The sequence below is a fragment of the Bacillus infantis genome (genome assembly GCF_050107595.1).
In the GTDB taxonomy this organism is placed as follows: domain Bacteria; phylum Bacillota; class Bacilli; order Bacillales; family Cytobacillaceae; genus Bacillus_AB; species Bacillus_AB infantis_C.
This window is the reverse complement of sequence record NZ_JBNILH010000007.1, coordinates 168,457-226,127: the sequence shown is the minus strand read 5'-3', so window position 1 is coordinate 226,127 and position 57,671 is coordinate 168,457. Positions and strand designations below refer to the sequence as shown.

The 57,671-nt window shown below is 44.9% G+C and carries 60 protein-coding genes, 1 other RNA gene and 1 pseudogene (2 of these 62 only partly in view); 51 read left to right on the top strand and 11 right to left on the bottom strand.

Features of this window, described 5'->3' with window-relative positions; translation table 11 throughout:
• The 19 genes from ACQCVH_RS16295 to ACQCVH_RS16205 form a co-directional block, all read left to right on the top strand.
• Positions 1-1,368 carry the 3' portion of a peptide ABC transporter substrate-binding protein gene (locus ACQCVH_RS16295; RefSeq protein WP_426836690.1) on the top strand. Its footprint begins 252 nt before the window's first position, so the window shows 1,368 of its 1,620 coding nt (coding positions 253-1,620); the start codon falls outside the window, past its left edge; the stop codon is at positions 1,366-1,368.
• A 72-nt stretch (positions 1,369-1,440) separates the two neighbouring features.
• Entirely contained in the window at positions 1,441-1,809 is a 369-nt protein-coding gene (locus ACQCVH_RS16290; RefSeq protein WP_426836689.1) for a DUF3899 domain-containing protein, read from the top strand.
• A 97-nt stretch (positions 1,810-1,906) separates the two neighbouring features.
• Positions 1,907-2,662: a sulfite exporter TauE/SafE family protein gene (locus tag ACQCVH_RS16285; RefSeq protein ID WP_426836688.1), complete on the top strand. Its 756-nt coding sequence runs from the start codon at positions 1,907-1,909 to the stop codon at positions 2,660-2,662.
• Between the two features lie 74 nt (positions 2,663-2,736).
• Positions 2,737-3,078 carry a nuclease-related domain-containing protein gene (locus tag ACQCVH_RS16280; RefSeq protein WP_426836687.1) on the top strand — a complete coding sequence of 114 codons (342 nt, stop codon included), beginning with the start codon at positions 2,737-2,739 and terminating at the stop codon, positions 3,076-3,078.
• 29 nt (positions 3,079-3,107) lie between these two features.
• Positions 3,108-3,632, top strand: a complete 525-nt coding sequence (locus tag ACQCVH_RS16275; RefSeq protein ID WP_426836686.1) for a hypothetical protein — start codon at positions 3,108-3,110, stop codon at positions 3,630-3,632.
• 1,117 nt (positions 3,633-4,749) lie between these two features.
• The gene (murQ, locus tag ACQCVH_RS16270) at positions 4,750-5,658 is read left to right on the top strand and encodes an N-acetylmuramic acid 6-phosphate etherase (protein ID WP_426836685.1); all 909 of its coding nucleotides are present in this window, start codon (positions 4,750-4,752) and stop codon (positions 5,656-5,658) included.
• Positions 5,659-5,879: 221 nt separating this feature from the next.
• Entirely contained in the window at positions 5,880-7,241 is a 1,362-nt protein-coding gene (locus ACQCVH_RS16265) for a PTS transporter subunit EIIC (protein ID WP_426836684.1), read from the top strand.
• The gene (locus ACQCVH_RS16260) at positions 7,238-8,251 is read left to right on the top strand and encodes a MupG family TIM beta-alpha barrel fold protein (protein ID WP_426836683.1); all 1,014 of its coding nucleotides are present in this window, start codon (positions 7,238-7,240) and stop codon (positions 8,249-8,251) included. The genes ACQCVH_RS16265 and ACQCVH_RS16260 overlap by 4 nt, the downstream gene beginning before the upstream one ends.
• Before the next feature lie 298 nt (positions 8,252-8,549).
• On the top strand, positions 8,550-8,840 hold the full coding sequence (locus tag ACQCVH_RS16255) for a putative quinol monooxygenase (RefSeq protein ID WP_426836682.1): 291 nt from the start codon (positions 8,550-8,552) through the stop codon (positions 8,838-8,840).
• 27 nt (positions 8,841-8,867) lie between these two features.
• Positions 8,868-9,989, top strand: coding sequence for an NADH-dependent flavin oxidoreductase (locus ACQCVH_RS16250; RefSeq protein ID WP_426836681.1), 1,122 nt, complete (start codon positions 8,868-8,870; stop codon positions 9,987-9,989).
• 22 nt (positions 9,990-10,011) lie between these two features.
• The gene (locus ACQCVH_RS16245; RefSeq protein ID WP_094768924.1) at positions 10,012-10,308 is read left to right on the top strand and encodes a heme biosynthesis protein HemY; all 297 of its coding nucleotides are present in this window, start codon (positions 10,012-10,014) and stop codon (positions 10,306-10,308) included.
• 179 nt (positions 10,309-10,487) lie between these two features.
• The gene (locus ACQCVH_RS16240; protein WP_426836680.1) at positions 10,488-11,399 is read left to right on the top strand and encodes an AEC family transporter; all 912 of its coding nucleotides are present in this window, start codon (positions 10,488-10,490) and stop codon (positions 11,397-11,399) included.
• Between the two features lie 136 nt (positions 11,400-11,535).
• The gene (locus tag ACQCVH_RS16235) at positions 11,536-12,561 is read left to right on the top strand and encodes an ATP-grasp domain-containing protein (RefSeq protein ID WP_426836679.1); all 1,026 of its coding nucleotides are present in this window, start codon (positions 11,536-11,538) and stop codon (positions 12,559-12,561) included.
• 106 nt (positions 12,562-12,667) lie between these two features.
• Entirely contained in the window at positions 12,668-13,012 is a 345-nt protein-coding gene (locus ACQCVH_RS16230; RefSeq protein WP_426836678.1) for a metal-sensitive transcriptional regulator, read from the top strand.
• Positions 13,013-13,026: 14 nt separating this feature from the next.
• Positions 13,027-13,233, top strand: coding sequence for a copper chaperone CopZ (copZ, locus tag ACQCVH_RS16225; protein ID WP_009793167.1), 207 nt, complete (start codon positions 13,027-13,029; stop codon positions 13,231-13,233).
• Positions 13,234-13,318: 85 nt separating this feature from the next.
• A complete protein-coding gene (locus ACQCVH_RS16220) occupies positions 13,319-15,733 on the top strand; it encodes a heavy metal translocating P-type ATPase (protein ID WP_426836677.1) in 2,415 nt (804 codons plus the stop codon).
• 12 nt (positions 15,734-15,745) lie between these two features.
• Entirely contained in the window at positions 15,746-15,868 is a 123-nt protein-coding gene (locus tag ACQCVH_RS16215) for a hypothetical protein (RefSeq protein WP_426836676.1), read from the top strand.
• Between the two features lie 180 nt (positions 15,869-16,048).
• The gene (locus ACQCVH_RS16210; protein WP_426836675.1) at positions 16,049-17,305 is read left to right on the top strand and encodes a M20/M25/M40 family metallo-hydrolase; all 1,257 of its coding nucleotides are present in this window, start codon (positions 16,049-16,051) and stop codon (positions 17,303-17,305) included.
• Positions 17,305-19,101: a S9 family peptidase gene (locus ACQCVH_RS16205; protein ID WP_426836674.1), complete on the top strand. Its 1,797-nt coding sequence runs from the start codon at positions 17,305-17,307 to the stop codon at positions 19,099-19,101. The genes ACQCVH_RS16210 and ACQCVH_RS16205 overlap by 1 nt, the downstream gene beginning before the upstream one ends.
• On the opposite strand, the pseudogene ACQCVH_RS16200 reads toward ACQCVH_RS16205, so the two are convergent.
• Positions 19,098-19,371, bottom strand: a pseudogene (locus ACQCVH_RS16200) (hypothetical protein). The gene ACQCVH_RS16205 and the pseudogene ACQCVH_RS16200 overlap by 4 nt on opposite strands.
• An 82-nt stretch (positions 19,372-19,453) precedes the next feature.
• Between ACQCVH_RS16200 and ACQCVH_RS16195 the strand changes: the two are divergent.
• The 3 genes from ACQCVH_RS16195 (at position 19,454) to arfA (ending at position 22,059) form a co-directional block, all read left to right on the top strand.
• Complete coding sequence (locus ACQCVH_RS16195; protein ID WP_426836673.1) at positions 19,454-20,011, top strand: glycerol-3-phosphate acyltransferase; 558 nt, start codon at positions 19,454-19,456, stop codon at positions 20,009-20,011.
• A gap of 85 nt (positions 20,012-20,096) precedes the next feature.
• A non-coding RNA gene (ssrS, locus tag ACQCVH_RS16190) (6S RNA) lies at positions 20,097-20,293 on the top strand.
• Between the two features lie 245 nt (positions 20,294-20,538).
• Positions 20,539-22,059 carry an arabinosylfuranosidase ArfA gene (gene arfA, locus ACQCVH_RS16185; protein ID WP_426836672.1) on the top strand — a complete coding sequence of 507 codons (1,521 nt, stop codon included), beginning with the start codon at positions 20,539-20,541 and terminating at the stop codon, positions 22,057-22,059.
• Between the two features lie 188 nt (positions 22,060-22,247).
• Here arfA and ACQCVH_RS16180 read toward each other — a convergent pair whose 3' ends face one another.
• Both ACQCVH_RS16180 and ACQCVH_RS16175 read right to left on the bottom strand, forming a co-directional pair.
• Positions 22,248-22,529 (bottom strand): hypothetical protein, encoded by a 282-nt coding sequence (locus tag ACQCVH_RS16180; RefSeq protein ID WP_148973190.1) that lies wholly within the window; start codon positions 22,527-22,529, stop codon positions 22,248-22,250.
• Positions 22,530-22,628: 99 nt separating this feature from the next.
• Positions 22,629-23,585, bottom strand: a complete 957-nt coding sequence (locus ACQCVH_RS16175) for a D-2-hydroxyacid dehydrogenase (protein WP_426836671.1) — start codon at positions 23,583-23,585, stop codon at positions 22,629-22,631.
• Positions 23,586-23,900: 315 nt separating this feature from the next.
• Here ACQCVH_RS16175 and ACQCVH_RS16170 point away from each other — a divergent pair, with 315 nt between their 5' ends.
• From ACQCVH_RS16170 to ACQCVH_RS16145, 6 genes are all read left to right on the top strand, one after another.
• Positions 23,901-25,430, top strand: coding sequence for a carboxypeptidase M32 (locus ACQCVH_RS16170; protein WP_426836670.1), 1,530 nt, complete (start codon positions 23,901-23,903; stop codon positions 25,428-25,430).
• Positions 25,431-25,493: 63 nt separating this feature from the next.
• Positions 25,494-25,865 (top strand): DMT family transporter, encoded by a 372-nt coding sequence (locus tag ACQCVH_RS16165; RefSeq protein ID WP_426836669.1) that lies wholly within the window; start codon positions 25,494-25,496, stop codon positions 25,863-25,865.
• Between the two features lie 284 nt (positions 25,866-26,149).
• A complete protein-coding gene (locus ACQCVH_RS16160; RefSeq protein ID WP_426836668.1) occupies positions 26,150-26,677 on the top strand; it encodes a competence protein ComK in 528 nt (175 codons plus the stop codon).
• A gap of 93 nt (positions 26,678-26,770) precedes the next feature.
• Positions 26,771-27,661 (top strand): SAM hydrolase/SAM-dependent halogenase family protein, encoded by an 891-nt coding sequence (locus ACQCVH_RS16155; protein WP_426836667.1) that lies wholly within the window; start codon positions 26,771-26,773, stop codon positions 27,659-27,661.
• A 1,307-nt stretch (positions 27,662-28,968) separates the two neighbouring features.
• Entirely contained in the window at positions 28,969-30,270 is a 1,302-nt protein-coding gene (locus ACQCVH_RS16150) for a coiled-coil domain-containing protein (RefSeq protein ID WP_426836666.1), read from the top strand.
• 321 nt (positions 30,271-30,591) lie between these two features.
• A complete protein-coding gene (locus ACQCVH_RS16145; RefSeq protein ID WP_426836665.1) occupies positions 30,592-32,289 on the top strand; it encodes a methyl-accepting chemotaxis protein in 1,698 nt (565 codons plus the stop codon).
• A gap of 117 nt (positions 32,290-32,406) precedes the next feature.
• On the opposite strand, the gene ACQCVH_RS16140 is transcribed toward ACQCVH_RS16145, so the two are convergent.
• Positions 32,407-32,724: a hypothetical protein gene (locus tag ACQCVH_RS16140; protein ID WP_426836664.1), complete on the bottom strand. Its 318-nt coding sequence runs from the start codon at positions 32,722-32,724 to the stop codon at positions 32,407-32,409.
• Positions 32,725-32,886: 162 nt separating this feature from the next.
• On the opposite strand from ACQCVH_RS16140, the gene ACQCVH_RS16135 reads away from it, so the two are divergent.
• From ACQCVH_RS16135 to ACQCVH_RS16095, 9 genes are all read left to right on the top strand, one after another.
• The gene (locus ACQCVH_RS16135) at positions 32,887-34,122 is read left to right on the top strand and encodes a hemolysin family protein (protein ID WP_426836663.1); all 1,236 of its coding nucleotides are present in this window, start codon (positions 32,887-32,889) and stop codon (positions 34,120-34,122) included.
• 168 nt (positions 34,123-34,290) lie between these two features.
• Positions 34,291-35,073 (top strand): helix-turn-helix domain-containing protein, encoded by a 783-nt coding sequence (locus ACQCVH_RS16130; RefSeq protein WP_426836662.1) that lies wholly within the window; start codon positions 34,291-34,293, stop codon positions 35,071-35,073.
• A 54-nt stretch (positions 35,074-35,127) separates the two neighbouring features.
• Positions 35,128-35,589 carry an SRPBCC family protein gene (locus tag ACQCVH_RS16125; protein WP_426836661.1) on the top strand — a complete coding sequence of 154 codons (462 nt, stop codon included), beginning with the start codon at positions 35,128-35,130 and terminating at the stop codon, positions 35,587-35,589.
• 16 nt (positions 35,590-35,605) lie between these two features.
• Positions 35,606-35,965 (top strand): VOC family protein, encoded by a 360-nt coding sequence (locus ACQCVH_RS16120; RefSeq protein WP_426836660.1) that lies wholly within the window; start codon positions 35,606-35,608, stop codon positions 35,963-35,965.
• An 83-nt stretch (positions 35,966-36,048) separates the two neighbouring features.
• Positions 36,049-37,509, top strand: coding sequence for an esterase/lipase family protein (locus tag ACQCVH_RS16115; RefSeq protein WP_426836659.1), 1,461 nt, complete (start codon positions 36,049-36,051; stop codon positions 37,507-37,509).
• Between the two features lie 182 nt (positions 37,510-37,691).
• Positions 37,692-38,741: an ArsR/SmtB family transcription factor gene (locus ACQCVH_RS16110; RefSeq protein ID WP_426836658.1), complete on the top strand. Its 1,050-nt coding sequence runs from the start codon at positions 37,692-37,694 to the stop codon at positions 38,739-38,741.
• Complete coding sequence (locus ACQCVH_RS16105; protein ID WP_426836657.1) at positions 38,738-39,973, top strand: MFS transporter; 1,236 nt, start codon at positions 38,738-38,740, stop codon at positions 39,971-39,973. Before ACQCVH_RS16110 ends, ACQCVH_RS16105 begins: the two co-directional genes overlap by 4 nt.
• Positions 39,974-40,093: 120 nt before the next feature.
• A complete protein-coding gene (locus ACQCVH_RS16100) occupies positions 40,094-40,678 on the top strand; it encodes a ribonuclease FAU-1 family protein (protein WP_426836656.1) in 585 nt (194 codons plus the stop codon).
• Positions 40,635-41,135, top strand: coding sequence for a GNAT family N-acetyltransferase (locus ACQCVH_RS16095; RefSeq protein WP_426836655.1), 501 nt, complete (start codon positions 40,635-40,637; stop codon positions 41,133-41,135). Before ACQCVH_RS16100 ends, ACQCVH_RS16095 begins: the two co-directional genes overlap by 44 nt.
• 53 nt (positions 41,136-41,188) lie before the next feature.
• On the opposite strand, the gene ACQCVH_RS16090 is transcribed toward ACQCVH_RS16095, so the two are convergent.
• Together ACQCVH_RS16090 and ACQCVH_RS16085 are read right to left on the bottom strand one after the other, a co-directional pair.
• The gene (locus ACQCVH_RS16090; RefSeq protein WP_426836654.1) at positions 41,189-41,860 is read right to left on the bottom strand and encodes a hypothetical protein; all 672 of its coding nucleotides are present in this window, start codon (positions 41,858-41,860) and stop codon (positions 41,189-41,191) included.
• 29 nt (positions 41,861-41,889) lie between these two features.
• Positions 41,890-42,372, bottom strand: coding sequence for an Hsp20/alpha crystallin family protein (locus tag ACQCVH_RS16085; RefSeq protein ID WP_426836653.1), 483 nt, complete (start codon positions 42,370-42,372; stop codon positions 41,890-41,892).
• Positions 42,373-42,551: 179 nt separating this feature from the next.
• On the opposite strand from ACQCVH_RS16085, the gene ACQCVH_RS16080 reads away from it, so the two are divergent.
• Positions 42,552-43,052, top strand: a complete 501-nt coding sequence (locus tag ACQCVH_RS16080) for a GNAT family N-acetyltransferase (RefSeq protein WP_426836652.1) — start codon at positions 42,552-42,554, stop codon at positions 43,050-43,052.
• A 111-nt stretch (positions 43,053-43,163) separates the two neighbouring features.
• The gene (locus ACQCVH_RS16075; RefSeq protein WP_426836651.1) at positions 43,164-44,231 is read left to right on the top strand and encodes a hypothetical protein; all 1,068 of its coding nucleotides are present in this window, start codon (positions 43,164-43,166) and stop codon (positions 44,229-44,231) included.
• Between the two features lie 27 nt (positions 44,232-44,258).
• On the opposite strand, the gene ACQCVH_RS16070 is transcribed toward ACQCVH_RS16075, so the two are convergent.
• Entirely contained in the window at positions 44,259-44,492 is a 234-nt protein-coding gene (locus ACQCVH_RS16070; RefSeq protein WP_224897974.1) for a hypothetical protein, read from the bottom strand.
• 12 nt (positions 44,493-44,504) lie between these two features.
• Entirely contained in the window at positions 44,505-44,756 is a 252-nt protein-coding gene (locus ACQCVH_RS16065; protein WP_148973165.1) for a hypothetical protein, read from the bottom strand.
• A gap of 88 nt (positions 44,757-44,844) precedes the next feature.
• Here ACQCVH_RS16065 and ACQCVH_RS16060 point away from each other — a divergent pair, with 88 nt between their 5' ends.
• From ACQCVH_RS16060 to sigH, 6 genes are all read left to right on the top strand, one after another.
• Positions 44,845-45,072, top strand: coding sequence for a hypothetical protein (locus tag ACQCVH_RS16060; RefSeq protein ID WP_426836650.1), 228 nt, complete (start codon positions 44,845-44,847; stop codon positions 45,070-45,072).
• A gap of 161 nt (positions 45,073-45,233) precedes the next feature.
• Positions 45,234-45,752, top strand: coding sequence for a nitroreductase family protein (locus tag ACQCVH_RS16055; protein ID WP_426836649.1), 519 nt, complete (start codon positions 45,234-45,236; stop codon positions 45,750-45,752).
• A gap of 193 nt (positions 45,753-45,945) precedes the next feature.
• Complete coding sequence (gene modB, locus ACQCVH_RS16050; protein ID WP_426836648.1) at positions 45,946-46,602, top strand: molybdate ABC transporter permease subunit; 657 nt, start codon at positions 45,946-45,948, stop codon at positions 46,600-46,602.
• Between the two features lie 96 nt (positions 46,603-46,698).
• The gene (locus ACQCVH_RS16045) at positions 46,699-48,288 is read left to right on the top strand and encodes a M2 family metallopeptidase (protein WP_426836647.1); all 1,590 of its coding nucleotides are present in this window, start codon (positions 46,699-46,701) and stop codon (positions 48,286-48,288) included.
• Between the two features lie 64 nt (positions 48,289-48,352).
• The gene (locus tag ACQCVH_RS16040) at positions 48,353-49,216 is read left to right on the top strand and encodes a PhzF family phenazine biosynthesis protein (RefSeq protein ID WP_426836646.1); all 864 of its coding nucleotides are present in this window, start codon (positions 48,353-48,355) and stop codon (positions 49,214-49,216) included.
• A gap of 250 nt (positions 49,217-49,466) precedes the next feature.
• Complete coding sequence (gene sigH / locus ACQCVH_RS16035) at positions 49,467-50,117, top strand: RNA polymerase sporulation sigma factor SigH (RefSeq protein WP_224897961.1); 651 nt, start codon at positions 49,467-49,469, stop codon at positions 50,115-50,117.
• Between the two features lie 136 nt (positions 50,118-50,253).
• Here the strand turns inward: sigH and ACQCVH_RS16030 are convergent, their stop codons facing one another.
• The gene (locus ACQCVH_RS16030) at positions 50,254-50,709 is read right to left on the bottom strand and encodes a general stress protein (RefSeq protein WP_426836645.1); all 456 of its coding nucleotides are present in this window, start codon (positions 50,707-50,709) and stop codon (positions 50,254-50,256) included.
• A 234-nt stretch (positions 50,710-50,943) separates the two neighbouring features.
• Between ACQCVH_RS16030 and ACQCVH_RS16025 the strand changes: the two genes are divergently transcribed.
• Complete coding sequence (locus ACQCVH_RS16025; protein WP_426836644.1) at positions 50,944-51,765, top strand: STAS domain-containing protein; 822 nt, start codon at positions 50,944-50,946, stop codon at positions 51,763-51,765.
• A gap of 278 nt (positions 51,766-52,043) precedes the next feature.
• On the opposite strand, the gene ACQCVH_RS16020 is transcribed toward ACQCVH_RS16025, so the two are convergent.
• Entirely contained in the window at positions 52,044-52,598 is a 555-nt protein-coding gene (locus ACQCVH_RS16020; RefSeq protein WP_426836643.1) for a helix-turn-helix domain-containing protein, read from the bottom strand.
• 230 nt (positions 52,599-52,828) lie between these two features.
• Here ACQCVH_RS16020 and ACQCVH_RS16015 point away from each other — a divergent pair, with 230 nt between their 5' ends.
• From ACQCVH_RS16015 to ACQCVH_RS16005, 3 genes are all read left to right on the top strand, one after another.
• Positions 52,829-53,938, top strand: a complete 1,110-nt coding sequence (locus tag ACQCVH_RS16015; RefSeq protein ID WP_426836642.1) for an AI-2E family transporter — start codon at positions 52,829-52,831, stop codon at positions 53,936-53,938.
• Positions 53,939-54,002: 64 nt separating this feature from the next.
• Positions 54,003-54,164, top strand: a complete 162-nt coding sequence (locus ACQCVH_RS16010; protein WP_257991409.1) for a hypothetical protein — start codon at positions 54,003-54,005, stop codon at positions 54,162-54,164.
• Positions 54,165-54,309: 145 nt separating this feature from the next.
• The gene (locus ACQCVH_RS16005) at positions 54,310-54,546 is read left to right on the top strand and encodes a hypothetical protein (RefSeq protein WP_426836641.1); all 237 of its coding nucleotides are present in this window, start codon (positions 54,310-54,312) and stop codon (positions 54,544-54,546) included.
• Positions 54,547-54,586: 40 nt separating this feature from the next.
• Here the strand turns inward: ACQCVH_RS16005 and ACQCVH_RS16000 are convergent, their stop codons facing one another.
• Positions 54,587-55,720, bottom strand: a complete 1,134-nt coding sequence (locus ACQCVH_RS16000) for an ATP-binding protein (RefSeq protein ID WP_426836640.1) — start codon at positions 55,718-55,720, stop codon at positions 54,587-54,589.
• A gap of 445 nt (positions 55,721-56,165) precedes the next feature.
• On the opposite strand from ACQCVH_RS16000, the gene ACQCVH_RS15995 reads away from it, so the two are divergent.
• Both ACQCVH_RS15995 and ACQCVH_RS15990 read left to right on the top strand, forming a co-directional pair.
• Positions 56,166-57,074 (top strand): ABC transporter ATP-binding protein, encoded by a 909-nt coding sequence (locus tag ACQCVH_RS15995; RefSeq protein ID WP_426836639.1) that lies wholly within the window; start codon positions 56,166-56,168, stop codon positions 57,072-57,074.
• On the top strand, positions 57,067-57,671 hold the 5' portion of the coding sequence (locus ACQCVH_RS15990) for an ABC transporter permease (protein WP_426836638.1). Its footprint extends 349 nt past the window's final position; 605 of the gene's 954 nt are visible here — the first part of the coding sequence; it begins with the start codon at positions 57,067-57,069; the stop codon falls past the right edge of the window. The genes ACQCVH_RS15995 and ACQCVH_RS15990 overlap by 8 nt, the downstream gene beginning before the upstream one ends.

The window sequence follows — 57,671 nt, the reverse complement described above, 5'->3', positions numbered from 1 at the left end:
ACAGCGAAGGATGTACAGGTATCTGACGATGGGAAAACCTATACTTTCACACTCCGTGATGATGCAAAATGGTCAGACGGGACACCAGTGACGGCCGGTGATTTTGAATACGCCTGGAAGCGCGTCCTGAATCCGGACACAGGAAGTTCATTTGCATTCTACCTTTACTATCTTAAAGGTGCCGAGGAATATAACAAAGGAAACGGGAGTGCAGAAGAAGTCGGCGTCACAGCCAAGGACGACCAAACACTTGTCGTTGAGCTGAATGCACCGCTTGGATATTTTAACGAATTGCTGACAATGTGGACATTCTATCCTGTTAAACAGGAGCTTGCTGAAGAGAATAAAAATTGGGCTGCCGATGCAGAAGGCTATGTGAGCAACGGACCGTTCAAGTTCACTTCTTGGAAGCATGACAGTGAAGCAGTTGCAGAAAAGAATGAAAACTATTGGGATAGCGAGGCAGTAAGCCTTGAGAAAATCACTTGGAAAATGGTCAATGATGCAACCACCTACTATCAGATGTATAAAACAGGTGAACTTGATCTGATCCAGACACTTCCGACAGATGCCCTTGCCCAGGAAAAAGAAAACAAGGAATATCAGGAAGTCCCTTATTTCGGAACATATATGTATATGTTCAATGTTGAAAAAGAGCCATTTACCAATGCTAAAGTCCGCCGTGCCTTTGCTATGGCCATCAACCGTGAAGCTATCTCAGAGAACATTACAAAAGCAGGCGAGACTCCGGCCTTTGCTTTCGTGCCGCCAGGGGTTGAAACACCTGACGGAGACTTCCGTGAAACCGGCGGAGCTTATTTTGAGGAAAATGCAGATGAGGCGAAAAAGCTTCTGGAAGAAGGGATGAAAGAAGAAGGCTGGACAACCCTTCCAGAAGTAACCCTTCTATATAACACAGCCGAAAACCACAAGAAAATCGGTGAAGCTGTACAGGAAATGGTCAAAAAGAATCTGGGCGTTAACATCAAGCTGGCCAACCAGGAATGGAAGACTTACCTTGATACAACAAAGCAGCATAATTTCCAAATGGCACGCATGGGCTGGATCGGTGTCCTTCTCGATCCTGTTGTAATCCTCGATTATTATCTGGGAGACAGCCCTAACAACCGTACACAATGGGTCAACGAAGAATACGATTCACTGATTGCCCAGGCAAAAGTGGAACAGGATGAAGCCAAGCGCTATCAGCTTCTGCATGATGCTGAAAAAATCCTGATGGAAGAAATGCCGTTCATGCCGGTATATCATTACACAAATACGTACCTGACATCACCTAAATTCGAAGGAGTCGTATATCCGTTCAACCGTTATCCGGCTCTCAAGTGGACAAAGAAAGTTTCAGAATAATAGGAAGGCGGAGGCTGCCAGCTTCCGCCGTTCCTGCTATAATGTTAGAAAAACAGTCTGGGGGGACATCTTATGAAATGGAAAATAACAGGTTTTCTGCTGATCACCTGCATTTGGCTAAGTATACGGGTAATGGGAATCCTGCCCCTGCTGGACTGGATCAATCTATCATTCATCGCAGGTATAGCGGGGCTTTCTGCAGCCGTCATCATCACCATCTTTAAAACTGGATTTCTATCACTGTTCTTCAGCGGATTCCGCACTATCGGGACTAGCCTGTTTCCCCGTTCCAATGCCATGGAACGGACTGACAGCATGGTAAGCAGCGACTATAAATGGCAGGAATTCAAAGCCGGGGCCACATCAGTACTGCTGTCTTCCTTCCTGATCGCCGGAATCAGCTCGATGGCTGTATCGCTTATTGGACTGTGCTTTTATTAGGAAATAGTAGAAGGAGGCTCCTGCAGGGGCCTTCTTTTCTTATTTTTTCAGATGGATATATGTATAATAAAGGATGGAAAAAGGAAGGAAGAGTATTATGGCCATAACTTTAACGATGCTGCTGATGGGCATGCTCCTGGGATTTATCGGGGCAGGCGGGGCCGGCTTTATCATTGCAATCCTGACGCTGGTGTTCGATGTGCCGATCCATATTGCTTTAGGGACATCACTTACTGCAATGATTTTCACAAGCTTGTCAGGAGCATACAGCCATTACAGAGAAGGGAATATGGCGGTGAAGGCAGGGCTTGTGACAGGTATTGCCGGTGCTTTCGGTGCATACGGAGGCTCGAAGCTCGCTGCAGGGATACCTGTGGAATCACTTCATTGGCTGACGGCAGGCATGCTGTTCCTGTCCTCCATATTGCTCATGGTTAGATTGTACATATCCAGGAATCTCACTGACCAGGAAGTCCGGAGAGACAAGCTGTCCTTCCAGCTGGCGGGAAAAGCTATCATCCTTGGTCTGATAACCGGCTTATTATCGGGAACATTTGGGATTGGATCCACACCGTTCATTCAGCTTGGTTTACTGATCATGCTCGGCCTTACAATCAGACAGTCGATAGGCACAACTATGCTTGTTATACTGCCTATTGCGGCAGGAGGAGGCCTAGGGTATCAGTCCGAAGGCTATCTCGACTATCTGCTTCTTCTGCAAGTGCTTCTCGGCACCATGACAGGCGCTTATATCGGTGCAAAATTCACAGCCTATGCTCCCAAAAACGTACTGAAGGCCTCAATGATATTAACACCGGCCGCCGCCGGGCTGCTGCTGCTTTTTCCGCAGTAGCGGCCTGGTGTTTTTTATTGCTTTTTTTTTAGGTGGGGCTGTAATAAAATGGTAGGGAAAGGAGGAGGACATAATTGAGAAAAAAGCGTGTGGAATCAACTGAATTGAGGATTTTGAAATCTCTTGGCGCCAGGGTCCAGCTTGCTGCCCCGGACGCAAAACAGCTCGATATATTGCTGAAGGGCTGGAAGGGAGAAGAGGAGTTTGACCAGTGGGTTAATACCATTGATGGGCATATTTTAAATGATCTCTTGCTTTCCCATCAAGGTACGATTTTTCAAGTTGACTCTTTAATTTTTTCCGGTACAGCGCTTTACCTGTTTGAAATTAAAAACTACCAGTGCGACTTTTATATTCAGGTGATGCCTGGTACACTTTTTCCGGTAAAGAAATCAAGAATCCGGTACTTCAGCTGAGGCGCACAGAAAACCTTATGAGACAGCTTTTGAAGGAACATGGATTTGAGGTTAGAATGGAAGCTAATTTAATCTTTGTAAATCCGGAATTCAGCCTCTTCCAGGCCCCAAAGAATCTCCCCATCATCCTCCCCGGCCAAATGAACCGCTTCCGTGAAAAACTCCTGAACCAGACCTCTCCTATAAAACATTCACACTCTAATTTAGCCAAGAAGCTTGTATCCCTTCATATGGAGGAAGACCCTTTTCCGAGAAACTATGAATACCCCTATGAACAATTAGAAAAAGGTTTGGTTTGCCCGCAATGCAAGGAGTTTTATCATACTGTTAAACATTCATTAGTGGTCTGTGAACTTTGCGGTGGGAGGGAAACTCTTGAAGATGCAGTGGTAGGGGCTGTGGAGGAAATTAGGATGCTTTTTCCTCGGAGGACAATCACCACTCCTTTGCTTATTGATTGGTGCAGGATTATTAAGGATAGAAGAACAATCCAACAGATACTCAAAAAGAATTTTGCAATTGAAAGGCGCGGGAGAGCTACCCATTATTTATGAATTATATTTCGTTTTAGAAAAGAGATTAATCAATTTTTTACTGGCATGAAGAGGTGAGAGTCATGTATAGAAAGAGGACTAATCAATGCATGACTGGTAAGAGAAGAGATGAGTCATGTATAGAAAGAGGACTAATCGATGCATGACAGGCAAGGGAAGAGATGAGTCATGCATAGAAAGAGGACTAATCAATGCATGACTGGTAAGAGAAGAGATGAGTCATGTATAGAAAGAGGACTAATCGATGCATGACAGGCAAGAGAAGAGATGGTTCATGTATAGAAAGAGGACTAATCGATGCATGATACGCAAGAAGAAGTGGGAGTCATGCATAGAAAGAGGACTAATCGATGCAAGACAGGCCAGAAAAGGTGAGAGTCATGCATAGAAAGAGGACTAATCAATGCATGACTGGTAAGAGAAGAGATGAGTCATGTATAGAAAGAGGACTAATCAATGCATAACTGGTAAGAGAAGAGATGAGTCATGTATAGAAAGAGGACTAATCAATGCATGACTGGTAAGAGAAGAGATGAGTCATGTATAGAAAGAGGACTAATCAATGCATGACTGGTAAGAGAAGAGATGAGTCATGCATAGAAAGAGGACTAATCGATGCATGACAGGCAAGGGAAGAGTTGAGTCATGTATAGAAAGAGGACTAATCAATGCATGACTGGTAAGAGAAGAGATGAGTCATGCATAGAAAGAGGACTAATCGATGCATGACAGGCCAGAAAAGGTGAGAGTCATGCATAGAAAGAGGACTAATCAATACATGACTGACAAGAAAAGAGATATAGAAAGGAGTCTAATCTACCCATGCAGGCAAGAAAAAGAGTGAGTCATCCAAACAACCGTTAAATTGCTCAAAGGCTCGTAATACACAACGCTCCAACCCGGCCCCAAACTAAAACATTTTTTCACCCGCCCCCTCCGTCCATCTAAAAAAAGAATACAACCCAACCAGGCTCATATATATAATAGTAAAAACAAGCTCAAACTCCACCAGTGTTGAAATTATATTTCATAAAAGAAAATATGTTATTGAACTAATATTTCAAACCCTCTATAATGAAATTAGAACTAGTTCATCAGTGACAGGAGGGCCTTAGGAATGAAAGAGAACTTAACCTCGTTAACAACGGAAACCCGCAATGAGCGGACAATGAAGATTGATACGGCTTCACCTTTGGAAATCATAACGATGATGAATGAGGAAGACAAGAAGGTGGCATTAGCAGTTGAGCAGGTTCTCCCGGATGTAGAGATAGCAGTCGGGTTTGTATTCGAATCCCTGAAAAAGGGAGGCAGGCTCATCTATATAGGGGCTGGTACAAGCGGCAGGCTCGGTGTTTTGGATGCGGTTGAATGCCCGCCTACTTTCAGTACGGATCCGGAATCTGTGCAGGGAATCATGGCCGGGGGCAGGGATGCTTTTGTCAAGGCCGTTGAAGGGGCAGAAGATAAGCCGGAATGGGGCGAACGGGATCTGAAGGAGATTGGCCTGACACAAGATGATACTGTAATCGGCATTGCGGCGAGCGGGCGCACCCCTTATGTGGCAGGAGCGCTTAAGTATGCGAGGAGCATCGGAGCCAGGACGGTAGCACTTTCATGCAACACCGGCGCCATCATCAGCAAAGAAGCTGACCACAGCATTGAAGTGATTGTCGGCCCTGAGGCGCTGACAGGCTCAACAAGGCTGAAGGCGGCAACTGCCCATAAAATGATTCTGAACATGATTTCAACTGCCAGCATGATTCTGTTCGGCAAGGTTTATGAAAACTTAATGGTGGATGTGCATGTCAGCAATCATAAGCTTAAGGAGCGTGCAATCGGCATCATCAGCAAGATAACCGGTGCTGATTATGAACTGGCCAAAAAGGCTCTTGAAGACAGCGGGCTTCAAGCTAAATCTGCAATCGTTATGATCAAAACAGGAAAAAGCAAAGATGAAGCAGAGGAGCTGCTCAATCAGGCTGGCGGATATGTGCGTATGGCAGTGGAGAAGGCCGGCAATTAAACCTATCAGGGGAAGGCGCCATGTTACGGGCCTGCCCTCTGCATATCCTTTTTTGGGGGTGGTCATCAAAAAACAGCTGACAGGGGTTTTTCATAATATAGGCTTGGACTGATACTTTATCCTATTATTCTCTTAAGCTATTTTTTATGTCTTGGATGAAAACGATTGCAATAGTTTGAAAATTTTTACTGACATCAATGTTAGAAATGGGGGAAATTCAAATGGCTGGCGAAAATACAATTCTTGCCGAGAAAATACTCGAAAAGCTGGGCGGAGCTTCCAATATCGGATCCTATACGCATTGCATGACCCGTCTTAGAGTAACGCCGCTAGATGAGTCATTGGTAGACAAAGCAGGACTGAAAAAAACAGATGGAGTCCTGGGACTTGTAGAAGAAGAAACACTGCAGATTATTCTTGGGCCTGGCAAGGTCAATAAGGTTACAGAAGAGTTTGGCAAACTGCTTGAAGCGTCGGGTGAGCTCAATCTGAATGACCGGGCGGCAAGCAAAAAGTCAGAAATCAATAAGAAAAATGCGACTCCTTTTAAACTGTTCCTTCGCAAGATTGCGAGCATCTTTATCCCGCTCATTCCGGCACTTGTTGCTTCCGGTTTGATCACAGGTATTTCGAAGGCTGTCATTCAGGCAGGCTGGCTTGATGGTGAATCACAGCTTGCCATGATTCTGACTGTAATTGGCGGAGGACTGTTCGCTTATCTCGGCATCCTGGTCGGTATCAATGCGGCGAAAGAGTTTGGGGGTTCGCCTGCACTGGGCGGACTTGCAGGGATATTGATTATCAATCCTTCAGTCGCCGGCATCACGCTTTTTGGTGAAGCGCTTGTTCCTGGCCGCGGCGGCTTGATAGGAGTACTCCTTGCTGCCATCTTTATTGCGCTGGTCGAGCAGCGGGTCAGAAAATTTGTACCACAGTCACTGGATATTATCATTACGCCAACAGTTTCGCTGCTGATTACAGGGATTGTCACCTATGTGGTATTCATGCCTGTTGGGGGCTTTATCTCTGAAGGAATAACAAAGGGCTTGCTTTCTGTTCTTGATATCGGCGGCGTCGTTGCCGGATTTGTCCTTGGGGCAACCTTCCTGCCGCTTGTCGTAACCGGGCTTCATCAGGGTCTTACTCCTGTCCACCTGGAACTGATCAATTCAATCGGCGATGATCCATTATTGCCAATCCTTGCAATGGGCGGCGCCGGCCAGGTTGGTGCAGCATTTGCCATCTATTTCAAAACCAAGAAGAAGCGCCTCAAAAGGGCAATCGGCGGGGCTCTGCCTTCCGGAATGCTTGGTATCGGCGAACCGCTGATCTTTGGTGTAACGCTACCTCTTGGAAGACCTTTCATTACGGCTTGTCTTGGAGCAGGTGTAGGCGGCGCATTCCAGGCGCATTTCGATATTGCCACTGTTGCAATCGGAGTATCCGGCCTGCCGCTTGCCTTCATTGTTAATGTAGGTGAAATTCTTCTGTACCTTGTGGGACTTGTCATTGCCTATGCAGCAGGATTTGCCTTCACCTATCTGTTCGGATTCAAAGATGAAATGGCTGGTGAGTTTGATTGATCGGCATTTCCTTCTATCTGAACGATCCTTCTGCTGAAGAGCGGATCAGGGATGCAGGAAGCAAAGGGGTGAAGCGGGGCTTCACCTCGCTTCATATCCCTGAAGAAAAAGGGGAGCTGGCGGCAGCGGCCAAGAGGCTGCTTTCTGCTGCAAAGGAAAGCGGCATTGATGTTTATGCGGATGTTTCCATGCATACACCTGGCCATCTGGGAGTTGCAGACCTTTTTGCTTTAAAAGAACTTGGGGTAGCCGGCCTTAGGCTGGATGACTTTTTCGACCATCATCAGATTATCTCCCTTGCAAAGGAATACAAAATAGCTGTGAACTCCAGTATCCTTTTCGAGGAAGATATTAAAAACCTTCTCAATCTCGGGCTTAAACCTGATAGGCTGATTGGATGGCATAATTTTTACCCGAGAAGGGAAACCGGGCTGGCTGAATCTTTTTTCTATGATCAGAATATGCTTTTTAAAAGCCTGGGAATTCCGCTTGCTGCCTATATTCCATCCCGGGGTGAAAAAAGGGGACCGCTATTCGAAGGCCTGCCGACGCTTGAAAAGCATCGCCATGCTGAACCCTTTGCTGCTTATGTGGAGCTGAAGGCTGTGGGAATTGATGATATTTATATCGGCGATCCGGATATTGGTGCAGGGCTGCTGGAGGATCTTCTGGCTTACGAAGAAGACTCTGTCATGCCGCTGAGAGCTGAGAATTGTGCAATACTTGAGGGAACTTATGCTACTCGGCCTGATCAGGCAAGGGATGCAGTCAGGTTCATGAATACCCGGACAACTGACCCTGTGCCCCCATTGAACTGCGGTAAACGCGATGCAGGAACGATTACTGTGGATAATGAGCATTACGGCCGTTACAAAGGTGAAGTGCAAGTAACACTGTCTGATCTTCCGGCAGATGAAAGAGTAAATATAGCCGGCAGGATAAAAGAAGAAGACCGCCCGCTCCTCTCATTCATAAAGCCGGGGCAAAAAATTCGTATTATCCATATTTAAAGGGCAAGCACACTCATAACAGAGTGTGCTTTTTTGTGATTTATGCTGACGAGCCCGCAGGACGGGGGGAATGCAGACGCTGCCACAGGACGCAGCGTTTTTAGTTAATTGAACAAGCCGCTTCCGCATTTCATTCAAGCATTTCTTTTGAAAAATCTCTCCCGGTAGAATATGATATCCTTAATCCCTTTTGAATCCTTAATGTAACTTTTTTTGTTACAGTTCAAGAATTCGGAAGATATTTCATTGATTTTTAACCAATACTAAAATTTGTGTAAAAAAGAAGGAGGAGCTTTCTATGATTATCATTCATGCCCATATTACGGTGGATCCGGCAAAGCGTGATGTTTTCCTGGAGAAAACCAAAGAAGTGATCAAAGGGTCACAGGCTGAGGAAGGAAATATCAGTTATGATTTATTTGAGAGTGCCGGTAATGAAAATTCATTTGTGATGCTGGAGAAATGGAAGGACAAGGAAGCTGTAAGGCTGCACGGCGAAACTGCCCACTTCCAGAACTATATGAAGGAAATGAAAGAAGTATTGTCAGCACCGCTCAAGGCCGAACGCTTTGAAGCAGAAGAACTCTAAAACACACCAAGGGAGGACATCAGGTTTATGAAAGAACAATACAAACAATTTTTTGAGTCATTTACTTTTAAAAGTGGAATTGAAGTTAAAAACAGACTGGTCATGGCACCAATGACAAATTTCTCTTCCAATGAAGATGATACTGTTTCTGATGCTGAGGCTGCCTATTATGCCCGCCGGTCAAAAGGTCCTGGCATGGTGATTACGGCTTGTACATATGTGACCGAGAATGGAAAAGGCTTCCCGGGAGAGTTTGCCGGCCATAAAGATGAGTACATCCCAAGCTTGAAGCGCCTTGCAGGAGACATTCAGGCAGAAGGAGCGAAAGCGATCCTGCAGATTTTCCATGGCGGAAGGGAATGCCCTCCTGAGCTCGTTCCGAACGGAGATATTGTAAGCGCCAGTGCAGTTGCAGGCTCAGGCGAAGGAAAAAAGGAACCGCGCGCGCTCAGCGGCGAGGAAGTTGAAAGCATTATTAAAGATTTCGGCGAAGCCGCAAGACGTGCAATTGAAGCAGGGTATGACGGGGTGGAAATCCATGGAGCCAACGGCTATCTGCTGCAGCAATTCTTTTCTCCTCATTCAAACCGCAGGGATGATCAATGGGGAGGCAGCCTGGAAAAGAGGCTTACTTTCCCGCTCGCTGTTGTTGATGAAGTCAAGAAAACGGTTGCGGCACATGCCAAAAAGCCGTTTGCTGTAGGCTACAGATTTTCTCCTGAAGAACCGGAAACACCAGGGATTACGATGGCGGACACTCTTGTCCTGATCGATGAGCTGGCAAAAAAAGATCTCGACTATCTCCACGTTTCACTCCAGGACTTCTGGTCAGCGCCGCGCCGCGGAGTCGAAGATACAAGGTCCAGAATTGAAATCATCCAGGAAAGAGTCGGCAGCCTTGTCCCTGTTATCGGCGTTGGTTCTCTTTATACGCCGGAAGAAGTAGAAAAAGCGTTTGGAACAGGCGTCCCTCTTATTGCGCTGGGCCGTGAGCTGATCATTGATCCGGAGTGGGTGCAAAAAGTCGAAGAGGGCAGGGAAGACGAAATCAAAACCAAAATTGATAAGGATGCCCAGGGGGAGCTGACTGTTCCAGATCCGCTCTGGCAGGCTATCATTAATACCCCTGGCTGGTTCCCGGGCGTATAACACTTAAAAGGAGATCGGAAAAATGAAAGTCAAAATCAACCGCAATGCGGCTAAAGTGCTGAAAAAGATGCTGGAAACAGCAGAAGAAGGCCAGTATATCCGCGTTTTCGTGACAGAGCATCACGGAAACCACGCCCATTATGACATTAAGCTCGATACACCTGCAGAGCATGATGAAATTGTATCAACCGACAAGGATATCGACATCCTGCTCGATGCACGGGAAGATTTCCTGGATGGTGTATGGATCCAGTACTTCTTTGTTCCAAAAGAGGAATTTGTCATCTACAATCCTTTAAAAGAAAAGCATCATCATTAAAGAGAAAGCATGATTGCTGCGGCTGCAGCATCATGCTTTTTTTAGAAATTTCCAGTTTTCATTCGAATTTTTAAAAATTAATAACTTTAATGCTTTTCTTGAGCAGAGAAGTACAGATTCTTGTATAATAGAAACTGGTTTTTACGAAATCCGAAATATCTTGAATGGAAGCTGATGAAATGTCCTTTATAGCAATCTTAATTCCCATTTTTCTTATCTTTGGCCTTGGCTATGCCGGCCAGAAAATCTTCAGGCTGGAAACGAAGTCTCTGTCCATCGTGGCCATATACTTAATGACTCCCTTTCTTGCCTTCAGGACTTTCTACGAAACAGAGTTCAATCTTGATTATGCAGTAATGGCCATTTACACATTGGGACTGGCCTTGGCAATCATTGCGCTCGTGTATGCTGCAGCTTATTTTGCAGGATACAGCAGAAAGCGCACATGCGGCATCATTTTATCATCAGCTTTCATGAATAACGGCAATTATGGAACCCCGCTTGTCCTGTTTGCGTTTGGACAGGAAGGAATACAATATGCGGTTGTGCTGATGGTCATCCAGCAGCTGCTGATGTGCACCCTGGGGGTATATTATGCAGCTAAAGGATCTATTGAAAATGCCAGCTTTAAAACGGCCCTGAAAGAGGTCGTAAGGGTGCCGATTGTTTACGGCGCCTTGCTCGGAGCGGCATTGCAGTTTATGAACATTCATGTCAGCGGGACTCTGATGGAAGCAGTCCGGATGGTAGGAGATGCGGCCATACCAACGGTCATGATCATCCTTGGCATCACGCTCGCCAATATATCAGTAAAAAACCTGGAAATAGGCCCGCTCTCTGTCTCCCTTACCTTGAGAATGGTTGTATCTCCTTTGATCGCGCTGGCTTTTACATTTTTCCTGCCTGCGGATACTCTTCTGAAGCAGATCATGATTGTCATGGCGGCCATGCCTTCTGCTGCTAATACGACCATGTATGCCGTTCAATATGGTACAGATCCGGAGCTTGTTTCAAGCGCGACGCTTGCCAGCACATGCCTGAGCATCATCACCCTGCCGATCATCCTGTACAGTGTGACTTTTATGCAGTAGAAGATTGCCAGATACTGTTTACCTCTGTCGAAAATGTGAGATAATAGATCTATCAGAGTATTCCTTTTTTTCAGCCTTTTGTGGCAAAGGAGTTCTCAGGAGTTCATATTTTACTGACAGGGGAATGAGGGCTGGCATGAAAATCTGGTTTAACCGCTGGTTCACGACGGTGAGCCATTATATCACAATGATTAAGAACAATCCTGACAATAGAAGCTTTACCATATATGGGACCCATCCGGACAAGGATGCACTCTATTTGCAGGTATGCGATTTCAAAGGGATTGAGCCTGATATATCCGGTGAGGAATATATTTTGTTCTGCCTGGACTTCTGTGCCCGGAACGAGATTGATATTTTTATTCCCCGCAAGGAAAATGTCCTGATTTCACGGAATCTTGCCCGTTTTGAAGCAATAGGCGTCAAGGTGCTTGTCTGCCCGGACCCGATGCTGATGTCCTTCATGGACAATAAGGCGGCCATCTACCGGTCAATTGAGGAAAAGACAGCAGCCGGCAAGCAGCTGGTAAGCATCCCTGACTACGAAGTCGTCAATACAGCTGCAGGCTTCAAGGAAGCCTATCATAAGCTTAAGGCTGCAGGCCATAAAGTCTGCTTCAAGCCTGTAATTGGAGAAGGGGCATATGGATTCAGAGTGGTAAAGGATCGTGAAGATTCAATAGCGGAGCTGTTCGGGCAAGGGGTTGGACACCGGATTTCCTTTGCGAATGCCTGCGGAATTTTATCGCAGCAAGAAAGCTTTCCAGACCTGATGGTGCTCGAATATCTGGATGGCCCTGAATACAGTATCGACTGCCTGGCTGACGGCGGCAGGCTGTACACCAGCATTCCAAGGAAAAAAGGCCAAGGACGGGTAAGGGAGCTGGAGGAAAACCTGCTTCTCAGCGGGATAGCCGAAAACCTTCATCGTGAATTCCCGGTTCCATATGTGTTCAATGTTCAAGTCAAATATGGGCAAGGTGTGCCAAAGCTGCTGGAAATCAACCCGAGAATGAGCGGGGGGCTTCATATCAGCTGTCTGTCCGGCATTAATTTCCCTTATCTTGCCATTAAACTCCTCTTAAATGAAAAGATTGATCCTGCTCCCCCGAATTTCGGGATAAGGGCAAGCTATCTTGAAAAAGAGGTTATCTTAAGCTGAAAAAGGAGCTGAGATTCTCCTTTTTTATTTTTTTTCTAAATTGAGAAGAATTACTTTACATACCATACCAGGGTATACTACAATACAGTTAAGGGGAGGGAATTTAATGGAAAAGGAATTAAATGAATTGCCGTTAGTCCCTGAGGGTGAAAGCTGCGATCATATGAGCGTGCGTAAGAGCCATCACTCAGAAGTGACAAAGAAAAACCTTGTCACCAGGCTTAACCGGATTGAAGGCCAGATCCGGGGAATCAAAGGCCTGATTGAAAAGGATACGTATTGTGATGATGTTATTACCCAGATTTCAGCCACTCAGTCTGCTTTGAACAGCGTTGCCAAACTTCTGCTCGAGGGGCACCTGAAGAGCTGTGTAGTCGAGAGGATCCAGGAGAACGACCTTGAGGTGGTTGATGAGCTGCTGGTAACTGTGCAAAGACTAATGAAGAAATAAAGGAGAGATTCAGAATGGAAACAATCACATTAGAAGTAAAAGGCATGAGCTGCGGCCATTGCGTAAAAGCTGTAGAAGGAAGCGTAGGGAAGCTTGAAGGCGTATCTGCTGTAAAGGTTGATCTCGAGAATGGCAAAGTCAATGTCGAATATGATTCATCCAAAGTAAATCTGGGCGAAATTAAAGAAACAATCGATGATCAGGGCTATGATGTTGTCTAACAGCAGATAGCCTGCGGGACCGTGCTGAGGCACGTTCTCTTTTTCATCAAAATATACCCCGTATAGGTATAAGGAGATGTTAGCGATGAGCGAGCAAGCAAAAGAAACTCAGTTTGAAATTAGCGGGATGACCTGTTCAGCCTGTGCCGTAAGAATAGAAAAAGGACTAAAAAAGGTTGAAGGCGTGGAAAATGCTTCAGTCAATCTGGCTCTTGAAAAAGCGGCTGTTCAATTTGATCCTGAAAAAGTAAAGCAGGAAGATATTTTTCAAAAGGTTGAGAATCTGGGCTACAAGGTTGTGACTGAAAAAGCAGAGCTCACCATTACCGGGATGACCTGTGCAGCATGCTCTTCACGTATTGAAAAAGGACTTAAGAAAATGGAAGGAATTAGTGACGCAAACGTCAACCTGGCGCTGGAAAGGGCTGATGTTGTCTATAATCCTGCTGCAGTGTCGCCAGCCGACCTTATTAAAAGAGTTCAAAAGCTTGGCTACGGTGCTGCCCTGAAGACAGAGAAAGGAACAGGGGAAGAGCAGGACCACCGTGAAAGGGAAATTGAGAGACAGAAAGGAAAATTCACTTTTGCTCTTATTCTTTCTCTGCCATTACTATGGGCAATGGCCGGACATTTCAGCTTTACCAGCTTCCTGTATGTGCCGGAGATGTTCATGAATCCCTGGGTGCAGCTGGCCCTTGCTGCTCCAGTCCAGTTTATCATCGGCCGCCAGTTTTATACAGGCGCCTACAAAGCTCTTAGAAACGGCAGTGCCAATATGGATGTACTGGTTGCCCTCGGCACCTCTGCTGCCTTTTTCTACAGCTTATATTTATCAATAAAATCAATAGGTTCAGGGGGCCACTCAGTAAATCTCTATTTTGAGACCAGTGCAGTCCTGATAACGCTGATTATTCTGGGGAAACTGTTTGAAGCCAAAGCAAAAGGACGGTCTTCTGAGGCCATTAAAAAGCTGATGAATTTGCAGGCTAAAACGGCGCGCGTTATCAGGAACGGCGAGGAAACAGAAATCCCGCTGGAAAGCGTCATGCCCGGTGATATCCTTGCCGTGAAGCCAGGAGAGAAAATTCCTGCTGACGGAATGATCCTTGAGGGCAGAACCGCCGTGGATGAAAGCATGATAACAGGTGAAAGCGTACCTGCAGATAAGGAGCCCGGCGATTCAGTCATTGGGGCAACCATCAACAAAAATGGTTTCATAAAAGTGCAGGCAGCAAAAGTGGGGAAAGATACAGCCCTCGCACAGATCATCAAAGTTGTTGAGGATGCACAAGGATCAAAGGCGCCAATCCAGCGCCTTGCTGACAAGATTTCCGGGATATTTGTACCGATTGTTGTGGGGATCGCTGCCATTGTATTCCTTATCTGGTACCTATGGGCAGATCCAGGCAATTTTGCAGTAGCTCTTGAAAAATTGATCGCTGTCCTTGTGATAGCATGTCCATGTGCACTTGGTCTGGCAACTCCGACGTCCATCATGGCTGGCTCCGGGCGGGCTGCAGAATACGGAATCCTTTTTAAGGGCGGGGAGCATCTTGAGCGGACACACCGCATCACAACCGTTGTCCTTGATAAAACAGGCACAATTACCAACGGTAAGCCGGTATTGACTGACGTGCTGACTGAAATGGATGAAACCGTGTTCCTGGCACTGGCAGGCGCCGCTGAAAAGCAGTCAGAGCATCCTCTTGCCGAGGCAATAACGGCAGGGATCAAAGCCCGCAATATAGATATGAAAGAAGCGGAAGAATTTGAGGCAATCCCCGGATATGGCATTAAAGCTGTTGTGGATGGAAAGAAGCTCCTGATAGGAACCAGAAGGCTGCTCGGCGGGAATTCTGTTGATTTCAGCTCCGCTGCCAGGGATCTTGAAAAGCTTGAAAGCGAGGGCAAAACTGCCATGCTGGCAGCCATTGACGGGCTGTTTGCCGGCATCATTGCTGTTGCAGACACGATCAAAGATACATCTGCGGAGGCAATAGCACGCCTTAAGGAGATGGATCTTGAAGTAATCATGATGACAGGTGACAACAAGGCTACAGCCGAGGCAATCGGCAGGGAAGCAGGAGTTGATGCAGTAATTTCTGAAGTCCTCCCAGAAGGAAAGGCAGAAGAAGTGAAAAAGCTGCAGAAGCAAGGGAAAATTGTCGCCATGGTGGGAGACGGAATCAATGATGCACCGGCACTGGCTGTTGCTGACATTGGAATGGCAATCGGAACAGGCACTGATGTGGCGATGGAAGCGGCAGATATCACCCTGATCCGCGGTGACTTAAGAAGCATTTCTGATGCCATTTATATGAGCAGGAAAACAATCTCGAATATCCGGCAGAACCTCTTCTGGGCTTTTGGATATAATACGCTCGGCATTCCTTTTGCAGCACTCGGTCTGCTGGCACCATGGCTGGCAGGGGCAGCAATGGCTTTCAGTTCAGTCTCGGTTGTCCTGAATGCGCTGAGGCTGCAGCGGGTTAAATTATAAGGAGGGCTTCTGATGAAAAAGTGGGCCATATCAGCCGCAGTATATCTGCTTTTGGTGGTTTGCGGTTATTATATTTACGATACATTTATCGCTGAACCCCCTGCGGAACCAGAGCACGGGCATCAAGGCGATTAGGATGGAATGGCAAAATGCTATTTGTTTTTAAAGCAGAGAAACAGAACGAGAGGAAAAAGCTCCAGATGCATGGAGCTTTTTCCTTTTTTACTTAGGAGAAAATCTTCTGGAGCCTTCCAGCAACAATAGATTTAATTTTTGGAATATAATAATAATAGACTTTGCAAAGGGGGAAGAAAATTGGCGGGAAATCTTGAAATGAACAATAGCGTGGCGGAAACATTGGAAAAAATAATGGGCATTTCAGCTGTCCAAAAGGGACTATCCTTTTTAAAAAATGATAATGACCGGACATCTGCTGATCAAAAGGAGCTGACGAGCATCCCTGCACCTACCTTCGAAGAGGGGGAACGGGGGGAGTATTATAGGCGAAAGCTGGAAGAGCTGGGTATTGAAGATATTTCGAAAGATGATGCAGGCAATATATTCGGCCTGAGAAAGGGAACGGGGAATGGACCGAGGATTGCGGTTTGTGCCCATCTTGATACGGTTTTTCCAGCAGGTACTGACACAGTCCCAAAAGAAAAAGACGGAAAAATTTATGCTCCCGGCATCGCTGATGACGGAAGGGGGCTGGCTGCCGTACTGACTCTTATCCGTGCGTTTAACGAAACGGGCATCGAAACGGAAGCGGATATTCTGTTTGGAGCGACGGTCGGAGAAGAAGGACTTGGGGATTTAAATGGCGTTAAGGCGCTGTTTGGACAAGATCATGGGATAGACGGTTTCATTTCCATAGAACCGGGCAGCCCCGAGCGCATTACTTATCTGACTGCAGGCAGTAAAAGATATGAGATTATCTATAAGGGTCCAGGCGGCCACAGCTTTGGGGATTTCGGGACGCCGAGCGCCATTCATGCTGCAGGAAAGGCCATTTCCGGCATAGCAGATCTTAAGGTGCCTGAAGATCCGAAAACAACTTTTAATGTGGGGATAGTATCCGGAGGGACCTCGGTCAATACGATTGCAGCGGAAGCAAGATTGATCATTGATCTTCGTTCTGTTTCCGCAGATGAGCTTGCAAGGGTTGAAAATGAAGCACTCTCCATCATCAAGGAAGCTGCCGGAGCTGATTCCGGAATTACAGTTGAAATTAATCAGGTAGGGGACCGGCCGGCAGGCAGCCAGGATATGGAATCAGCCATCGTTCAAACTGCTGCGGAAGCCTCAAGGCAGCTTGGCTTCACAGCTTCGTTTGAGAAAGCCAGCAGCACTGACTCCAATGTGCCGATTGCTCTTGGAATTCCGGCTGTTACACTTGGCGGCGGCGGAAGCTTTGGCGGCATACATACACTTGAAGAGTATTTTGATCCTTATGATGCGTATTATGGTCCGCAGGCCATTTTCCTCTGCATTCTTGGATTGGCTGGAGTCAAAGGCATTACAAGTCCGCTCCTTGGCTTCCACCGTCAAAATGATTCAGAAAGGAGCTTATAATGGCACAATTGACGATTGAAAATTTTATGAGCATCAGAAATGTGAAAAATCCTGTTTACGTACCCCAGGGAAAGAAGCTGAATTTCATCTCAGATGCATCCGGGCTTCCGCAGATCTGGGAAATAAACCCTGAAACCCGCAATCCTGTTCAGGTGCTGGAAACCGCTGAAAGGATTATGTTTGTTTCTTTTATCCCGGGAACAGGCAAAAGAATTTTTGGCATGGATGAGGGTGTGAATGAAAAGCAGCAGCTATTCCTTCTCACAGAAACAGGGGAGGTCATACGGCTGACCGACTCGCCTGAACATATCCATAAGTATGGCGGTGTATCCCCGGATGGAAAGTGGATTTCCTGGGCCAGCAACCGCCGTCATAACACCTATTTCGATATTTATATTCAAAGTCTGGAAAGTTTTGAAGTTAAAATGGTGTTCCGGGGAGATGGGAATTTTTCTCCGCTTCTATGGCATCCGGAAGGAAACTCCCTGCTGATAGAGCAGGTAAACACGAATCTTGATAATGACCTTGGATTGCTTGATCTTTCAGGGGGAACGGTGCAGTGGCTCACAAAGCATGACGGAGAAGCGGCTTTTGCCAGCCCTGCGTTCAGCTCCGATGGGAAAGTGCTTTACCTTCTCTCCAACAGGGACCGGGAATTCATGAATCTTGCCAGCCTTGATCTTGAGACCCTGGCAACACAATGGCTGGTCGGGAAGGAGTGGGACTTGGAAGAGCTGAAGCTTAGTCCTGATAAAAAGAAGATGGCTTTTTCTATAAATGAAGGAGGGGTTTCAAAGGGGGCATTATTTGATCCGGAATCGAATGAAGTGAGAGAGTGGGAATCCCCTGCAGGCGTCATTACTGACTTTGCCTTTTCTCCTGATAACAGCAGGCTTGCCTTTGTCCTGAATGGGCCCCAGCATCCTCCAGACATTTGGGAGCTTGATCTCAGGTCTCTTAAAGCTAAAAGGGCTACATTCATTTCGCATGATCCTGTGGTAGAGGAAAAGCTGTGCGCCCCTGAGCTGATTTCTTTTGCTTCCTTTGATGGGCTTGAGGTTCCTGCGTTCTACTATAAGCCAAAAAAGGCCGATGGAAAGCTCCCGGTGGTTGTGTTTGTCCATGGCGGCCCGGAAAGCCAGATAAGGGCTGCCTTTAATCCATTCCTGCAATTTTTCCTGAATAAAGGATTTGCTGTATGTACGCCGAATGTCAGGGGCAGCACTGGCTATTATGGTAAAAGCTTTACCCATCTGGATGATGTCAGGAAACGGATGGACTCTGTCCGTGATTTAGTCCATCTTGTCGACTGGCTGAAAACAGAGGGAGGGGCTGACGGGGATCAGATCAGCATAATGGGGAGAAGCTATGGGGGCTTCATGGTCCTGGCAGCCATCACCCACTACCCTGACATATGGTCTTCTGCTATTGACATTGTCGGTATTTCCAGCTTCCGGACTTTCCTGCAGAACACCAGCCCATGGAGGCGGAAAATGAGGGAAGCTGAATATGGAAGCATAGAGAAAGACGGGGCATTCTTCGATGAAATTGATCCGCTGCATAAAACAGAAAAGATCCAATGTCCGCTTCTCGTTCTCCATGGCGCCAACGATCCAAGGGTGCCGATTGAGGAAACAGAGCAGATTGTGGAAGATCTGAAGAACCGCAAACATCCTGTAGAGTATATTCGTTTTGAGGATGAAGGACATTTCTTTGTTAAAAGGGAGAATAATATTAAAGCTTATACAGCTTCATGGGATTTCCTCAAGGAGTATTCAGGAAGGATTAAACTTTAGGAGCTGCTGCTGCGGTAAGCTTTTATGGAAGCTTTCAGGCTGCTGTATGAGCCTATCGCTGCAGACCCATAAAACCATTCCCATAAAAAGGCCGGCCACAAAATCATGCTTATGGCTAATAAAGACAGAAATGGCCAATCCGCATAATAAAGCAACGGTCGGTACGATTTTTCCAGGGATATTGAAATACAGCTTCAGCAGCTGTGTTACAATAAGAACCGCAGGCACGGCAAAAACGGCATCCCAAAAGTTGGTATGTATAACAGACATTCGGCCTATTCTTCCAGATCAGGTCTGGGCTGCTTCGCTCTATTTTTGCCGGCAGCCGCAGAATTATTCGGGGGGAAGGTTTATGTATACAGCAGCAGCTTTCATTCTCTGCTATTTAGCCGGCTGCATCAACGGGGCTTATCTGCTGGCCAGAAAGTGGCAGGGGAAAGATATCAGGCAGATGGGCAGCGGGAACGCAGGTGCAAGGAATGCTGGCCGTGAACTGGGAAAAAGAGGGTTTTTTTATACAATTTTGATCGATGCCGGAAAGACAGTGCTTGCTTTGGCCGCAGCTGATGCTTTTCTGGGGCATGCTGCACTGCTGGTCTGCGCCTTTGCTGTGCTGTGCGGTCATATCTGGCCGGCTCCTCTTGGATTCAGGGGAGGCAAGGGGGTTGTCGTATATCTGGCCTCGGCTCTTTATATGGCCCCCGCAAGCCTGCTGGCTGCCTTAATTGTGCTGCTTGCCGGATGGGGCATCGCCCGCCGATTTACGGTTCCTGGGCTTATCGCGATGGCGGCAATGCCTGCTTCCATCTATTTATTAGGAGGAAATATTCCAGCAGCGGGTGCATTTGCGATTATGCTCCTGGTTGTGATAGCAGCCCATAACGACTATTTTTCGAAAAAAGCTGCTTAGCATGAAAATAACTTTTCAGCCAGAAGGCTCCTCCGTTTCCATACAAAACAGTTGAGCTGGGAGCGCAAATGAGGTAATATATAAATACAAGCTGCTTTGCCCGTAACCATAATAAAGTTTTAACCTTTAAGCTGTAATAGGGAGTTTTATATCGAAGCTGGAATGACAAGCCTCTGTCACATGTGACAAGGAGGACATGCAGGAAGGTTTCTGCAAACACCCACTTTGAGGAGTGGTGGTTTAAAACTTTCTTATATTTATTACGGCAAAAGTGGCTTACATAAGCATTCAGAAACCAGTTCCTTTTAGGAGCTGGTTTTTTTGTTTTTAAGGGATTTTTAAAGAAAAAACACGATCATTTTCTGCCTTTTTTAAAAAGGATGGCAAATTTCAATAGAAATAAAGGTATTCAAGGGCTGAGCAGCCAATACTTTATATATCCACTAAACTATATAGATTAGTTAATTCCATTTGAGGATACATATAAAAGTTGGGATAAATAAGGTATAGATAGAAAGGTGAGTATAATGGCTTTGAATGCACATAAAGCAAAAATGCTAATAGACAAGTCGTTTAAAATATCAGATATCGACCCGAGGATATATGGATCATTCATTGAACAGCTCGGGCGGGCGGTATATGGGGGAATATACGAACTTTCGCATGCCAGTGCTGATAAGGATGGTTTCCGTCAAGATGTCATAGAACTGGTAAAAGAGCTGAGAGTGCCGATCATCCGGTATCCTGGGGGGAATATGGTTTCAGCATACAACTGGGAAGATGGTATCGGACCAAAAGAATTGAGGCCAAAACGCCTGGATTTAGCCTGGAATTCACTTGAGACGAACGAAGTTGGAACAAATGAATTTGCAGCCTGGGCAAAGAAGGTCAATGCAGAAGTAATGATGGCTGTTAATTTAGGTACCAGGGGCATTGATGCTGCACGAAGTTTAGTGGAATACTGCAATCATCCCGGCGGTACTTATTGGAGTGATTTAAGAAAAGAACATGGCTGTACTGACCCTCACAATATAAAGGTCTGGTGTTTAGGAAATGAAATGGATGGACCCTGGCAAATTGGCATGAAAACAGCATATGAATATGGAAGGCTTGCTGCTGAAACTGCCAAGGCAATGAAATTGGTCGATCCTTCGATTGAATTGGTCAGCTGCGGAAGCTCCGGCTCAGGCATGCCAACATTTCCTGAATGGGAAGCAGAAACACTCGAACATACATATGAAGCTGCTGATTACATATCTCTTCATCAATATTATGGGAATAGAGATAATGACACTGCAAACTATTTGGCAAATACATTAGATATGGATCATTTCATTAAAACTGTCACTGCAGCATGTGATTATATGAAGGCAAAGAAACGCAGTAAAAAAACAATGAACCTGAGTTTTGACGAATGGAATGTTTGGTTTCATTCCAATGATCAGGACAAGGCCATTGAGCCTTGGTCTATGTCGCCTCCGTTATTGGAGGATATTTACACTTTCGAGGATGCTTTGCTTGTAGGCAGCATGCTGAATACATTGCTAAAGCATTCAGATCGGGTAAAAATCGCTTGTATGGCCCAACTGGTAAATGTCATCGCACCTATTATGACAGAAACAGGAGGCGGCATTTGGAAGCAATCCATTTTCTATCCGTACTACTATACTTCTGTTTATGGACGCGGTACAGCACTTCATTCAATTGTTGATTCACCAAAGTATGACAGTAAAGATTTTACAGATGTGCCGTACTTAGACCAGTCAGTGGTCTATAATGAAGAGAATGAAGAACTCGTCATCTTTGCAGTAAATCGCAGTCTGGATACTCAATTGCTGGTCGATGTGGATATCCGGTCTTTCGAAGGGTATACATTAGCCGAACAGATAGTACTCAAAAATGAAAATCCAAAAGCGGTAAATACAATCGATCAAGAGCAGGTAAAGCCACAGAAGAGCAATGACTCGTTTATAGAAGAGGGCACTCTGACTGCTGTATTGCCAAAAATGTCCTGGAATATGATCCGGCTTAAGAAGCTTGAGGTTTGAGAGTGGAAGCAAGCCAATAATACTTCCAAGGCAGCAGACTTTGTTTACTGTCTTTTCTGTCCTGAAAATTAAATGAACGATTATATACAGCTGGGCTGTTATGTAAATGAACCACAAAAAAGCCAAGGGAGAGAAATATATCTTTCTCTCCCTTGGCTTTTTAGGTGCCTGCTTTGACAGCACCCTGTTTATACAGGCTCTCTGCGGTTATCGATTTTCTTTGCCATGGAAAGGGCGGCCGACAGTTTTTCCTCTATATAATAGAGGGCGTCAACATCACTCCGGGTCCCATCCAGATGTTCTTCTATTACATTGCAGAGCATTCCTGCCGCCCTTGTGACCTGGTCCAGCGCTGAGGCAAGCTCCCAGTCTATGCATCTGTTTGTGGTAGCGATCATTTGTATTTCTTTCAGCTGCCGATGGACATTCCGGATAGAAATGGCATCGAACTGATCATGGATCACGCTCATTTTCATTCCCCCTTTTTATTTTCCCCTATACAAACTATGCATATCTTCCGGTTTATAGAATATGTTCATCACCGCGGACTAGAAGGGCCTTGGAATTTATCAGTAGCCTTTCCTGTAATCAACAAGATTGCGGGAAGGCTCGTTTCCTTTTAGATACTCCTTCAGATTGGGCACAAGAATATCATTTACGACCCTTTCGTCGTAGTATTCCGTTGATCCGGAGGTATGGGGAGTGATGATTACATTCTCCATTTCCCAGAGAGGGCTGCTCTCTTGGAGAGGTTCTTTTTCAAAAACATCAAGACCCGCTCCGGCAATTTCTCCCTCTTTAAGAGCACTGATCAGGTCCTGTTCGACCAGGATTTCCCCTCTGCCGATATTGATTAGAAATGCTGTGCTCTTCATCCTTTTAAACTGCGAAGCGGAAAACATAGAGTGTGTTTCATCTGTTAGAGGGAGTGTGATGACAACATAATCACAGTGAGGCAGAATATCATCCAGCTTTTCGGCAGTGTACATTTCGTCAAAATACTGCTCCTCTTTTCCGGAGTGCCTCACTCCAATCACTTTCATGCCAAATGCTTTAGCAATTTTGGCAGTTTCGCGGCCAATTGCACCCGCACCCATAATCCCGATGGTCTTTTTGTGAATTTCCTGGCTCATATGACTGTGATGCCACTTTTTCTCTCCCTGGTTTTTTACATAGGTATGTATTTTTCGGGTGAGTGCGAGCATCAGGCCAAATATACTTTCAGAAATCGGATAAGCATGGACACCATTTGCGCTTGTCAGAAAGACATTGTTTTTTTCCAGCTCTTCAAGCGGGAGATTATTGACGCCGGCACTCCAGGCTTGAATCCAGCGGAGATTTTGGCTTTCCGCCGCTGGGGCTGCATCCTTTTTCCATCCTGCTATGATCTCAGCATCCATCAGATGGCTTTTCCAGGTTTCGGGATCTTTCCCTGCGATGATGTTCCAGCCTGGCATAACGTCTTTAACATTCTTTAACAGGTCTTCACGAAGATTTTGTGTAAGTATCATGGTTTTTGTGGACAAATAAGCTACCTTCTTTCTTATAGATGACAGAAATTTCGAATAATACTATTCTAACACCTTTGGAAAATAATAAGAAAAGAAATGCTTTAATTAGCCAACCAGGACGAAACCTGTCTGGGCTTCGGAAAGGGAATGGTAAATGCTTTAGTAAGGCTTTTATGCCAGATTTTTAATAGGCTGTGTGTAAACTGTTTCAGACGGATTATCCCAAAATCTATACAGAACACCAGCAAAGTTTATTGAAAAAGAGAGCTGTTCTTTTTATAATTAAATAGACCGAATATTCTATATTGATAATATATCAGGGGGGATTTTATGCAAACTGCTGCTGTACTTTCATATGAAGCTGCCTTAAAGAGGTTTGAAGAAATAGATGAGAAAATAACGCATCTAACAAGCATCTCCAGCCTTTTGGGCTGGGATCAGAAGGTGATGGCCCCGAAAAAAGGGAGAGGATTTTTCTCCAAGTCAATCGGGACGCTTGAAACGGAAATTTTCAAGCTTCAGGTGAGCGGGGAACTCGGAGAGGTGCTCGCCATTCTGGACGATAAAGAAAAAGCTGCCCAGCCGAATGAAAGATTGCAGGCAAGAATCAGGGAAAGAAAAACATTTTATGATAAATCCAAGAGCATCCCTGCTGACATGTACAAAGAATATAGCATTCTGACTGCAGATGCCAACAATGCCTGGGAAGAAGCCAGGGAAAAGAATGATTTTCTGCATTATCTTCCTTACCTGGAAAAGATTATAGATTACAAAAAACAATTCATAAAGCTTTATGGCGAATATGAACATCCTTATGACGCACTGCTGGAAGATTTCGAACCAGGGCTGACAGTAAAAAAGCTTGATCCTCTTTTTTCATCCCTGCGCAAAAGCAGTGTGAGGCTGCTGAAGAAAATACAGAACTCTGGTTCAAATCTGCCTGTTGAGATCGTCAAACAGTCCTTTCCGGTTGGGAAACAGAAGGATTTCAACAGAAGGATCCTTCCTGAAATCGGCTTTGATCTGGATGCAGGCAGGCTGGATGAAACAGTCCATCCTTTTGCACAGCCAATCAATACAAGAGATGTCAGGATTACGACCAGATATGCTGAATACAATGTATTGACAGCTCTGTTCGGCACTATCCATGAAGCCGGTCACGGAATTTATGAACAGCAGATCGATCCTGCTCTTGAGGGAACTTGTCTCAGGGAAGGGGCATCTTTCGGCATCCATGAATCGCAATCAAGATTTCTTGAGAATATGGTTGGCAGAAGCAGGCAGTTCTGGAGCCGCTTTTATCCTGAATTCCAGAAAACCTTCCCGGAACAGCTGGCCAATGTAACGGAAGATCAGTTTTACCAGGCGATAAATGCAGTCAATCCATCCTTTATCCGGGTGGAAGCCGATGAACTGACCTATAATCTTCATATCATGCTCCGCTATGAGATTGAAAAAAGCCTTTTTGAAGGGACGCTCTCGGCAAAGGACCTCCCGGAAGCATGGAATAAAAAGATGGAAGATTACCTGGGGATTACACCTGAGACAGATACAGCAGGGGTGCTTCAGGATGTACACTGGTCATTCGGCGGATTTGGCTATTTCCCTTCGTATTCCTTGGGCAATCTGTATGCAGCGCAGATTCTGGCAGCAATTAAAAAACAAATCCCGGATTTCTGGGAGAAGATAGCGGAAGGTGATTTCAGCACCATCATGCAATGGCTGAAAGAAAATATTCATCAGTATGGTAAAACCTTTACACCGGATGTGTTGATTCAAAAGGTGACGGGTGAAGAGCTTAATGCTGAGTATCTTATTCAATACCTTGAAGATAAATATGGGAAATTATATAATTGCTAAGGAAAGGCTCTCCCTCGAGGAGAGCTTTTTTCTTGAAAAAAAAATACATAGAAGGTGATTTAATTGAAGGCTTATATATTTCTGTTCATTGCCATTGCAGCAGAATTATTCGGAACTTCTATGCTGAAGGCCTCTGAAGGGTTTACGAAAATATGGCCAGCGCTAGGGGTGCTCCTTGGTTTTGGAGTGGCGTTTTTTGCTTTATCTCTTTCCTTAAAAACAATCCCATTGAGCATCGCGTATGCTATCTGGTCTGGAATCGGCACTGCTGCAACTGCCGTAATAGGCATATTGATTTGGAAAGAAAAGCTCAGTATGCTGAGCGCTGCAGGAATCATCCTAATTATTCTTGGTGTAGTTCTCCTTAATATTGCTTCCCCATCAAATCATGCCGGCGGGGAAGAAGCTTATACAAAAACAGTAAGAGAAAACTAATTTACAAAATATTCTATTAATTGTATAATTATCCTGATCACTAAGATTCACAGGCTTCTGGCAGCAGGACTGGAAGCCATTTTCTTCTGAAAAACTCCGCATTTTTCATTTCTTCTTCTTCGAACCCTTCACATACGCACACTGTTTACACATACATAAACCTTTTCCGATTTGGAGGTGTTTCTTATGTGAATTCACAGCTGATATCAATGAAGAAAATTATTCTTGCTAAGAAAATTGTACAAGCTTCTTTAAATATGGGTCAGACCAGGGGAGGGGAAAGTTTGGATCAGCTATATATAGAGAAATACCTTATAAAGAGAGAGACGCTCTGTATCATGCCGTTTAGGAATCCTTTTGGGGAGTGGCATGCTGAAATTGTGGGCATGGAAGAGGGGACAGTTTTGGTTAAAGGGCCCCCGCATGAGGTAATGAATGATTCTCTTCAGCAGCTGGGAAGCAATTTAAAGGGCGCTATGAAGGGGACTAAGAAAGTATTAGGCAAAGTCAGCATGCCGCCGGTACGGCTCTGCGGCCTGCAGGACATGTTTTGGTTTCCTCACAAAGCTCCCTTTCATGAAGACTGCGTATGGTTTTCGCTTCACGGGATAGAAGATGTGGCAGCCATCGGTGAGAATAAATGTGCTGTCCTGCTTATAAACGGAAAAACAGTACATCTTGATATTTCGGAAAAACTTTTCAAAAACAGGATGGCCAGGGCTGAGAGCTATAAATACCGGATCGAAAAGGCAACAGGCAGAACACTGACATATCTTTATAACCCGCCGGCTGGCTTCAAAATAAGTGAGTGAGCCAAACTTATTTATGCAGAGAAAAAATTGAGAATTTTTGAGTCTTTCCCGGCATAACTCTTTTTATACACAAATTTTGAAAGGGTGAAAGAGATGGGAAGGGCTTTAGTATTTCAATCAGATTTCGGATTAGCAGATGGGGCGGTCAGTGCGATGCACGGTGTTGCTTTTTCCGTCAGCCCTGCCATTCCAATTTTCAATTTGACGCATAACATTCCTGCTTTTTCCATATGGGAGGCATCCTGCAGGCTTAATCAGACTCTCCCATATTGGCCTGAGGGGACAGTCTTTGTTTCTGTCGTCGATCCTGGTGTTGGTTCTGAGAGGAGGAGCCTGGCTGTCAAAACATTGTCCGGACAGGTGGTCATAACACCGGATAATGGTACATTGACTCATGTCATCATGAATGCAGGGATCACAAAAGCAAGGGTCATTGATGAGACGATGAACCGTCTTCCAGGATCTTTGGAATCTCATACATTCCACGGCAGGGATATATATGCGTATACAGGGGCAAGGCTGGCCAGCGGGGCAGTCAGCTTTGAAGAACTGGGGGGAGCTGCCGACCCCGCAGGCATTTGTGTTCTGCATGCTGCATGCTCTTCGCTCAAGAAAGGCAAAGCTGCAGGGTGTATTGAGATTATGGATGTCCGCTTCGGTAATTTGTGGACGAATATTGGCAGGTCTCTGCTAAAAGAGATGAGTGTGGCATATGGAGACAAACTGAAAGTGGAAATAAGGGCCGGCCAGTCACTTGCCTTTAGAGGGCTGGTTACTTTTGGGAAATCTTTTGCTGATGTCCCCGGGGGAGAACCTGTTGCCTATATAAACTCACTTGGCAATCTTGGGCTGGCTGTTAACCAAGGTTCTTTTTCTGAAATATTTTCGATAGGGGGAGGGCAAGATTGGACCATAGCAGTTGAAAAGGCGGATCCCAGAGAGATGCTGCAGAAAAACTTTGAACATGAGGCTGCTGCCACATGAGAGGGGCTGCGGGAGTGCAGGCCTGCTTGCTAATTATGTCCTTTTGCTGCAAGAAGATGGAGGATAAAAGTTAATGTCAAAATCCATTAGAAAGACCGGATAGGTCTTTTTTTCTTTGGGAAGGTTGATCTGAAAATTTTATCAATAGGAGAATGCTTCGGAGGAGAAGAGGCAGCCAGAAACCACTGATCAGAGTGCTTGAAGCTGAGTACGTGAGGTACTCTAGGTGGCGGATTGACCGATCAGAGTGCCTCAAAAGGGACATAAGAGGTACTCAAGATGGCGGATTGCCCAATCAGAGTGCCTCAAAAGGGACATAAGAGGTACTCAAGAAAGCAGTTTGCCCGATCAGAGTGCCTCAAAAGGGACATAAGAGGTACTCAAGAAAGCAGATTGCCCGATCAGAGTGCCTCAAAAGAGACATAAGAGGTACTCAAGATGGCGGATTGACCGATCAGAGTGCCTCAAAAGAGACATAAGAGGTACTCAAGATGGCGGATTGACCGATCAGAGTGCCTCAAAAGGGACATAAAAGGTACTCAAGAAGGTGGATTCACCCATCAGAGTACCTCAAACGGGATACATAAGGTATTAAAGGGGAAGGTAACAACTGCCTGATTCTCCTAACCGATTACATACTGCATGTCAAATTACCGGTATTGATTTATATATTGTGACCCAGAAAACATTTCATCGGCTTTATATCTTCGTTCAATCCCACAAACGTGAAATCAGCCTTACCAGCCATAAAAACGGGTTTAATAATTGGCTGAGGCCTTCCGATAGAATTTCCATGAACATCGAGTCTTTTTGTCTTCCGGCCACCTGCTTTCGTTTTTTCCTTCTTTTTCTATTCGCCATATATTCACCAGCCAAAGAGTGATTGTCGGAAAATGGGATAATAAGTTTTTATAGCCAATATTATACAAAACAAAACTTCCTGCTTAATATATGCTAATTTACCCGGATGAATGTATGGAGAAAAAAATGTCTAAATGGCACGTTTAGATAGATTTTCGCTGTTTAATTGTAAAATAAAGGTATTTATACCGTAAAAACTAGTATAAAAGTGGTTTAATGTCACGATTGAAATATAACTGTAATATAATTATTACCTGTTTGAAAGATTTGGATGTTATACTTCTAAATGTGAAAAAAAGGTTTAAATTGGTTTATTTAATAGAAATTTGTCACAGAAGAATTGATATTAAAATTTTAAATACATAATAGTTTGCCGTTGGCTTTTGCAATTTAGATTAAAGAGAGAATCTTATAGCTTGGCAAAGGGAAGCAGGGGGAAGAGAGCGATGAAAAAGAAATTAGTAGTGCTAAACACGACAATTATGCTTGGCCTGGGAAGTGCATTTTCCATCCCGGCAGTAAATGCGGATACATTACACAGCAAAAAAGCTCAAATCCAGGAACAGCGTTCTGGAATCCAGGCCAATATATCCAAGGCAGCTCAAGAGATTGCAAAAGCCCAGAATGAACTGGAAAAATTGAATGCCCAAATTGCACGCGTCAATCAGGCTATCAAGGATAATAACAGCAAGATATCGGCCACAAAAGAGGAAATCGCTGCAACAAATGCAGAGATTGAAGAACTGAAGAAAGAAGTCGCTGTCATTCAGGAACGTATTGAGAAGAGGAACGAAGTGCTGAAGGAAAGGGCCAAGTCGTTCCAGGAGAGCGGTGCTTCAGTCGGATATATTGAAGTGCTGATGGGATCTACTAGTTTCAGTGATTTTATTGACCGTGTAGGAGCGGTAGCTAAGATCGTCGAGGCTGACAGAGGTTTGATGGAAGAGCATGAAGCGGACAAGAAGGAGCTAGAAGAAAAGCAGGCTTCTGTTGAGAAAAAACTGGCTGGCCTTAATGAAATGAAGACAGAGCTTGAAGGCATGCAGGCTCAGATTCTTGAACAGAAGGCACAGATTGATACACTTAAGGCTGAGGTTCAGCAAAAGGAAAAGCAGGCTTCTGCCCTGAAAGCGGACTTGCTTCAAAAAGATGCTTCACTGGCAACTGAACTGTCTTCAATTGACAATGCGATTGAGCAGGAAAGAAAACGCCAGGCTGCCGAAGCTGCCAAAGCAGTGCAAAGGAGCTACAGCTCTAATACAACAGCTTCTTCAAACAGCGGAGCAGGAAGCAATAGCGGAAGCAGCAATAATGGCGGAGGCAGCAGTACTCAGTCATTCTCACCAGCTCCGAAGGCAAACGGCAATATTAATACTGTCATTACTGCAGGTTATAAATATATCGGAAATTCCGTTTATGTTTTCGGTGGAGGAAGAACTGCATCTGACGTTGCCAACGGCCGTTTCGACTGCTCCGGGTTTGTACACTGGGCTTTTGCGCAGGCTGGCATCAGTGTCGGATCAAGTACTGATTCTCTTAAAAACTCAGGCACCCGCGTTTCCACAAGCGAAATGCAGCCAGGGGACCTAGTATTCTTCAATACTTATAAAACAGATGGACATGTCGGAATTTATATCGGCGGCGGTAAATTCATCGGTTCCCAAAGTTCCACAGGCGTAGCGATTGCCAATATGTCAAGCGGCTATTGGGCACAGAAATTCAACGGACGTGTAGTAAGAGTCCGTTAATAGAATCTTCTAAATAAAAGGAGAGGGCATATATGCCCTCTCCTTTTATTAGGATAAGAATGTATTTTTGAAGCTTTGGCTGCTGGGCCAAAAGGGAAGAAGATATTTTCAGCGGCCTTTCTTACAATAGGAATAGAATGACAAGAGCCACTGCGCTTGTTTAATGCCTTAAACCCTGGTAAGCCCCCTGTAATCCCCCGGCTCACTATAGTACTATTTACCTTAAATTTATTTAGAAAAATGAATATTTTCTGTTTATTCTATTGATTCTTGTTAATTTTCGGCCGATAATAGTAAAAAAGACTGATACTGGGGGATGAAATGATTACTATACTAAGAAATTGGAATTTGGGAAAGAAATACATAGCTGTCTTCTCTGCTACTATTTGTTTGTTCATTTTATCAGCAGCAGTCGTGTTTAATCAGTTTTCTTTGATTAAAAGGGATGTAGCTTCCATTGATGAGAACAGCATGCGTGCTGTCCAGCTTACAGAGATGGGCTCCATTTACCGTTCAAAAACGATCATGGTGCTGGATTATGTGCAGGTGCGCTCGCAAAGAATCGTTGAAAACTATGATAAGCAATCGGGCGAATTCCTTCAGCTTCATGATTCACTAAAAGGAAGCATGAAAACGAAGGAGGAGCAGGATCTTTATGCCAAGTTCATCGAAAGTGATGAGAGGCTTAATGAACTGTTTAAAGACCAGCTTATACCAAATGTTGAAAGCAATGCCCGGGTGTTGACGGTTCTGAATGATATCCGCACCAAGAGAGATACCGTCATCGCACGATTAAATGAATTAAGAGAAAGTGTGGAGGCAGGCAAGGACCAGTCAATCGCCAGTACTGAGGAAAGGCTTCAGGCCAGCATCATCATTTTGATTGCTTCCATCCTTGTTTCTTCTGCTTCAGGGTTTGCATTCATTATTCTTATTAACAGGACTGTGAAGAAAAATCTCAGAGCAGTGGTTGATAGTGCCAGGCTGGTATCATCAGGGAATCTTTCTGGACAACCGCTCGTTTGGAAGGGAAAAGATGAAATCGGAATCCTGGCGACTGCCATGGATGATATGAAAGAAAATCTCCTCCAGATGGTAGGCTCCATTCAGGAAGCTGCAGGTTCGGTTCAGGCTCAAAGCAGTATCCTGACAAAGTCTGCTAACGAGGTTGCTACAGGGAGCAGTCAAATATCAGCCACAATGGAGGAACTTGCTTCCGGCACTGATCAGCAGGCGCTTGCAGCATCAGATCTTTCTGAAACAATGGCCAGATTCTCACAGAGCATCAAGGCTGCACATAATTTTGGCAGATCTATGTCAGATACAGCTGGCAATGTATTAAAAGAAGCTTCCATTGGTATGGAGAGAATGGAGCAGACGGGAAAGGATATGGCACAGATTCATAACACTGTCGAGGGCTCTGTTTCCAAAGTTGGCGAGCTTGAAAAGCAGTCAGGGGAAATTGCTTCCCTTGTTGAAGTGATCCAGGGTATTGCAGACCAGACGAACCTGCTGGCGCTGAACGCTGCGATTGAGGCGGCGAGAGCGGGAGACAGCGGAAAAGGATTTGCCGTCGTTGCTAACGAAGTGAAAGTCCTTGCCCAGCAGGTAACATCATCGCTGGTTCATATCACAGACATCGTAGCCAGCATTCAGAAAGAATCAAAGCAGATTGCCGAATCTTTGAAGGAAAGCTACATACAGGTTCAGCGGGGCACCGGGAGCCTGAAGGATACTGAAGAGACTTTCAGCAGCCTGAAAGAATCCATACTCTCTTTAGGGGAGACGATTTCCAAAATGAGCAGCACCCTTGAGGAGGCGAATGCGAATACATCTGCCATCAGCCAGTCGGTTGAAACGATAGCATCGGTATCAGAAGAAGCGGCCGCAGGTGTAGAAGAGACAGCTGCAACAATCATCCAATCCAACTCAGTGATGACCGATGTTGAACAAAATGCCAACGGTCTCGCAGAGCTGGCAAAACAGCTCAATCAGCTTGTCAGCCGATTTAAACTATAAGAAATGGCCCGCGGGATCAGGCGGGCCATTTCTTATATATACTCCGCAGCATATCTCAAGTGTGCTCTGAGGCAGGATTAGAACATTTGCCTCCACCTTAATATGAGCAAAACTCCTTTATGCTTTATTTGCCAATGAACGGAATATCTGTGTTCTTATGCTTCCCTGTACAATGTTCTGAATGAAAAAGTCTCCTATCAGCTTAACATAGTCTTCATCATCAAAAAGCCTTTTATTCTGAAGCTCCATTTCTGCCAGGCCTTCATAGGTGCAGAGGAATGCATATGTATGATCCGGCCCTGTGACAGGAGTCAGGATATCGACTTTGTGATCGTACATTTCATTTCTGTGCTGCTGGATCGCTTTAATATTTTCAATAGCATCTTCAAACTTGTCCTGCTTAAGTTCAAAGGTTTGGTAGACAAAGACAGACATTTCAAACACTCCTTATGCATAAGGGATGACAGCATTCATAGCATACACGGAAAAGGAATTTTTTATGCGTTGTAATGGGGGTAGTATGGTAAACAGGGTTTATGCTTTGTATATTCTTCTTATATTGGGTATGATGGAAGAAAAAACTCTTGGAGGAAAACTGTGTTTATTGCAATAATTTTCTTTTTGTTTATGTCCTTTTTCTTGTCGGGGAGTGAAACGGCGCTGACTGCCGTTAATAAAATGAAGCTGAAGACAAGAGCTGAAAATGATGATCGTAAAGCTCAAAAGCTTCTTGATACTGTAGCAAAGCCGGACGAACTGATCACCGCCATCCTGATCGGCAATAATATCGCCAATATCATGCTTCCTACATTGGTCACCATCGTGGCGATCAACTATGGAATTAATGTAGGGATTGCGACCGGTATATTGACAGTCGTCCTGATTATTTTTGCAGAAGTGCTCCCTAAGTCCATCGCTGCAACCTTTGCAGACAAAATTGCATTCATCGTATTCCCGGTTATTCGTTTCTTGATGATGATCCTGAAGCCATTGACATTTTTGCTGTCAAGATTCACAAGGGGGGTCATCCGTCTGCTTTCGAAGGACAGCGAAGCGGAAGTCAGCTTTTCGAAGGAAGAGCTGATTACAATGGTGGATATTGCTACAACAGAAGGGACATTTAATAATGAAGAAACAACCAGGATCAAAGGAGTCATTGATTTCTTTGAACTTGATGTGCGTGATGCCCTGAAAACTCCGCGGACTGAGATCATCGGCATTCCTGCTGACTCTTCATATGAAGAGGCGAGGGATATCGTATTGCACAGCCATTATACACGGTATCCTGTGTACAAAGAGAATATGGACAATATTGTCGGGGTTTTTCACAGCAAACAGCTTCTGTCCTGGTCCCTCGACCTTTCAAATGCACTGGATGAATATACAGATAATGACCCTTTATTCATATACGAATTCCATTCAATAGAAAGGGTCTTTAAGCTTATGATGAAAGAGCGCAAGCATATTGCTATCGTCCTTGATGAATACGGAGGCACACGCGGGATCATTACGCATGAAGACATCATTGAGGCAATGATCGGACAGGAAATCAATGACGAAACCGATGATGAAGAAGTGCTGATAGAGGAACTTACCGACTCTCATATCGTCTGCAGCGGAAAGCTTTCCCTCCATCGGCTTAATGAAGCTTTTAAGACAAAGATTCCGGAAGAAGAGGATGTTTTGTCCGGTTTCCTGCTGAAGGAATTAGGCTATTTTCCTGAAGAAGGAGAGACTTATGACTACCATCACCTGCGCTTTACAGTAAAGGAAATAGAAGACAATAAAGTCAAGCAGATCGAGATAACAAAACAGGCTGGTACAGTTGAATAGATAAAAGATTGGATTCTGCTGGGAAAATGGCAGAATCTTTTTTATTGGGAGCTGGAAAGCACACATTGTGATTTTGATAAAAAATCTCATTACTTTTTTCTCTGATAAAAAGGGTTTTGCAGGACAGAGAGCAAATAGAAACTAGAGCCAAAAGAAAAAGGTGAAAATATGAACCCAGAACAGATGAAGGCTGCAGATAAGGCGATTGATTATATGAAGCAGCATCTTGAGGAAGAGATCACTACAAAAGAGCTTGCCGATTTAACAGGCTACAGCCTTTTTCATTTTACGAGGATCTTTAAAAAGGCGACAGGAATCTCTCCGAGGCATTTCCTTAGTGCGTTAAGAATCGAGATGGGGAAGGAAGAACTGGCAAGGAAATCTTCACTGACTAAGGCAATGATTGCTTCAGGGTATCTTAGCCCGGGTACGTTTCAAACCCGCTTTAAAAATCATGTGGGAATCAGCCCTAAACGATACGAAGCCAGTATGGAAATGCTGCAGAAAATGATGGATGAGACGAAAACGCTGCTCCCTGAGAGAATGGAATCAGAGGCACCGGGAAGCCGGGCAAAAGTAAGCTGTCTTATCCAGGTCCCCCCAGGATTCAGGGGAATTATTTTTGCAGGACTGTTTCCTGAGCCGATTCCCGATCAGAGGCCTGTCAAAGGGACTGCTTTCAGCCATAACAGCCCTCAATGCATTTTCACAGACATCCCGGAAGGAACTTATTATCTGCTGGCAGCAGGGCTGGAGTGGAGCATGAATCCCCTCAGGTATTTTCAGCCGGAAACATTCCTTAGGGGGAAATTGGAAGGAACGGTGGAAATCAAGAAAAACACGGACTGCAAGGCCACCGTTCAGCTGAGGGAGCCGCTGCCCCATGATCCGCCAATCTTAATCAATCTTCCTCTCTTGCTGTTTGAAAAAATAACCAACAAAGCAAACTAGAAGAATTTATAGGAAAAGTAAGGCAGTATAATCATGAAAAAGGAGGAGAATGCCGTGCCTATTAAAACTGATATCATCATTCAGGCTGACAAAAGCTTAGTTTGGAGAGCGTGGACCGAATCAGATAGAATAACCGAGTGGTTTGCCCCGGAAGCAGTGATCGAACCGGCAGCAGGAGGGCGGTTCGAATTATATTTCAATCCCTCAGATAAGAGCAGCATGAATACGAAAGGATGTAAAATCCTCAGTATCTTAGAAGAAGAAAAGCTTATGTTTGAATGGAAAGGGCCTGATGCTTTTGCCGGTCTAATGAATAGTGAACATAATCTGACTAAAGTAACCGTAATTCTGGAGGATATTCCGGAAGGTATACAAATCTCGCTGCAGCATGATGGCTGGGGAGAGAGCGGGCAGTGGGATCAGGCAAAACAATGGCATTTAGCGGCCTGGGACCAAATGCTGGCGAGCCTGAAGCAGAGTATTGAATCCGGCAAAGGATTACTTTGCTGCCAATAAGGAAGGGGTAACAGTAATGGCTCAATTATGTGCAATAGGGATTTATGTACCAGACTTAACAAAAGCACTCCGGTTTTATACAGAAGTACTCGATTTCGAAGTAAACAAACAGTATGGCCCGAAAATAGTGTCGCTTGCACACGGGGAACTGCCAATTATCCTGGAAGAAAGTGAAGGTGCTGATTATATAGATAGAAAGGCAGCGACAGGGCCGGTACTAGTGCTTCAAACGGAAAAAATTGAAAATGAAGTCAATCGCCTGAAATCCAAAGGTGCTGATTTACTGATGGAAGAGCCGGCAGCTTGTCCGCCGGGTAAATATATAAGTTTCAGAGATCCGTTCGGCAATATATTAGAATATTTGCAGTTTGATTGAGGAGAATCCAACTTTCTCCTCTTTTTTTGTTTGCCTGGAAAACTTACACTGAAGCTGAAAAATTTGAAAGTAGGAGGGGTTTTATGAAATCGCTTCCAGTAATGCTGTTGATCTTTTTCTTTGCTGCTCCGCTGGTATCAACTGCCGGAGGGGGCGGAGGAAGCGGGGGGAGCCCGGGGCGATGGTATCCCGGAGAAAGTCCCAATATAGTAGATCCATCTCTTCCGCCGCTCGTGTTTATCCACGGCTACAGCAATTCTGCGAATGTCTGGCTGGAGGAAAATGATATGCCGGAAATAGCAGGGGAATACGGATATCAGACCGCATATGCCGATCTTTATCCGGATCGGGATATGTGGGAAAACGGAATGATGCTGGCAGGCATGCTTGAAGAAATCTACTATCATTTCGGGCAGAAAAAACTGGCAGTCGTCGCCTACAGCAAGGGCGGTGTGGATAGTCAGACAGCCCTCGTCCATAATGAAGCATATCCTTATGTTTCCCGAGTAATCACCCTATCTACTCCCCACAGCGGCACACAGCTCGCAGACCTTGCCAATAGCAGTGCTGCCGGCTGGCTTTCCGAACTCCTCGGCAGCCGCAATGATGCAACTGCCTCACTTCAGACAGGATATATGAGCTATTACCGCAGTTTGACAGACTCCCATTCGAACGCCCAGCGGATTCCCTTTTACACAATCGGTGGGACCGGCTGGGGCAGCTTTGGATCGGCAACATATTGGGGAGGCTTGTATTTGAGCCAGTATGGCAGGAATGATGGCGTCGTCCCCCTAATCAGTTCGAGGCTTTCAGGCTTCCCTGTCATAGCTGAGCGTTCCTGGAATCATTCAAGCATAAGGCAAGGATCGGTCATATTCCCAGAGCTTAACCCCTTTTTAACTGTGCCTTCTTCCCAATCTGATCATTCTCCCTTATTAACCGATACAGATTTTTCCCAGGCTTCCAGCATGATCATTCATGGTGGAATGGCAGATGAGGTGTTTGAAGATTCCTTTCTTATCGAAGATGAAGTAAAGGCTGCCTCAGTGTCTGTGTTAAGCAGCAAAAGTGTCCCGGACATGGTTTTGCAGGATGAACAGGGGAACAGCTATACACCCGGCAGAATTTATAAAGATGGTTCAGGATTTTTCTCTGGGGCATATGTCACTGAATTCACTGTAAAGAATCCTGTGCCAGGGAGCTGGACTGTAAGCAGTAAAGAGGGACGTATCGGTTTTCTGTATACAGTCAGTCTAGACAAGGATAAAGCTATTCCAGGGACAGGCATAAATCTGAAGAGCTGGAAAAGCCTGGAGCCGGGCGTGAAATATCAGACAGAGTGGGTTCATTTTAAAGGCAAGGGAGCCAAGTCCTCCTCCAGTCATGGGATCAAAGCGGGCCTTCCTGATGCTTCAGATTTTAAAGAAAATGGCATATACAACCTCACCATCCAAATTACTGGGAAAACCGGCCAGGGTAAAGCGTTTGAAAGGAGCATTGTACAGTCCATCTATGTAGATGGATCCGGCATTGTTTATAAGTAAAATACTGCTAATGGTATTTATAATAAAAGAAATATTCCCAGGCATCGGCATACGCTGGTGCCTTGTTTTTTTATGGCTTTTCAATATTTTTGAAATAGGAAATTCAAAAAATATTGAATATAATATTCTGATAATTTAAAATGATAATAATGGATCTTATCATGAAAATAAGGAGGAGTTCTATGGAACATATTAATCTATCTGGAAGAAAGAGGGAGAGCTACAAGGTAGAGTTCAGCCATTCTCTTTTATGGGAGTGCGCCCTTGGCATAGCTGCTGTGACCAACGGGGCACTGATTGACACGCTTGAGCATTCAGCAAAGCTTTCAGGAATCAGGTCAGGGGCATCTGCCCGCCTTAAGGATCAGATGGAACATATTGAAAAGAATAACACATGGAAGTCGCTGCTTCAGCTGCTGCACCATGTGGAAGCCCGCACGCTTCAGGATTTTATTGGAGCTGTGGAGGAAATGGATGAAAAAGAACTGAAGCGGGTCTGCCTGCCATTTCTGGGATGGAAGAAAGAAGAGGCAAGGGAGCGTGCAGCCGCTGGAAATGCTCAATCCCTTGAAGAATTAATACGTTATGTGGCAGGGCATAAGTTTTTCCCGGCCTATATTTCCTATATTTTTAAGGAATCGGCAGGAGAACTGAAGAAGCATCTTATTTCCAGTATGGAAGGCTGGTATCTGGCAGCCATTGAACCTGACAAAGAAGAGCTGTCAGCTATATTGGAAAAAGATGTTCATGACAAAAAAAAGCTCTCAGCCAGAACTTCCCCTGAAGACCTCGCTGAAACTGCGACAGGAGGGATTACTTACCTTCCAGAGCCTGGTGTCTATACTGTCAGGCTGATTCCGCAATATGTGTACCGTCCCTGGACTATTGAAGCGGATCTGGAAGGCACAAAGGTATTTTATTATCCAGTTTCAAACAGCAGCCTGCCTGCTGATGTGCCGGACAGTCCGGACTATTTTCTTGTTCAAAAGCAAAAGGCACTGGGAGATGAATTCAGGCTGCGCATTGTCAAGCTCCTTTTCAAGGAGGACCTGCCGCTGCAGGATATTACCGAGGAACTCAATATCGGGAAATCGACTGTACACCATCATCTTAAGATCCTTAGGGCAGCCAAGCTTGCAGAAGTGCACAATCATAAATACAGGCTGAAAAAAGAAGCGGTCCTTTCTTTGGGAAGAGACCTCGAAAGGTATTTAAAGGGTGGAAGTGAATGATCTGGAAACTGAAGCCGTTCCGCTATTTATGGGCTGGTGCAGCTGCTTCAGAAGCGGGGGGAGCACTCGGCACCTTCTGCAATTCAATCATGGTATATGAACTGACAGGATCAAAGCTGGCGCTTGGCAGCATGTGGCTGCTGTATTATCTGCCCTCCCTCATCCTGCAGCTTATCTCGGGGCCATTTATTGACAAATGGAGCCGCAAGTGGATCATGATTGTCTCCCAATGGACAAGGAGTCTCTTTTTCCTGCTTCCTTTTGTGATGATAAGTACCGGCCAGCTTGAAGTTTGGCACATATATGCGGCTCAGATCGCTGTAGGGCTTGTGTCTCCCTTTTATGTCCCGGCAAGCCAGGCCCTGCTTCCTTCATTGATAAAAGGAGACAGCCTGCAATCTGCCAACGCTGTACTCGACGGTACAGTCAGGCTGCTTTCAATGATTGTCCCGATGACGGGTGGATTTGTTATCGAGAGAGCAGGGGCAGAGGTGAGTCTGCTGTTCGTGACGAGTTTCCTGCTGATAAGCGGCAGCTTCCTTTTATTTATCGCAGAACCAGCAGAAGAAGAACGAACCATTAGGAAAACATGGCTTGCAGAATTCAAGGAGGGAATCTTCTATTATATTAGAAATCCTCTCTTGCTGTGGCTTGGGATTTTCCTTGCTTTCGTCCAGTTGGGTGTAGGAGCTGCGATGGTCCTGAATCTTCCCTATATAACTGATGAACTTTCAGAGAGCTATAGCAGCTACGGGCTCTTTATGGCGGGTTTTCCGGTGGGTTATCTTGCCGGCACGCTTCTTATCGGGAAGGTGCGAATAAGCAATCGCCGCACTGCTATGCTGGGCGCGCTGATGGCAGGAGGGTCGACTTATATCCTGCTGGCTCTGAACGCCAATTTTGCAGCTGCGGTTGTGATTGAAGCAGCTGCCGGGATTTTCATGGCATTTTTCAATATACAAAGTACTGTCATCTATCAGCAGACAGTACCGGACCATTTAAGAGGAAAAGTTTTCTCGGCCAGGCTGTTCATCATCAGGGGCGCGATGCCTTTCGGAGTGCTTGCCGGAAGCACGCTTGGAAGCCTGTGGGGTGTAAGGCCTGTATTCTTCCTTATGGGGACATTGATCTGCGCTGCATCTGCAGCCGGGCTCCTTCATCCTTACTTTGCGTTCCTAAATGGGCAGTCAGAATATCAGGAACAAGGGACAGAACCTGATAAACCTGCATAGAGGAAGGTAATTTGCCTGCATTAGGTATTGCTTTAAGAAAAAAGAGGGATTGATTGCCGGTTTAAAGAAATAAAATGGTGAATAAGACATTTTATGCTGTATTTAGAAGGAGGAGTTTTTATGCTTAAAAGGAGGGACGGCAGGAGGGGCGGATGGAAGCGGGTAAGCGAAAGGTCTTATTGGCAATGCTGGCTGGATTCACAGGAATTTACGGGCCACCTTACTCTCCTTGAAATGGTTAAAGTAACTGAAAAGCTGACGGTCAGATACGAAAAAGAAGAAGTTTGCATTGTTTCCGACGGCTTCAGCTGGCTTCAGCATTTTCCAAAGGATCAGTATTATACTGTCACGACCATGATGGATGACAAAGGAGAAATCATCCAATGGTATATCGATATTTGCTATGAGATCGGAATCGAAGAAGGTATCCCCTGGATGGATGATCTGTTCCTGGATATCGTAATACTGCCAGCAGGGAATGTATATTTGCTGGATGAAGACGAACTGGAAGATGCCCTGAAATCCTTTATTATAACGGAAGAGATGTATACCCTTGCAAAAAGGCAGGCTAGTGAACTGATGGATTTAATTCATGCCGGCAAGTTTCCGCTATTGAATCTGGCAAAAAAACATGCTGAATTTGTGAAAGGGAGGAAAAACGGTGGAGATAAGCTTAACTATGATGTGCGAGGAAGACATGGATGACCTTTTTATTTTTGAAAATGAGAACCGCGCCTATTTTGAAAAAACGGTTCCTCCAAGACCGGAAGGCTATTATTTTTTTGATGCTTTCAAAGGTGCAATGAATCAGCTTCTTGAAGAGCAGAAGAATCATTTGTCTTACTTTTATATAATTCGCAATGAAAAAAGTGAGATGGCAGGCAGGATTAACCTGACAGATATTGATTTAAATGCCGGGACAGCTCAAGTAGGATACCGGATTGGAGAAGGATTCGCAGGGAGGCAGGTCGCTTCTTCCGCATTGAAACTCCTTCTGCTTGAAGCGGCAGCCAAGGAGATTCGGGAAATTCAGGCTAAAACGATAAAAGAGAACATAGCCTCTCAAAGAGTGCTTCTGAGAAATGGGTTCACTCAAATAGACTGCGATAGTGACTTTATTTTTTACTCATATAAGGTCATAAAGTCATTTGATAGAGAATGATCCTTGGCATGAAGAACTGTGAGCCCAACTAAAAAAGGCAGTGAACAAAACACTCACTCTGGAGGCTGTTCTTCACCGCCTTCTTTTTCGTCTGGAGAATCATTGTTTTCTTCTTCGCTGCCGGGAAAGTCCTGTGGTGTGATGCCTCCCCCATATGTTGCACCTATATTCATCTGGCCGCTGAGTTCCTTTACTCCCAGCTGATTGATATTATTGGTCAATTCATATTTATCGACTATGAACCTGTCAATATGGAATTCCTGAAAAATGACAGGCGGAGAGCAAATGGGGTCAGGATGTGAAGCAGGTGTGTCTTTATGGGGATTTTCTTTTGTGCCAGCGTGAAAAGCAGAGATTTCCCGCCTCAGTTCTAAATTCTCTTTTTCCAGGCGGAAAAGGGCATTCTCAGTATGCTGGAGACGCTGCTCCAGGTTTTCTATCTGTTGGAGGTAGCGGCCGAGTGCTTTAACAATCATTTTTTCAATGTGCTTTTCTTCCTGAGCAGGACCGGGGTTTTGTTTTATGTCTGCAGCAGGTGTCCGGGCTGAGAATTTCTTTTTCAGGGCGACCAGGCTTCCCAATTCTTTCTCGATGGTAAGAAAACGCCTGACATGGACATCGCATGTCCTGATCTTTTTAGACTCTTCTTCAAGAAATTCAATCCTCGATTCCAGTCTGGCCAGCCGGTCCGAGCCATCCTTGCCAAGTAAATGTTTAAACGCCATATCTCACCACACCATTTAGTCCTTGGATTTTACTCAATTGGAATCTGTTCCTCCGGCTGTGAGATCTTTCCGTAGCTGATCTCCAGGAGGCCGTTAATGAATTTTGCGGAAAGTTTATTGTCATTAGGAATGGCAGGAAGCTTTACAGCTCTTTCAAAGTTTCCATGGAATCTTTCTTTTTGAATATTCTTGATACCGCTGTATGGTACGTAGATAGTTCCCCTGATGATCAGCCTGTCACCCTGGAGGAACAGCTGGACATCCTCCCTTTGGATGCCCGGCAGACCGGCCATCAGGATGATTTGTGTTTCTGTCTCATATATATCCACAAGCGGAAATTCGGCTGACTTCCGGTAGCCGGCTTCCCCAGGCTCGCCGGCAAAACTGTTGAAAGCCGCAGATTCCCCGAATTGCCCGCCTGGACCCTGTTCAAAAACCTGGTTCCAAAAATCCCCGCCCTGCACCTTCTGGGCAAGCTCCATCCATTGCTTCATTTTTTCGAGATCCATCATATCACCTGCTTTATAGGTTTCAGGGATTATCGTTTATTATTAATCTTATTTTCATTTATGCTATTCATGCCTAAATGTTGGGAAGTTAAGCTGTTTGAAAAGAAAACTATTTTTGAAAAAAGCTATTTGGATTCTTCTTCCTGTGCCATAATTGAGTCAGTTTAAGAGGGGGAGTTTATATGCAAATCAGGAAGCTGGTGAGAGAGGATGCTGAACAATATAAAAAGCTGCGGCTGGAAGCGCTGCAAAATAAACCGGAAGCATTTGCTTCCAGCTATGAAGAAGAAAGCGGAAATCCTGCCGAGTTTTACGCCAGGCGTTTTGCTTCAGTTTCTTCTGCAGAGTTTGGCGCATTTGAGAAGGGCAATTTGGCCGGAACGGCAGCTTTGATTAAGGAGACTAAATTAAAACTTAAGCATCGGGCCATGATTGCAGCAGTGTATGTAAAACCTGATTACAGGGACAAGGGAGCAGGCAGAAAGCTGATAGAAGCAGCTCTTGCTGAAGCGCGTTCGGACACTGGAATAGAACAGGTCACCCTCTCAGTTGAAAGCGGGAATGAGCCTGCCAAAAGGCTTTATGAGTCATTAGGGTTTACAGTATATGGCATTGAAAAAAGAGCTTTGAAAATTGGTGAAGATTATTATGACGAAAAACACATGATTTTATATCTTAGTTGAGGAGGCGAAAGCCTTCTTTTTATAAAAATGTAATTTATATTACTTTATAGAGTAATCATTTGTTGCTTTATAACGTAATTTATATTACTTTTAAAGAAGGAGGTGGAATATTTGGAAAATTTAAGCCTGAATGTTGCCTTGCTTCGGAGAAAGGTCCCGAATTTGACTGCAGCAGCAAAGTCAGTCGGGCTTCGTCCAGCTACAGTCTCCAATTTATGCACCGGCAAGATCCCGGTTGGAAGGGCAGAGGTCAGGACGATTGCTGCGCTTGCTGAACTGGCAGAATGCAGCCTGGATGATTTAATCATTAGAGGGGAGAAGGCAGAGATGATTGAAACGAAAATCAAGGCGCTCGATCTGTTTGCACCATTGGCTAAAGGAGGGACCGCCGGTCTTGTCGCAAGGCAGGGAATGGGTCAGCTGGTCCTCCTGACAGAGATATTTTTCCGACTGAAGAAGGAAGGCTATAAGACAATCCTGCTCATGCCAGAAGGGGATTATCCAGAACTTGAGGATATCCTGATCAACACAGATTATACTGCTGCAACCATTGAGGAGGCATACCAGCTTCTCTCAGAACACTCAAAAGGTCAAGAAGTTCTGTTTGCAGCTGATAGAGCCCATGTAGTAAACGGAACCATCCATGATTTACAGGGCAGGCTGGAGGCGAACGGTATTGGCCCAGTGACAACCTTCCTCCTCGATTTAAAAGGGGAGGCAGTAGATGAAGAATTTCCTTATGGGCCGCTGGAAACCTTATGGCAATTTGATGCCGATCTTGCTGCCAGGCATCTGTATCCTGCAGTTAATCCTATGTATTCTGCTTCCTCTGTCCTTGAGGGAGCTTATCTTGACCAGGCCCACCTGAGTATTCAGCAGAAGGCGCAAAAGCTCCTCCGCCGCTACAGGGAATTAAAGGCGCTTGTCCAAGCCGGGGGAATGAAGAGGCTTCCGTCTTCTGAAGCTCTGGGTTATCAGCGTGGAGCATTGCTGGAAGCCTATCTGACCCAGCCATTTTATACAGCAGAAGAATTTACAGGCCAAAAAGGGGAATCTGTAAGGCTTCAGGAAAATCTTATTGACGTCCGAAAAATTCTGGACGGTGCTGCAGATGCTTATACTGCAGATGAGCTGTCCTATATTGGAAGCCTGGCCACCCACCAGGAGAAAAATTCATAAGAAACAGCCCGCTCCTGCGGGCTGTTTCTATATCACACTGTTTTTCACTGAGTTGGAATCATTGAGGTCAGGATCGGCAATCCAGGATATTGGGATATTCACAGGTGAGACATCGCCGTTTTGTTCACCATATCCCTGATTTCTCTTATACGAGATAAACTGGTCGATAAATTGGTTCGGCCCCATATTAACGATAGAAGCATGGTCAAGCACATTGACCTTTAAGGCAAGAAGATTTACCACCATGGGGGCAAATATCACGAATATCACTCCCTACAAATTTGGAATTCTCGCTGAATCAAAGGTAGAATTGGAGTCAAGCTGATCACGGTCATCAACCATTCCCTTTGTGCCGATAAATCCGCTTGCATCCCCGAAGTTCTGTCCGTAGCCCTGATTCTTTTTATCCGAATTATGCCACTCGGCAAGCAGATTTTGGCCGATGTTGACTGCGGAAGCATTCTCAAAAGAATTGATTTTGATTGCGCAGATGTTGATATTGATAAATGGCGCAGGAGCCGGCAATTATATCTCCCCCTTTGTTTGCTTCTAAGTATATTCAGCACTGCATAATTTATGATAAACGGGCAGTGAGAGGAAAAGGGGGAAAAGCATGTACTATCCTACGCGCATAACCATAGGCAAGACATCAATAAGAAGTGCTGATCATGGAACTGGCATAATTTTTGGCCAGAATATCATGGTTAATAAAGCGGTGAACGGAAAGAAAAACCAGGGATTTGGCCAGCAGTCCGCTGACAAAGTTTTTACGGCCATGCCGGCAGGTGCAGTATGGGATGGGGAGCAGGAAGATAACACGAGCGTGAAAAACAACATCTAGCTATCCGTATAGTTCAGCTGAAATTTAGAATAACCTTCACAATTGCCGCATACCTTTAATGTATATACCTCCGAAAGCAAAAGCCCTGCTGCTAAAAGTACGGGGCTTTTGCTTTATGGTTCAAATCAGAGGAATTATTTGCTATAATAAGCTTGACGAAAATGATTATCATTATTGATGAGGTGCTTGCTGTAATGAATATTGAACAATTGGTTACAACACGAAGAACAATTAAAAAGTTTAAAGCAGATCCAGTGGATGAGGCGCTGTTCATGAAGTGGCTACAAGCAGCCAGCCTTGCTCCCAACCATAAAATGACCGAGCCTTGGGATATTATTTTTGCCGGCCCGGAGACACGCGGAAAGCTGAAGCATAAAACAGATTTTGGCGGAGCGCCGGAAGTGATGGCCGTCACTGTCAAGCATGGAAAAACAGAACTGGAGACAGTTGAAAATTCAGCAGCCGTGGCATGCTTTATCCAGAATTTCATGCTGCAGGCATGGGATGAGGGAGTAGGGACCTTCTGGTGTTCTCTTGGTGCTTCAAAGGCTGCGAGGGAAGTGCTCGGAGTTGAGGAAGGGAGCGAAGTAGTCGGCATCATCGCTTTTGGCTACCCTGAAGAAATCCCGGCTATCAAAGAGCGCATCAGCATTGAAGATAAGATTAAAAAGCTTCCATAATTATGGTTTGAAGGACAGTGCGGTTGCCTGTCCTTTTTTATTTTGTCATTTGCAGAAATAATACCTGTCAATCTTCGTGACAGGAAGCAAAATCCCTTTATCGCCTTCATTTTTCGGCTATAATGAATCTAGCAGAAAATACAGGGGGCATTAAAATAATGATACTAGTTGGATATAGCCGGAGAAGGGCAGGATGACTGAAGATTTCTGGTCGCCCGTCCGGCTGTCGATTTCTGTGGCTGCCATCTCATTGGCTATTGTTTTTGCTGCTGGCATTCTTTTGGCAAGAGTGCTCGCATTAAAAAAATTCAAAGGAAAGCCGCTTATTGAAACCCTCCTCCTCCTGCCTCTCGTACTTCCGCCATCGGTGGTCGGATTCCTGCTGATCATCGTGTTTGGAAAGCAGTCATTCTTTGGGAGAGCAATAGAAATCTTTATTGGGCAGCCGGTTATATTTACATGGCTGGCAGCCGTTATCGCGTCCAGTGTTGTTGCCTTTCCTCTGATGTACCAGTCGGCAAAGACGGGCTTTGAAACGATCGAGAAGGAGATAGAAGATGCTTCAAGAGTTGATGGAGCTTCAGAGGTGAAGGTTTTTCTCTACATAGCACTACCGCTTTCGGCCAAAGCACTGGCTGCCGGGGCCATACTCAGCTTTGCCAGAGCACTCGGGGAGTTTGGGGCAACACTCATGTTTGCCGGCAATATTCCCGGCAAAACACAAACGATTCCGACGGCCATTTATTTTGCTATTGACTCGGGGAATATGGAGCTGGCCTGGCTCTGGACGGCAGTTATGATTGGCATTTCCTTTATCATGCTTGCAGCAGTCAATGCTTTTAGCAAATAAAAATTTCGGTATACGAAATTTTCGTGTAGAAAAACAGGGTTTTTGCTGTCATGCCAAGAATATATAATAAGTCCGAAAACCAGAGGAGGAAAAAGCATGACAGCAGAACAGTTTTTACAGAAGCAAAATGAAGCCTTGCAAAAGCTCCAGAAAAAGCGCGCTGAAGCTTCATGGAAAGCTTCTGTAACTGGAGAAAATGAGTGGAACAGGAAAACAGCTGAGGCACAGACGGAGGTCAGCCTCTACTTATCAGATTCTGAAAGATTCCAAAAGGCCGCGGAATTGCTCGGAAGCGGGGAACTGGATCCGCTCGAACAAAGGCAGCTGCAGCTGCTGAAGAACAGTATGGTAAAAAATCAGCTGGACGCGGGCGTACTTAAGGAGCTCTCTGAAAGAAGCTCTGAGCTGATAGGCGTATTCAATACATACAGAGCCGTTCTGGATGGAAAGGAAGTTTCGGAAAATGAAATCAGGAAAATCCTTACCGACAGCAAGGACAACGAGCTGCGTGAGCAGGCATGGCATGCTAGCAAAACAATTGGCAGCAAAGTCGAAAAAAAGCTCCTTGACCTTGTAAAATTAAGGAACAAAACTGCTGTGAAGCTTGGCTACAGGAATTTTCATGAAATGAGTTTTGAGCTGCAGGAGCTGGACAGGGACGTTATTTTTGCTATCTTCGATGAGCTGAAGGAAATCTCGGATGAGCCATTCCGCCAGTTGAAGCTGGAAATGGATGAGGAAATTGCCGAACGCCTTTCCATATCAATAGAAGAGATCAGGCCTTGGCATTATGCGGACCCTTTTTTTCAGGAAGCGCCTCCTTCTAAAGCACTGAACTTGGATTCTTACTATGAAGGAAAAGATCTGGAGGAGCTGACAGCTTCCACATTTGCTTCAATGGGAATGGATATTGGGGAAATGCTGGAAAACAGCGATTTATATCCGCGGGAAAAGAAAAATCAGCATGCATTCTGTACAGACATCGACAGGGAAGGGGACGTAAGGGTCCTGTGCAACAACAGCAGCAGCGACTACTGGTCAACCACCATGCTGCATGAGTTCGGGCATGCCGTATATTTCAAATATATTGACCGTGATCTCCCTTTTCTTCTCAGAGCCCCGGCGCATACGTTGACGACTGAAGCGATCGCGATGCTGTACGGACGGTTGGGCCGTAATCCGGAGTGGCTGGGAAAATTCCTCGGCATGAATGAGAAGGAATTGGAAGAACTGGCTGGGGAGCTGAAATTGGCGCTCAGAAGGCAAATGCTCATTTCAGCCCGCTGGTTCATTACTTTTTCGCTGTTTGAAAAAGAACTGTATGAAAATCCTGACCAGGATCTGAACCGCTTGTGGTGGAAAATTGTCAAAGAAGTCCAATTCCTGAATCCGCCGGAAAATCAGGATACCCCGCACTGGGCAGCTAAGATCCACTTTACCCTTGTGCCTGTATACTATCAAAATTATCTTTTGGGGGAACTTACAACTTCACAGCTGGAACAGCATATAAAGAAAAATCTGAAGTGTGAAATTCTTTCTCATAAAGCCGGAAGCTACCTGCTTGAAGAATTTTTCAAGCCGGGAGCGTCCCTCCACTGGAATGAAAAGATAGAAAAAGCAACCGGAGAAAAACTCAACCCGCAGCATTTCATTGACCAATTCGTAGGGGATCTGCAGCAGGCATAAAAGGAGAACGGCCGCTTTCTTCACGGGAAGCGGCCTTTATGATGGAAAGGAAGGAAACTTTTATATGAAAGTGAACGTCTATATAGTATATGCATTCTGCAGGGACAATAAGGGAGGGAACCCGGCAGGAGTAGTTCTTGACGCAGATGGCCTGAGCACCGGGGATATGCAGAAAGTCGCCTCAATGGCGGGATTCCCCGAAACCGCATTTATCAGCCGTTCAATAGCAGGTGATGTATCGTTGAGATATTTTACGCCGGAGAACGAAGTCGACCTTTGCGGACATGCTACTGTCGCCTCATTCCACCTGCTTGTTAGGGAAGGCAGGATACTGCCCGGAAAGCACACATTTGAATGTCATGCTGGCCTTCTTAAAGCCAGGACGAGTGAGACAGGAGAGATTTTTCTTGAACAGCCCCTTCCGGAAATGGGGGAAACTCTTCCTGCAGAAGAGGCTGCAGCTTCTTTGGGAATCAGCCTGGATGATCTTGATGAAAGCCTGCCGGTCCAGATTGTTTGTGCCGGCCTGCCGGACATCATCGTCCCGATCCGTTCCCGTGATGTCCTGGAATGTATTCAGCCGGATTCCAGGCGGGTGGCTGAGATCAGCAGAAAATATCATGCAATAGGGTATCATCTGTTTGCAGTCAATGAAAAAGGCGGACCTGCGGCCGTCTGCCGGAATCTTGCACCTGCCGCCGGCATTCCGGAGGAAAGCGCGACAGGTACGGCCAGCGGCGCTCTATGCGCATATCTTTATCATCATCAAAGAATAGCGGCAGGACCGCATTTTTTTCACCAGGGCGAATCTATGGGGCTGCCTTCTATTATAAAGGCAAATCTATCAGCTGCAGATTCCGGGGAAATTGAAAGAATGGAAATTGGCGGTGCGGCGAAACTGCAAGAAAAGATGGTGATACACATTTAGTGCTGTATACACAAAAATTTTCGACACCATCCCATGCGGCCAGCTTAAATCCTCAGCAATAGACGCCCATTCTTCTGCCGGTGCGCCACTGAGTGTCATAGTTTGTAAAGAAAGCTCGCTATTTGTTCATATCTTTTAGGCGGAAAATGGTTTAAGATAGAAATAAGTTAATAGACGGACTTTTTAGAAAAAATAATAATGGTATTGTCAGTCAAACTTCAGACTCAGAATGATAGATGGAGGGATATGAGTGAGTGCAAGCATCGCAGTAAAACTGATAGAAGACTATTCAAATTATGAAGACGAAACACTGGTTGTCCTTTTTCAAAATGGGGATGGTATGGCATCTGAGTATCTTATGAAAAAATACAGGCACTTTGTCAGGGCGAAAGCGAGCAAATTCTTTCTGATCGGCGGAGATAAAGATGATCTTTTTCAGGAAGGGATGATCGGGCTCTACAAAGCAATCCGTGATTTTAAGGAGGACAAGCTTGCCTCATTCAAAGTGTTTGCTGAGCTGTGCATTACAAGGCAGATCATCACCGCTGTGAAAACGGCGACCCGGCAGAAGCAAATGCCGCTTAATTCCTATATCTCACTGGACAAGCCGATATATGAAGATGAATCCAAGCACACACTCATGGATATCCTTCCGGGCACCATGGTCACAGATCCGGCCATTCTGATTGTGACCCAGGAGAACACAGCAGACATTGAAGAGAAAATAGCTGAGAAGCTGAGCGACCTGGAACGGAAGGTGCTTGATCTATACGTTGCCGGCCACTCTTATATTGAAATCTCCGAGGAACTGGATACTCACGTCAAATCCATTGACAACGCCCTCCAGCGCGTCAAACGAAAGCTTGACCGCTATCTTGAAAGACGTGAGCTGGTGATTTAAGAAACGGGGAGCTCCCTCCGGAAAAGGGGGGCTTTTTTCTTTGGAGCCGGGTAAGAGAAATTATTTTACTCTGACTTAAGGGGATCGTGCAGGGTTTATAAAAAAATGAAATCCCGGCATACAGCCGGGATTTCCATCAGTATTCTTCCCTTCTGACAGAAGGTTCATCTCGCGGGGTATCTCCGAGCTGGTTCCCTTCATGGGATGGACGAAGCAGTTCATCTTCTTCGATGTTGTTATCTACAAAAAGGACATATTGCCCATCATATACCTTTTGCGCAAACTCTTCTGCATCCTCATCTGCTGCACCATAGCTCGCGTATTCATCATTTGAGTGGATACCTGAGCTGGTCCCTGGGTCTGCACCTAAAAATAATGCTTTAGCGGAATCCAGAAAGCGCTGGTTTCCGAGTTCCTGGGAGCCTATGATTTTGGCAATGGCCCCGTATGTTTCAGCAAGTGCTTCAATATTGGAGCCGTCCTTTGAAACGATTACCAGTTTTCTGCTGTTATAGCCATTGTCCTTTGCGGCAGAAAGTGCTTCGGTCAGATCCTCAATCGTATCATAGCCGCCAATCAATTGATTATTCATGAATAATCTCCTCCAGTAGATTAATAGAATTACTTCTATCATTCCCTTGTTTTCACGGGAAGAAACGTTGGAAAGCTTTTCAAGGAATACATGAATTTTCATCAAATATATAGCCTGCACAAGCTTTTTGGGACCTATTTCATTAGACGCTGCTTTAACTAATTGTCTTTGGAAGATGTCCCATGCTTTATAATGCGATATAATAGAGACATCGTAACTAGGAGGAATCGACACATGAAGCCATTTGACAAAATTTCTTCATATTTCAAGACCTATGCACAATCTCTGGCAGATGAATTGGTGGATAGCATCATTAACGAGTTTGACTTTGAGGTGCCGAAGGAAGAAATTAAGAATGCCAAAAAGACTTACGAATCTTTTATGAAGTTTATTGGGGAGTCCATTGTGTCTGAAACTGAGAAGATGCCTGACGGCTTGCTCGATTGGAGCAAGGAAAATGGAGAGCGGCAGGCGAAGAACGGCGGCCGCATCTCGGACATTGTGATGCGCTATCCGGATTCCAGGCAAGTTTTTATTGACAAAGTGGCCAGGATAGGAAAAGAATTCGAGTTAGGCATGGATGAAGTAATACTGCTGATAAAAAAGGTCAATTTAATTCTTGATATCAGCATCAATGAAACGGTATTTGCTTTTGAACGATTTTCAGAATTCCTTCTGGAAAAAGCACGGGATGAGGTCAATGAACTGACTGCACCTGTTGTTCCGATACAAGATGGAATTGCCGTTCTCCCGCTGATTGGCTCAATCGATTATGACCGGGCCAAGCTGATTATGGAAAAAGTAGTCCCGGAAATTAAAAACCTTCAGATAGAATGCCTGATCATGGACTTTTCCGGCATTGTAAATATAGACGCGCAAATTGCAAAGTATATATTTGATATCCGCAGTGTTCTCCGTCTCGTAGGAGTTAATACAATTGCTTCAGGAGTGCGGCCGGATCTTGCACAGCAGGCTGTTACAGAAGGTATCGATCTGACCTCCGTACCAACCTTTGCCAATGTAAAACAGGCCATTGAAAGCCTAGAGGAACTATGATCTGACAAAAGGGTGAACCGTCTTGGTTCACCTTTTTTGTTGTATAGGAATTTATAAATTGTAAGTCTCGTGGATAAATATCAATTCTTAATCAACGTCCGGCAGCTGCGCCGAGGTCACAAGCCAACCCTCCCAAAAAGGCAAAGAACGTCTTTTCGGGGGTTCGTCTTGAGGCACCCAGGTAGCTGGTTATACAGACGTTGCCCCAGGACATGGCGTTCTTAGTCTGCGTTCCTTAAGGGTGATCAAGGCGCTTTCGCTTTTGTTCTGTACAGCAATTATCCGGATTGCGCATCAAAGTTTTCTGCTAGGGGGATTTTAGACAGTTCGGTTAGTATGGTGGCCGCACCAATAATTTGTTTTGTGCGGTCAAAGAGTGGGTGGGCAAAAATCATATATGTATAAAGATGCTGGTCTGGAAGTGAAAAGGAGACTGTTTTCCGGATCGAAATCTGTTTTTCAATGACAGTTCTTTTCATCTGTCCATACATTTCTCCCCCTTTTCCAAGGCCGAGCTCATCGTCCCGTTTTCCTATGAGAGATTCAGGCGGGAATAAGGGATGATGATTGAAAATCCATGTATATTTTAGTTCCATGTCACAATGGGCTATGATCATGGGTGCAGCCTCCAGCGCGTAACGGAAAGGACTTTCGTCATCCGCATTAAAGGCAGAAGAGTGGAAATTCAGAATCTGGGCTATCTTTTGCCTGATTTCCTCACTGGGATTCCTCACCCCGCTTTCAATTTGTGCATAATAAGCCCTGTCGATGAACGCCTTTGTTGCAACAGTCTCCTGGGTGAGCTTTCTAGCTTTTCTAATTTTTATTACCAATTTCGTTTATGTTGTTTATGCATGGCTCTAGGTTATCATGTATCACTGGAAATAGGCGTGGCTTTTGAGACACAGGATGTATATTAAATGAAGAAAAGGGTAGATGAATAAATTACTAGAAAGAATCGGGCTATTTTTAGATGAATAAAGCAGAAGTTAGAGAACGGAAGAATGATGAAAAGGATGAAAGGGTATATGTCCTTAATACATAATGAAAGTGATGTGATATTTTGCCAAGCTCTAAATGGTTTAAAATCGGCTACGGAATTATTATTGTGATGGTTATTATCTTCCTCGCAACGAAAATCGATTTTATTTTTACACCGATTGAAATTTTCTTTGAAACTTTATTTATGCCTTTCCTTATCTCAGGGGTCCTTTATTATCTGCTGCGCCCAATCGTATATTTCCTTAATAGGAAAAACGTTCCAAAAGCTGTGTCCATCCTCTTGATCTATCTGATCGTCATAGGCGGGGCAGCAGCACTGGTGTATTTTGCCGGACCGGAGCTGCAGCGCCAGTTTAAAGATCTGATGGACAATTACCCGCAGTATATAGAGGGGCTTAGAAATAAAGCGGATGAGCTTCAGAACAGCGCCTGGTTCTCCCGGTTCCAGGAAAACGATTATATTACCCTCGACTATATAACAGAACAGGTGAGTTCGTATTTTAAATCGAACTTCTCTGACTTGAGCTCCCGTCTGACGGGCGTGTTCAGTATCGTCACGAGTGTTGTCACCGTGATTGTTACAGTGCCTTTCATTGTGTTCTATCTGCTGAAAGACAGCGAAGGGGCTTCAAAGGGCATGGTCAGATACTTGCCATATTTCCAGGCTGCCGAGACGAGGAAAATCCTTAAGGATATGGATGAAGCCCTAAGCTCCTATATCCAGGGACAGGCAATCGTCAGCTTCATCGTTGGTGTAATGATGTATATCGGCTATCTGATCATTGGAATCAAATATTCTCTCATCCTGGCCATTGTGGCCATGTTAACAAATGTCATTCCCTTTTTGGGGCCATTCCTTGCTCTTGTACCGGCTGTCATCGTCGGGTTTACCATGTCGCCTTTTATGGCGCTGAAGGTCATTCTCGTTGTGATAGTGGTCCAGCAAATCGACGGAAATGTATCTTCTCCGCTCATCATGGGGAGAAAGCTGGATGTCCATCCGCTTACCATCATCCTGATTCTTCTGGTGGCAGGCAATCTGGCGGGTCTGATCGGGATGATCGTCGCTGTTCCTGCCTATGCAATCATCAAGGTCATCATCAGCCATGCCTACAGGCTGTATGTTTTAAAAAGAGCCGACCGTGAACAGATTATCCAGGTTGAAGATTAATGGTTTCAATCATGCAGAGAAACGGGAAAAGAATGGTACAATCCATACAACAGGAGGAAGCTGCATGAACCGTTATAAAATTGTATATAAAAACCGTGAGGATCAATTCATCAGCACCGAATTTTTTGCAGATTGCATTACTGACCTGATTCCACAGCTTACAAATCTTGAGAGGAAATTCAAGATTGTAGAAGTAAAGAATATGATGTACGCACAAAGGAAATGAAAAAAGCAGCGCTGAATGCCGGCGCTGCTTTTTTATGCTTATCAGCAGGAAGCGGGAAACCGGGAGTCGAATCTACTGTTATGAAAAATTGAGGGGGAGGGAGTATGACTTTCAGAGAAAATACCTCACAGCAATCCTAATTAATATGAATGATGAAGAAATCCTTGCCAATAAACTGAAAGAGCTGTCCTATCAAATGGAAGCAGCCAGAAAAACCAATATGAAGGGAAATGCCTATTATCATTTAAGGACCAATATAATGAATTTTTGTAAAACCCTGTATTTCAGGCTGAAATGGAGTGATATCTTCCCGGCAGGAAGGGAGCGCATTGAAGCGTGTATCCTGGGGCTCCATATTGAAGTGTATGGGGAGAAATGCTAAGAAGGGCATACAAAAAGAGGAGAAGGGATCAGCTTCTCCTCTAAAATCTTTCATTTTTCGCAGAAGGGCTGAAAACAGGGAAAGAAAAGTAAAAGGTGGTGCCTGCCCCGACTTTGCTTTCAACTTTGATTGTGCCCTTCATAGCTTTGACGATGCTGAACACAACCATCATCCCCAGGCCAGTTCCTTTTGAGCCTTTGGTAGAATAATAGGGTTCGCCGAGCTTCTGCAGCTGTTCAGGCGTCATACCGACGCCAGTATCTTTTACAGAGATCGAAATATGGCTTTTCGTATAATTAGTCTCGACAAGGAGGTCTCCGCCTTTAGGCATCGCTTCAATGGCATTTTTCAGGACATTGAGAAGTGACTGGTGAAATTTCTGCCGGTCTCCTTCTATGGAACCAAGGATGGCAAAGTTGGCTGTGATCCTGACAGAATTCTGATTCGCGAGAGGTGTCAGAATATTGATAACCTGCGTGATTTCTTTTTTTACATTTATTTCCTCAATATAGTCGAGGGACGGCTTTGTAAAGGTCAAATAATCTTTTATGACCCTTTCTGCGGATTCAAGTTCACCTTTAACGATATGCAGATACTCTCTTCTTTTTTCAAGGGGCTGAGGGTGCTCAATCAAAAGCTGTACAAAGCCTGCCGCAGCTGTCAAAGGGTTGCGGATTTCATGTGAAATCGCGGCACCCATCTGTTCAACAGCCTCAAGCTTTTCAGTTTTGATCAGTTTCTTCTTTAATTCAAGATCCTTTCTGACGTATTCAATAATATAGGATATCATTGCAACCCCGACAGTCGGAACCGCCAGATGAGCGGCCCAGGCATCAAGCCTGCTTTCAGGGGAAGACCATATTTCCATAGCGATGACTGTCACTGCGCTTAAAATAACAGTCAAGATGACCGAAAAGGCAATCCTTTTCTGCGGAGGCTGTATCTTAAATTTTGGATAAATGCGCCAGAGTAAAAATGCGAGCGGCACATATAAAAGAACATTGAGCCAGAAACCGGTGCCAATTCCAAAGAATGAGCGGATGACAATGGCAATCACGCTGAGCCAAGGGCCAAGACCAGCATACAAGCCGCCTATCAAAACCGGGATGAGCCTCAGGTCAAACTGGAAATCTGAAGAGGACTTAAAGGAAAACTGCAGGCTCAGCCAAAGCATCAGTGATAGCCATATAAGGGATGACACGCGGGAAAAAGAGATCCTTTGCCTTTTCTCTGACCAAACCAATGAAAAAAAAAGAAGAATGATAATCAACGCCAAATTGAAAAATAAGTGCCTGGTTATTTCCATTAATTTCACCGCATTTTTGTATGTATATTAAAAATATTATAATTTTTTGTCAAAAGAAACAATACAATTAGCATAATTTCACGAATTATTAATGAAAAGTATTGGTATTGGCGCTGTTTTTAAGCTGGCAAGCTTAATATAATGCCAGGCAGGGAGATTGATAGCTTGCAGCTTGCGGGGCAGTCTGATTAGTCTATCAAAAACTTCAAAATGCTGAAAAAGAGAGGGAATTTAAAAAACTCCTAAAAAAAATGAACCTTTTTCCAGCCTTTTCCGTATTATGATTAGAACGAGAATGATAGGAGGCGCAGTATTGAATTCCATTTTGAAGCTGGACAATGTAAAAAAAGTGATTAAAGGAAAAGAAATCATCAAAGGACTCAGTTTTTCAGTAAACGAAGGAGAGGTATTCGGCTTTCTCGGACCCAATGGTGCCGGTAAAACGACCACTATCCGGATGATTGTCGGACTGATCGGGATAACGGAAGGTGACGTCATTGTCTGCGGGAAAAGCATCCGCAAAGACTTTGCCGGTGCCGTGAAATACATTGGTGCAATTGTAGAGAATCCGGAAATGTACAAGTTTCTGACAGGCTACCAGAACCTGATGCAATATGCACGGATGCAGAAGAATATTTCTAGAAAGAAGATTGACGAAGTAGTTGAGCTGGTCGGTCTGCAGGACCGGATCCATGATAAGGTGCGCACCTATTCGCTCGGAATGAGGCAGCGACTCGGACTGGCACAGTGTCTGCTTCATGATCCGAAACTCCTGATCCTGGATGAGCCGACGAACGGCCTTGATCCAGCCGGGATAAGGGAAATCAGGGACCACCTAAAAATGCTCACCAGGGAAAAAGGCATGAGTGTTATTGTATCGAGCCACCTGCTTTCGGAAATGGAAATGATGTGCGACCGGATTGCCATCATCCAGGATGGTCAGCTTGTAGAAGTACAGCAGGTGAATGATTTTGTTCAGACCGGGACAGTTTACGCTTTTGAAACAGGCGATCTCAGTCAGATATTCCCTCTTTTAGAAGACAAATATGGCATCGTCCGAACAGCTGATGGATTCACTGCGGGCTGCACAAGAGACGAAGTCCCCGTGATCATCCAAAGCCTTGTAGAACAGGGAGTTGCAGTGTATGGAGTAAAAGCTGCTTCGCAAACACTGGAAGAAAGATTCCTTGAAGTTACGGCAGGAGGTGCTAAGCATGGGTAATTTAATTAAAAACGAATGGATAAAAATCTTCAAGAGAACAGGGACACTAGTCATGATCGGCCTTGTTATCTTCTTTACGATGGTCTATGCAGGCTTTGAGAAATATGACCAGAATAAAAATGGCAGCCAGGAACCGCAGGCTGACTGGAAGCAAACGATGGAAGAGAGCATTAAAAATGATAAAGTCCAGATGGAAGAGAACTTTAATTCCAATTTAGATATGTTTTACAAAAGGGAAATTGCCATAAAGGAATATCAGATTGAGAATGATATCCCGCCTCAAACGGAGTATTCGGTATGGTCTTTCGTCAACGATGCCCAGGCATTAATTTCCTTTGCGGGCCTCTTCACCATTATTGTAGCAGCAGGCATTGTCGCCTCTGAATTCTCATGGGGAACGATCAAACTTCTTCTGATAAGGCCGATCAGCCGTTCGAAAATTCTGTTGTCCAAATACATAACCGTATTCCTATTCGGGCTGTTACTCCTGGCTTTGATTTATGGACTGTCCACATTGCTCGGATTGATTCTGTTCGGGCTCCCGGCAGAATCAATCCCTCACCTTGCCTATTCAAATGGGGAGGTTGTTGAAAAAGG

Coding starts and splice junctions, on each gene's coding strand:
- ACQCVH_RS16290 (WP_426836689.1), top strand. CDS start 1,441: ATGAAATGGAAAATAACAGGTTTTCTGCTGATCACCTGCATTTGGCTA.
- ACQCVH_RS16285 (WP_426836688.1), top strand. CDS start 1,907: ATGGCCATAACTTTAACGATGCTGCTGATGGGCATGCTCCTGGGATTT.
- murQ (WP_426836685.1), top strand. CDS start 4,750: ATGAAAGAGAACTTAACCTCGTTAACAACGGAAACCCGCAATGAGCGG.
- ACQCVH_RS16265 (WP_426836684.1), top strand. CDS start 5,880: ATGGCTGGCGAAAATACAATTCTTGCCGAGAAAATACTCGAAAAGCTG.
- ACQCVH_RS16255 (WP_426836682.1), top strand. CDS start 8,550: ATGATTATCATTCATGCCCATATTACGGTGGATCCGGCAAAGCGTGAT.
- ACQCVH_RS16250 (WP_426836681.1), top strand. CDS start 8,868: ATGAAAGAACAATACAAACAATTTTTTGAGTCATTTACTTTTAAAAGT.
- ACQCVH_RS16245 (WP_094768924.1), top strand. CDS start 10,012: ATGAAAGTCAAAATCAACCGCAATGCGGCTAAAGTGCTGAAAAAGATG.
- ACQCVH_RS16240 (WP_426836680.1), top strand. CDS start 10,488: ATGTCCTTTATAGCAATCTTAATTCCCATTTTTCTTATCTTTGGCCTT.
- ACQCVH_RS16235 (WP_426836679.1), top strand. CDS start 11,536: ATGAAAATCTGGTTTAACCGCTGGTTCACGACGGTGAGCCATTATATC.
- ACQCVH_RS16230 (WP_426836678.1), top strand. CDS start 12,668: ATGGAAAAGGAATTAAATGAATTGCCGTTAGTCCCTGAGGGTGAAAGC.
- copZ (WP_009793167.1), top strand. CDS start 13,027: ATGGAAACAATCACATTAGAAGTAAAAGGCATGAGCTGCGGCCATTGC.
- ACQCVH_RS16220 (WP_426836677.1), top strand. CDS start 13,319: ATGAGCGAGCAAGCAAAAGAAACTCAGTTTGAAATTAGCGGGATGACC.
- ACQCVH_RS16215 (WP_426836676.1), top strand. CDS start 15,746: ATGAAAAAGTGGGCCATATCAGCCGCAGTATATCTGCTTTTGGTGGTT.
- ACQCVH_RS16205 (WP_426836674.1), top strand. CDS start 17,305: ATGGCACAATTGACGATTGAAAATTTTATGAGCATCAGAAATGTGAAA.
- ACQCVH_RS16195 (WP_426836673.1), top strand. CDS start 19,454: ATGTATACAGCAGCAGCTTTCATTCTCTGCTATTTAGCCGGCTGCATC.
- arfA (WP_426836672.1), top strand. CDS start 20,539: ATGGCTTTGAATGCACATAAAGCAAAAATGCTAATAGACAAGTCGTTT.
- ACQCVH_RS16180 (WP_148973190.1), bottom strand. CDS start 22,529: ATGAGCGTGATCCATGATCAGTTCGATGCCATTTCTATCCGGAATGTC.
- ACQCVH_RS16170 (WP_426836670.1), top strand. CDS start 23,901: ATGCAAACTGCTGCTGTACTTTCATATGAAGCTGCCTTAAAGAGGTTT.
- ACQCVH_RS16155 (WP_426836667.1), top strand. CDS start 26,771: ATGGGAAGGGCTTTAGTATTTCAATCAGATTTCGGATTAGCAGATGGG.
- ACQCVH_RS16150 (WP_426836666.1), top strand. CDS start 28,969: ATGAAAAAGAAATTAGTAGTGCTAAACACGACAATTATGCTTGGCCTG.
- ACQCVH_RS16145 (WP_426836665.1), top strand. CDS start 30,592: ATGATTACTATACTAAGAAATTGGAATTTGGGAAAGAAATACATAGCT.
- ACQCVH_RS16140 (WP_426836664.1), bottom strand. CDS start 32,724: ATGTCTGTCTTTGTCTACCAAACCTTTGAACTTAAGCAGGACAAGTTT.
- ACQCVH_RS16130 (WP_426836662.1), top strand. CDS start 34,291: ATGAACCCAGAACAGATGAAGGCTGCAGATAAGGCGATTGATTATATG.
- ACQCVH_RS16120 (WP_426836660.1), top strand. CDS start 35,606: ATGGCTCAATTATGTGCAATAGGGATTTATGTACCAGACTTAACAAAA.
- ACQCVH_RS16115 (WP_426836659.1), top strand. CDS start 36,049: ATGAAATCGCTTCCAGTAATGCTGTTGATCTTTTTCTTTGCTGCTCCG.
- ACQCVH_RS16110 (WP_426836658.1), top strand. CDS start 37,692: ATGGAACATATTAATCTATCTGGAAGAAAGAGGGAGAGCTACAAGGTA.
- ACQCVH_RS16105 (WP_426836657.1), top strand. CDS start 38,738: ATGATCTGGAAACTGAAGCCGTTCCGCTATTTATGGGCTGGTGCAGCT.
- ACQCVH_RS16100 (WP_426836656.1), top strand. CDS start 40,094: ATGCTTAAAAGGAGGGACGGCAGGAGGGGCGGATGGAAGCGGGTAAGC.
- ACQCVH_RS16090 (WP_426836654.1), bottom strand. CDS start 41,860: ATGGCGTTTAAACATTTACTTGGCAAGGATGGCTCGGACCGGCTGGCC.
- ACQCVH_RS16085 (WP_426836653.1), bottom strand. CDS start 42,372: ATGATGGATCTCGAAAAAATGAAGCAATGGATGGAGCTTGCCCAGAAG.
- ACQCVH_RS16080 (WP_426836652.1), top strand. CDS start 42,552: ATGCAAATCAGGAAGCTGGTGAGAGAGGATGCTGAACAATATAAAAAG.
- ACQCVH_RS16060 (WP_426836650.1), top strand. CDS start 44,845: ATGTACTATCCTACGCGCATAACCATAGGCAAGACATCAATAAGAAGT.
- ACQCVH_RS16055 (WP_426836649.1), top strand. CDS start 45,234: ATGATTATCATTATTGATGAGGTGCTTGCTGTAATGAATATTGAACAA.
- modB (WP_426836648.1), top strand. CDS start 45,946: ATGACTGAAGATTTCTGGTCGCCCGTCCGGCTGTCGATTTCTGTGGCT.
- ACQCVH_RS16045 (WP_426836647.1), top strand. CDS start 46,699: ATGACAGCAGAACAGTTTTTACAGAAGCAAAATGAAGCCTTGCAAAAG.
- ACQCVH_RS16040 (WP_426836646.1), top strand. CDS start 48,353: ATGAAAGTGAACGTCTATATAGTATATGCATTCTGCAGGGACAATAAG.
- ACQCVH_RS16030 (WP_426836645.1), bottom strand. CDS start 50,709: ATGAATAATCAATTGATTGGCGGCTATGATACGATTGAGGATCTGACC.
- ACQCVH_RS16025 (WP_426836644.1), top strand. CDS start 50,944: ATGAAGCCATTTGACAAAATTTCTTCATATTTCAAGACCTATGCACAA.
- ACQCVH_RS16010 (WP_257991409.1), top strand. CDS start 54,003: ATGAACCGTTATAAAATTGTATATAAAAACCGTGAGGATCAATTCATC.
- ACQCVH_RS16005 (WP_426836641.1), top strand. CDS start 54,310: ATGAATGATGAAGAAATCCTTGCCAATAAACTGAAAGAGCTGTCCTAT.
- ACQCVH_RS16000 (WP_426836640.1), bottom strand. CDS start 55,720: ATGCTTTGGCTGAGCCTGCAGTTTTCCTTTAAGTCCTCTTCAGATTTC.